Here is a 57430-nt window from a genome sequence, read left to right on the forward strand (position 1 = left end):
TCGGCGACCTCGTCCAGCAGTGCCAGGCGGTGCAGCACCGCCTCGCGCAGGGCCTCGTCCATCACATCTTCGCCGTGGCCTGGTCGAGCAGGGAGCCCAGCCGGCGGGTCTGGGTGGCGGACATCACAGCGGTCTCGCCGGGCGGCGTGACCAGCAGGACCCGGTCCTTCTCCACCAGAACGGTCATCGACCTGTCGCGACCGAACGGGTCGTGGCAGTGGATCCATCCCTGTGGTTCAGCCATGGAATCTCCTATCGAGCGACACCCGACTCCGTCTTCATCGGCTGTCGGCCCTGCTCGCCGCACCGAGCACCGGGGAATTCACTCGTTTGCCGGACGGGTCGGAGACGGGCGGTGGTCCAGTCGGGAAACTTTTGGGTCGCGATTCGGCGGGGCCGCTGGGCGCGGTGCGCGGAAGCCCGCTATATTTGGTCACGGCGGCCCCGCTCCCAGTGACCCCCAGGCTGGTTGAGCGCGGCCGCCCTTTACGTTCGCGGGCTTCGGCGCACTCGGCATTCGGCCGATTCGCCGGAGCCCGCAGTGCTGTTCGGGGTATCCCAGCCCCATTTCTGAAATTCCTTCATTTCCGGAAAACGGACTTGCGCTCCGCCCTCTCGTACGCTGTAAGTTTCTCGTACACCGTAAGGGGGACGAGATGACTTCGACGACCGAGGAGGTCGGGGTGCACCCGCACCCGCAGCGCTGGGCCGTGCTCGGCGTGCTCTGCCTGTCCGTGATGGTCGTGGTGCTGGACAACACCGTGCTCAACGTGGCGATCCCGTCGATCTCCACCGGCCTGGGCGCGAGCACCGCGGACATCCAGTGGATGATCAACGCCTACTCGCTCGCGCTGGCGGGCCTGCTGCTCACGACCGGATCGCTGAGCGACAGGTTCGGCCGCAAGCGCGCGCTCCTGGCCGGACTCGCGCTGTTCGGCGCGGGCAGCGCCGTCGCGGCCTACGCGAGCTCGTCCGAGGCGCTGATCGCGGCCCGCGGCTTCATGGGGATCGGCGCCGCCGTGCTGATGCCCGGCACGCTCGCCGTGCTCATGCAGCTGTTCGACGACAAGGAACGCCCGAAGGCCATCGGCATCTGGGCCGCCGTCACGAGCCTCGGCTTCGCCGCGGGCCCGGTGATCGGCGGCGCGCTCATCAAGCACTTCTGGTGGGGCTCGGTCTTCCTGATCAACGTGCCGGTGGCGGTCCTCGCCATCGCGGCCGTCGCGACGCTCGTGCCGGAGTCGAAGGACCCGACCGTGCGCAGGCCGGACGTGGCCGGCTCGATCCTGTCGATCATCGGCATGGTGTCGGTCGTCTACGCCGTGATCGAGGTGCCCGAGCACGGGTTCGCGTCGGCCGAGTTCGGCGTTCCGATCGCGATCGGTCTGGTGACCATGACCGGCTTCGCGTTGTGGGAACGGCACACCACCGACCCGATGCTCGACCTCTCGTTCTTCTCCCACCGCCGCTTCACCGGCGCGGTGGCGTCGGGCGTGCTGGCGGCGTTCGGCATGGCGGGCTCGCTCTTCCTGCTGACGCAACACCTCCAGGGCGTGCTCGGCTACAGCCCGCTGGAAGCGGGCGTGCGCGTCGCACCCATGGCGATCGCGCTGCTGATCACCAGCAACACGCTGGGGCAGCTCGTGGTGAAGCTCGGCGCGGGCAGGGCGATGCTGCTCGGCATGACGATCGTCGCGAGCGGCGTGGCGCTGCTGTCGGTCGGCACCACCTACCCGCCGACGCTCGCCGGCCTGGTCCTCATCGGCGTCGGAGTCGGTGTGTCGCAACCGGTCGCGGTCAACGCGCTGATGGGCTCGATCCCGCCGGAACGCGCCGGCATCGCGTCCGGGCTCTCGGGAACGCTGACGGAACTGGGCTCCTCGTTCGGCATCGCCGTGCTGGGCGCGCTGCTGTCGGCGCGGTTCGTGGCCTCGCTGCCCGACGGCGTTCCGGGACGGTCCCTGAGCGAGGCGCTGCACAGCGGCGCGGACATCGCGGTGGTGCGCGAGGCGTTCTCGAACGGCATGACCGTGAGCCTTCTGACCGGTGCCGCGGCCGTCTTCCTGGGAGGTGTTGTGGCCAGCGTCTTGCTGCGGCGTGCTTAGGATCGTCGACGTGGACAGCGTGTGGTTCAGCAAGCCCAGGCCCGGCAGCGGGCAGCCCCTCGGCCTGAGCCGCGAGGCGATCGTCCGCAAGGCCCTGGAACTGCTGGACCAGCACGGTCTGCAGAAGCTGTCGATGCGCAAGCTGGCCGCGGAACTCGGCGCGGCGCCGATGTCGCTGTACTGGCACGTGCCGACGAAGGACGCGCTGATCGAGCTGTGCCTCGACGAGGTCTACGGCGAGTTCACCCTCCCCGACCCCGAGACCGACTGGGAGACCGCGGTGCGCGCGATGATGCGCGAGCTGCGTCAGCTCGCGCTCAAGCACCCGTGGTGGATCCGCGGGATCGGGGAGTTCAACACCATCGGCCCGAACGCCGTGGCCTACGCGGACGCCATGTTCGGGCCGATGTTGCGCGCCGGGCTGTCGACCGTCGCGGCGGCCCAGTCGATCGCCACGGTGGGCAGCTTCGTCAACGGGTACGCGATCGCCGAGGTCAACTTCATCGCTCGCGGCGGGATGGACTCGCCACCGCCGGACATGGACAAGATCGCCGACCTGTACCGGGACAAGCACCCCCGGTACGTCGCGATGCTCGACGAGGGCGAGCTGTGGTCGCTGGAGCGGCAGTTCGAGTTCGGCCTGGACTGCGTGATCGAAGGCGTCAAGGCCCGCGTCGAAGCCCTCAGGTAGGCGAAACCCCCGCAGCGGTTCACGCGTGCGGGGGCCTCATTCATCGGGGTGGCTCTCAGATCACGGACTCCAGCGGCGTGTGCGCGAGGCCGGTCGCCTCGGCCACCGGGCCGTTGGTCAGCTTGCCGGCGTGGGCGTTGAGGCCCAGGGCGAGCGAACGGTCGTCCTTCAGCGCCTTCTCCCAGCCCTTGTCGGCCAGCGCGACGGCGTAGGGCAGCGTCACGTTGGTCAGCGCGTAGGTCGAGGTGCGCGGGACGGCGCCCGGCATGTTCGCGACGCAGTAGAACACCGAGTTGTGGACCTCGTAGGTCGGCTCGGCGTGCGTGGTGGCGCGCGAGTCCTCGAAGCAGCCGCCCTGGTCGATCGCGATGTCGACGAGCACCGAGCCCGGCTTCATCTCGGCGACCAGCGCGTTCGAGACGAGCTTCGGCGCGGCGGCACCGGGGACGAGCACGGCGCCGATGACGAGGTCGGCCTCGCGGACGGCCTGCTCGATCGCGAACGAGTTCGAGGCGAGCGTGCGCAGGCGGCCGGCGAACTGGGCGTCGACTTGGCGCAGCCGGTCGACGTTGGTGTCGAGGATCTGCACGTCCGCGCCCATGCCCACGGCGATGGTCGCGGCGTTGAGACCGGCCACACCGCCGCCGATCACGACCACGCGGGCCGGGGCGACACCGGGGACGCCACCGGGCAGCACGCCGCGGCCACCGGAGGGCTTCATCAGCGAGAACGCGCCGACCTGCGGGGCAAGGCGGCCCGCGACCTCGGACATCGGGGCCAGCAGCGGCAGCGCGCGGTTCGGCAGCTGCACGGTCTCGTAGGCGATGGCCGTGGTGCCGGACGCCAGCAGCGCCTCGGTCAGCGGCTTGTCGGCGGCGAGGTGCAGGTACGTGAAGAGGGTCTGGCCGGCGCGCAGGCGGGGGTACTCCTCGGCGATCGGCTCCTTGACCTTGAGGACCAGGTCGCCCTCGGCCCAGACGTCGTCGGCGGTCGCGAGGACCTTGGCGCCCGCGGCGAGGTACTCCTCGTCGGTGATCGCGGAGCCCAGACCGGCGCCCTGCTCGACGAACACGTCGTGCCCGCGGCTCGTCAGCTCGTGCGCACCGGCAGGGGTGAGAGCGACGCGGTACTCGTGGTTCTTGATCTCGCGGGGAACTGCGATCCGCACGATGACTCCTCCGTTCGGTGGCCGACATCTCACAATGTGGGGCAGTGGGAAGGTCATGTCACTGTGCGAATCGCACTATCGAGCACGGGTGCGGTTGTTCACTTGGGACAGAGCCACCTGGTTTGCGCTCGCGTGTGACTCGACCCGTCCGCGTTGACACCCGGCGGGGGCCGCACATAGCGTTCGCCCCTGAGAACTGAAGACCGGCCGCGGCGCGACAGCGCCAGAACCCGAGTGGGAGAGACCCCGACGAACGTCGGTCGGGGCGCCGAAGGGGCAAGCTCCCGCACACTCTCAGGCAGCAAGACCACTCGGGGTAGGCAACTCTGCACGGCGGAGGGGGCGCAAGTGTCCTGACCCGTCACAGCCAGAGGAGTCGCGCCGTGCAGTTCCCCGAGAACCTGCTCTACACCACCGAGCACGAGTGGGTCGACTGGACGCCGGGTACCCAGGACCCGCTGACCTGCGGGATCACCGAGTACGCGGCGGACGCCCTGGGCGACATCGTCTTCGTGCAGCTGCCCGAGGTCGGTGCGAAGGTCGTCACCAACGAGGTGTGCGGCGAGCTCGAGTCCACCAAGTCCGTCAGCGACCTGTTCTCGCCCGTCACCGGTGAGGTGATCGAGGTCAACAGCGCCGTCGTCGACGACCCGGCGATCGTGAACAACGACCCGTACGGCGCCGGCTGGCTGTTCAAGGTCCGCGTCGAGTCGGCCGAGAACCTGCTCACGGCGGCCAAGTACGCCGAGCTCACCCAGACCGGCTGACATGGGCCCGACCGACCGCTCCACCACCACGAAGGACTGATCAGTGGCGATCAGCGTTTTCGACCTGTTCTCCGTCGGCATCGGACCGTCCAGCTCCCACACCGTCGGCCCGATGCGCGCGGCGGCGATGTTCGTCGAGAAGCTCGGTGCGCGTGCGTCCGAAGTGGACCGCGTGCACGTCGAGCTGTTCGGCTCGCTCGGCGCGACCGGCCACGGCCACGGCAGCCCGAAGGCCGTGTTCCTGGGCCTCGAGGGCAACCTCCCCGAGGAGGTCGACCCCACCGTCGCCGCCCACCGCGTCGAGGAGATCGTCGGCGGCGGACGGCTCCGGCTCGGCGGCACGCACGAGATCGAGTTCGTGCACGACCGCGACCTCGTCATGCACCGCCGCAAGTCACTTCCGCTGCACCCCAACGGGATGAGCTTCGAGGCGTTCAGCGGCGGCGAGTCCGTCGAGCACGCCGTCTACTACTCGATCGGCGGCGGGTTCGTCGTCGACGAGAACGCCTCCGGCACCGACCGCATCAAGCCCGACTCGACGCCGCTGCCCCACCCGTTCCTCACCGGCGACCAGCTGCTCGCGCGCTGCCGCGAGACAGGCCTGTCGATCAGCGAGATCATGATGGCCAACGAGCTGTCGTGGCGGACGGAAGAAGAGGTGCGGTCGGGACTGCTGCACATCTGGCACGTCATGCAGGAGTGCGTCGAACGCGGCTGCACCGAGCACGGCATCCTGCCCGGCGGCCTGAAGGTCCGCCGCCGCGCCGCCGAGATGCGCAAACGCCTGGAGGGCGAGCACTTCGTCACCGACCCCCTGCGCGTCATGGACTGGGTCACGCTCTTCGCGCTGGCGGTCAACGAGGAGAACGCCGCGGGCGGCCGCGTCGTCACCGCGCCGACCAACGGCGCGGCCGGCATCGTCCCCGCGGTCCTGCACTACTACACGAAGTTCGTGCCGGGAGCCTCGGACGACGGCGTGGTCCGCTTCCTGCTGACCGCCGGCGCGATCGGCGTGCTGTTCAAGGAGAACGCGTCGATCTCCGGCGCCGAGGTCGGCTGCCAGGGCGAGGTCGGCTCCGCGTGCTCGATGGCGGCCGGCGGCCTCGCCGAGGTGCTCGGAGGCACCCCCGAACAGGTCGAGAACGCGGCCGAGATCGCGATGGAGCACAACCTCGGCCTCACCTGCGACCCGATCGGCGGCTTGGTGCAGATCCCGTGCATCGAACGCAACGCCGTCGCGTCCATCAAGGCCATCACGGCCGTGCGCATGGCTTTGCGCGGCGACGGTTCGCACTTCGTGTCGCTCGACAAGGTCATCAAGACCATGCGGGACACCGGCAAGGACATGTCGGTGAAGTACAAGGAGACCGCGCGCGGCGGCCTCGCCGTGAACGTGATCGAGTGCTGACTCAGCGGGCGTCGTAGGCCTGCTGGGCCTCGAGCACCTCGGGCATCCGCGCTTCCAGCAGGTGGATCAACGACAACAGCCGCTCCGCCGTCTCGCGCCCGAGCGGTGTGAGGCTGTAGTCGACCCGCGGCGGGTTCGTGTGCTGGGCCTCCCGGTGCACGAGCCCGTCGCGCTCCAGCGCCTGCAACGTCTGCGACAGCATCTTCTCGCTGACCCCGTCGACGCGGCGGCGCAGCTCGTTGAAGCGCAGCGGGCCGTCCACGAGCACGCCCAGGGTCAGGCCGCCCCACCTGCCGGTGACGTGCTCCAGCAAGGGACGTGACGGGCACGCCTTCGCGAACACGTTGTACTCCATGGCGGCATCATAGCTGGTCAAGGCGCTAACTGATAGTAAGTGTGAGAGCTCTCCGCGTCAGGGGGAGCTCTCACACCTCAGAACGGCCAGGTGGCGTTCCGGCCCGCTTCGAGCAGGGGCACCATGCGGAAGGTCGCGTCCGTCAGGCCCCCGAACTCGTGACGGCCGGCCCCGCCGGTCGCGAACGCCGCGTGCCGGTACCCGTTCAGGTTGAACCCGTAGACCGGCACGTGCCGCGGCACGACGTCCGAGACGCCCTCCCCGTGCGGCGCGCTGATCGTCTGCATGTCCGAGATGATGAACACGCGGTCGTGCCGCCGGTAGGTGCGCTTCAGCGAGCCGACGATGTCCGTGCCGTGCCCGACCTCGCCGATGCGCTCCAGGAACCGGCCGACCTCCCGGATCACCGACGCCCCGCGCGGGACCTCGTGCCGGAACGTGCCGTCCGCGAACCCGATGACGTCGACCTGCTCGCCCTTCGCGCCGAGCGCGACGCCGAAGACCGCCGCGGCCTTGGCCGGGGTGACCTTCGACCGGGCCGAGATCGTGCCGTGCGTCATCGACGCCGAGGTGTCGATGAGGACCAGCGACCGGCCCGGCAGCGCGGGCAGGTTGCTCAGCGACGCCTGCAGCGCCTGGTCCAGGGCGTGGCCCCAGCGCAGGCTCGGCGCCGCCTCGTAGGCGGACAGGAACCGGAACGGGAACTGGCGCGAGCGGGCGACCTGGCCGGGGTCGGCCAGACGGGTCGCCACGGCCGCGGCGGCCTCGTCGGACATGCCGGCCTCGTCGAAGTTCCTGAGGTTCCGCAGGCACGCCATGAACCCCATCGACGGTGCCAGCGCCTCCCACACCTCGCGCGTGAGCGGTCCCTGCAACCACCCGGCCACCGACTCCCACGTCATCCCCGCCCGGCGCAGCACGTCGGCCGCGTCCGGGCGCGAGAACAGCGCGCGCCGCTGCTCCACCGGCCACGCCATCAGCTCGCGGCGTGCCGCGATCACGCGCAGCTCCCGCGGAACCGCGGTGCCGGCGGAGCGGCGGCTGTCCAGCACGTACTCGAACAGCGAGCCCTGCCAGGCAGCGGCGGGTGACGGGTGGGCGAGGTTCAGGACGTCGGCCATGCGGAAGCCGCGGGCGTCGCTGTCCCACTTCAGGACGGCGCGCTCGTCGTAGAGGCGCGCGACGGCGTCGGCGATGCCCCGCTTGATCGGCTTCGGGACGCGGCGGCCGTGCGTGCCGGTCCAGTGGGCGAGGAGTTCGCCCGGCTCGTCGGCTCGCTGGAGCACCGAGTCGACGACGGCGCGGTTGGTGACGCCGGCGTCCGAGGAGGCGGCCAGTCGTGCCTGGACGAACTCGGCCGCGCCCACGAGCGACGCGGTGCGCATGTTGGCCTCGCTGCGCAGCCACCTGAGCAGGCGTGCGGTCCACTCGGGATCGGTGAGCGCGGCGTCGCGCACGAGCTGGGCGAAGCGGGTGTCGCGCCGGGTGCCGGACTCGTAGAAGGTGGCCTCGCCGCCCATGTTCGACACGGCGAGCAGGAACAGCTCGGACTTCGTGTCGCGCGGGTGGCCGGTGCCGCCCTCGTGGGTGTGCGCGGTCGGTCCGGGCGCCGTGGCGACCGGGCTGGTGCCCGCCGGACGTGCGCGGAAGATGTTGAACTTCGCCATCGGCTCTTCCCCCTCGGGACAAAAAGAAGGGGAGCCCACGAACGCCACACGTGTCCGAGTTCAAAGGCGCGGAAGGTACATCGCCGCTCTACCAGTTGAGCTACGGCCGGTTTCCCGGCCGGCGGGACTCGAACCCGCACCCAGCCCATCCCGAATGGAAGTAACCCTCTGCTTCGCACCGGACACGTGTGGAGTTGTGCGCTCCCGAGATCAAGCCGCCGACGGCACATTTGCGTTGTGAGGACGAAGTATCCGTCGGCTTCGCACCGGGTGCGATTTCAATGCAACCACACCGCGCCAGCGAATTGTTTCCGGCGGATGTGGAGTTCGTGGACGCCCGAGATCAAATCGCGGAAGGTGACGTGCTCACCGAAGTGAGCGAGACCGGCCGGGGCCGGCTTCAGGAATCGAACCCGAGTATCACCAGAAGTAACCCTCCGCTGCGCACCGGGCGCTCATTCATACAACCACGCCGCGCAAACCGTTTTCCTAGGGCGCCACCTTCACGAGCCGGCGCAGCAGGTAGAACAGCCCGACGGTCAGCAGGAACCCGATGGCGCTGATCATCACGATCTGTTCGACGGTGTCGGCCTGCGCCCCCGCGAACACGTACGCGGCGCAAATCGGCACGGTGCCGACGAGCGTGAACGCCATGAAAGTCCGGAACGACACCCTGGACACGCCCGCGGAGACCGACACCGTTTCCGCCATCATCGGGATGCCGCGCGCGACCCCGAAGAACCAGGGCCCGAACTGGCGGCCCCACCGCCGCATCTCGGTCAGCTCCTCGATGGTCACCACGCGGCGCACGAGCACGGGGCCCGCGAACCGGCCGAGGGCGTACCCCGCGGCGGAGGAACCCAGGGAGCCGACGACCGCGAGCGCCAGCCCGAGGGGCAGGCCGAGCGCCGTTCCCGCCAGCACGATGAGCGGGGTGGACGGCACGGGCAGCAGCACGTCCACGACGAGCAGGGCGAAGATCGCCACCGCCGCCCACACGGGGTCGATGCCGCGCACCCAGGTCACGACCCCGTCGAAGTCGATGAGGTCGAGAGCCTCGAACACGATCCAGCTCAGCAGCACGAAGCCGAGCACGACGGCCGGTATCCACTTCCACCGGACGCCCGTCTCATAACTCATCGGGTGATGGTCGCCCACGTCGATGCGCCGGACAATCCGCCAGTGGCGCAGGTTCCGCGAAGGGACTCACCTGAGTGACGATCTCGTGCCGTTTCCGGGGCGCTGGGTGCTCGACCCGGCCCGTTCGGCGTGCACGGGCGGCACGCCTCCCCGCGGCGGTTCTGCCCGATCGCGTACGCGGGCACGCAAGCGGTTGCGCGCGCGTGGCGGATCCTCGGCCACCTCCGTCCCGGTCTACCGCCGGTCTAGGACCGGGGCCGGAACACCGTGACGACCACGCGCAGGCCGAGCAGCACGCTGATGATCAGCAGGTTGTAGCCCAGCACCTGGTAGAGGCCGATGTCCTGGGAGATCCGCGGCCCACCGGAGGAGCCGAGCAGCAGCACCGCCATGACACCCGCGGTCGCTCCCAGCACGGTCAGCATGACCTGGTGCAGCAGGCTCGTGACGAACATCCGGTCGCGTTCGTCCGCGAACAGCCTCATCGACATGCTCAGGCGTCCCCGCTCCATCGCGCCGGTGATCCGGTCGACGCGCCTCGGCAGGCGGCGCAGCATCGGCAGCACCGCCTGGAGCTCCTCGGCCATCGTCCGCCGCACCGACTCCGGCGTGAGCCGTTCGGAGATCTGCTCGGCGGCGAACGCCCGCGACTCGGCCACGATGTTGAAGTCCGGCGCGAGCACCGCCAGGGTGCCCTCCAGGGTGGCGAGGGCCCGGAAGACCGCCGCGATCTCCGGCGGGATGCTCAGGCCGAACCGCGACACGATCAGGAACAGGTCGCCGAACATCTCCACGTCCGGACGCATGCCCGCGCCGAGGTGCCGGGCCATGAACTGGCCGAGCGCGCGCTCCAGCCGTTGCTCGTCGATGTCCTCGGGCCGTGAGGTCAGCTCCAGCAGCGCGTCGGTGAGGCCGGCCGGGTCGCCGCGGTCGATCGCGAGCAGCAGGCGTTGCAAGGCCGAGCGCAGCGCGGAGTCGATCCGCCCGACCGAGCCGAAGTCGAGCAGGCCGAGCCGCCCGTCGTCCAGCAGCAGGACGTTGCCGGGGTGCGGGTCGGCGTGGAAGACGCCGTCGAGCATCACCTGGCGCAGCACGAACCGCAGCAACGTCCGCGCGAGGCCCTCGTCCTCGGCGGCGCCGCGCAGCGGCACGCCGTCGAGCCGGTCCATGACGAGCACGCGGGAGGTCGACAGGTGGACGTGGGGGAGTCCGACCGACGAGTCCGAGGCCGCCGCGACGGCCGTGATGTTGCGGGCCTCGATCTTGAAGTCGAGCTCCTCGCGCAACGCGGCCGCGAAGCCCGCCGCCAGGTCCCGCACGCCGAGCGCCGAGCCCCAGCGCGTGCGGTGCAGCGTCTCGGCCAGCCGGGACACGATGTCCAGGTCGCCCTCGGCCGTAGCGCGCACATCGGGCCTTTGCACCTTCACGACGACCTCGGCGCCGGACTTGAGCACGGCCCGGTGCACCTGCGCGATCGACGCCGCCGCCAGCGGTTCCGGATCGACCTCGAGGAACGCGTCGAGCCCGACCTCGGCGTCGAGCACCGCCCTGACGTCGTCCCACCCGGCCGGCGGCACCTTGTCCTGCAGCAGGCTCAGCTCGTCGACGAAGTCCTGGGGCAGCAGGTCGGCGCGCGTGGACAGCACCTGCCCGAGCTTCACGAACGTCACGCCCGCGTCCTGCAACGCGAGCCGCAGCGAGCGGGAGAGCCCCGTGGCGGTCCGTTCGCGGCCGCGCAGGTAGGGACCGAGGCCGTGGCGGAACGCGATCGCGGTGATCCGCGAGTACCGCCGGGTCCGCGCGATCCGGCGCCGCGCCATGCCCCACCACTCGGTGGGAGGCGGGATCGAGCCGGTCGGGACGACGATCTCCGCGAACGCCAGCAGGGCGATCACGGCGAGGACGGACAGTCCGAGTTGGAGCGTCACCAGGCCGGCGGACGGCTCGGTGCTCGTCTCGCCGAAGGCGCCGCGGGCGGCGGACATGGCCAGCAGGCAGGCCAGCGCCGTGCGGACCAGGCCGATGCGCAGGCCGAGGATCCTGCGCGCCGCCAGGGCCATGCCCAGGACGAGCAGCACGAACGTGACCGGAAAACCGATCGTGTAGACCAGGAAGTCCCCCATGCTCCGCAGCCTAGGTGCTGGGAGCTGAACGCCACCGGTGTTCCAGCGCGACGGCGGTGCGCTGGAACACCGGTGACGCGGTCAGGGGGTCAGAAGTCGAAGACCTTGCCGGTGTTCGCGCGCAGCACGCACGGGTTCGAGTACACCTGCTGGAAGTCGATCCTCTTGGTGCGCCACTTGCCGCGCAGCGTCGCCTTCGTCGGGTTGAGCTCCATCGTGCACATCGCGCCGGCCTCCCGCAGCTTGCGGAAGTCGCCTTCGACGGGCACGAGCTGGTCGCAAGCCTGCCGGGCGTGGCGGTGCGGGCCGCCCGCGGGCTCGCAGTTCAGCCGCGTGGTGCTGATGGTGCCCCTCTCCGGCTGCACCGACAGCGTCAGGCCGGAGGCGGGGAGCAGTGCTGTCAGGGGCGCCGCCTGGGCCGTCGCGGGGACGAGCGGTGCGGCGAGCGCGAGACAGGCAAACAGAAGCCGGGTCCTTGCCATGCCACCACTGTGGCGCGGCGAGGACCCGCGGTTCCATTCAACCGAGCGGTAACACCGGATCGTGTAAACCGTCGGGACTCCGTGCAACTAGACGCCCGCGGACTCCGTCCCGGCGAGCGCCTTCGCCACCTGGTCACCGACCGCGGCCATGCCCTTGGCGTTCGGGTGAACCGGGAACGCGGGGCTGGTCGGGATGATGCCCTCGACCCACTTGTCCCACGGCGCCGCGCACGTGTCGCGACCGAGGCTGATGTCGTAGGGGTTCACGAACGTGGCACCGGCGGCCTTCGCCTGGGCGCCGAGCATTCCGTTGAGCCGCTGCTGCACGGTGTCGAGGTACGGCACGTCGCCCCTGGAGATCGGCACGACCGGCCAGCAGCCACCGGACGGCGGCAGGATGCGCAGGTAGCCGACGACCACGACCTTCGCCCCGGGGCTGCGCTGCTTGATGCCGGCGAGCACGGCGGCCACCTTGGCCGCGGTGGCGTCGACGCGCTGGGCGAGCTCGTCGCCGTAGGTCGCCTTGCAGGGAGCGCCGTTCGGGTCGAGCACGCTCTTGCCGGCGCAGGTCAGGATGATGTCGGAGAAGCCGATGTCGTTGCCGCCGATGGAGATGGTGACGAGGTCGGTGTCGGCTTTCAGGGCGGAGAACTGCGGCACGGACTGGCCGGGGACGCCGCTCTGCACGCCCGCCATGTCCTTGGTCTGGGCGCCACCGCAGGAGATGTCGGTGAAGTTCGCGATGCCGAGCCTCTTCGCGAGGACGGACGGGTAGTTCTGCGTGGACTTGAAGCAGCTCAACGGGTCGAGCCGCTGCAACGGGATGAACGGACCGGAGACGAACGAGTCCCCGAGCGAGACGTAGTTCCGGTACTGCGGGGCGGCGTGGGCGTGCGGAGCCAGCAGGGCCGCGAAAAGGGCCGTGAGCAGGGAAACAACAGTCACTCGGCGCGTCATTGCTACCTCGTTACCGAAGAGTAGGAACGTAGGACGAAGGGTGACCGGACCACTGCGCAGTGTCAATCCCTCGACCAGGCTGGAACGATGACGCGGGGTGTGGGAAGGCCGCTTGCCGTTGACTCGAACGGGGTGCTTTGACAGGCCCGGCGGCGCGGGGTCAGCGCACCAGGCGGAGCCGGCGTGCGGCGAGCCCGATGCTCAGCCGCTGGCCCCAGCCCAGTCGCAGCGCGTCGCTCTCGATGCCGTCGCCGAACGCCACCAGCCCGTCGGACTCGACCTCGACGTCGAGCGGCCGGTCGGTGATCTCGCCCTCGGTGCGCTCGATGCCGGTGCCCGGCGACGGCCAGGCTTCCCGCACGAACCAGACGAGCCTGCGTTCCGCCGGGCCCGGCAGCGCGAGCGTGCTCTTCCGCTCGCGGTGGGCCGAACTGCACCAGCCCGTCGCCCCCGTGCCGGTGCCGACGAGGATTCCGGACGAGGCCTGGCGTTCGCCCAGGACGCGGTAGCGGCTCGTCTGGTGGCCGGGGTGACCGACGTAGACCTCGTTGAGCGCGTGGAGGGTCTGCCCGTCGTCCGACCGCGCCTCGACCATCGTGCGGTCCTCGGTGTTCCCGGTGCTGTGCAGCAGTTCCGCGGCATCCGCGGGGGAGTGCTTCGCGAGCACGCCCCGGTCCGGGTTGATGCCGATCACGGGCTGGCCGTCGAGGTACTTGGCGACGTTCGCGACCAGCCCGTCCTGCCCCACGACGACGACTACGTCCTCGGGCGCGAACAGGAACCGCGACAGGTCTTCCCTCTCGACCACGCCGCGGCGCCAGTCCAGCGGGATCGCGGAGCTGACGTCTCCCAGCGCCCTGCGGGTCTGCTGGTCACGGTCCACCACCTCGTCCAGGGTCCTGCCGCGGGACTTCAGGAAGAACTCGACCTGCCCCCGCGTGCCGTGTCGTGCCAGCAACTCTGTCAGTTCGGTGCGCCGGTGCACCAGCACGATTCGCGGAGCGAGGCTCATCGCGCGAGCCGCTGCAGGATCGGCTGCACGATGTCCGGGGTCAGCGTGATGCTGCCGATCTCGGGCAGGTTGCCGGCGAGCTCCTTGGCGGCCAGCGCGTACAGCGTCTCCCGCGGGACGTCCTGGTAGGCGTCGAGACGTGCCTTCTCGCCGGCGGCCTCGGCCTCGGCGAGCTTGCGGATGCCCTCGGCCTTGGCGTCGTCGGCGATGCGGCTCGCCCTGGCGTTGTCCTCCGCCTTCCTGAGCGCGTTCGCACCTCGTTGCACCACAAGCAGTTCCTCGCGCTTGGCGAGCTCGATCTGGTTCTGCAGCTCGTTCTCGCTGATCGCCCGCTCCCGCTCGACGGCCATCGCCCGGCGCTCGTAGGTGGCCTTGTCCGCTTCCTGCTGGACCTTCTCGCGGACGGTGGTCTGGAGCGCCTTCTCGAGGTCGGCGTCCGGCCGGATGGCGACCACGCGGACGTCGATGATCTCCAGGCCGATGTGGTGCGCGGTCAGGTTCTCGGTGACGCTGAGCTTGACGCGTTCGACACCGGTGCGGATGGCGGTGTCGAGGTCCAGCGTGCCGAGGATCTCGAGGGCGTGCTGCTGGGTGCTCTCGGTGAGGGTGTTCGCGATCTGGCTCAGCGGGTCCTGCCGCCAGGTGCCGGTGTCGGGGTCGATCGAGAAGTCGATCCTGCTGGTCGCGACCTCGGGGTCGGTGCAGCGGTAGGTGACGGTCAGCTGGACCGTGACGTCCTGGTAGTCGTGCGTTCGGGCGTGGAAGAGCATGGGCAGCTCGCGGTCGTCCACCGGGACCTCGCTCAGGACGGCGGTCCTGGGGCGGAACCAGAAGCTCAGGCCGGTGCCCTCGTGGACGACCTGGCCGTTCCTGACGTGTCTGATGTGGACGGTGGGGGCCCCTCTGAGGTGGCGGAGTCCGGGGTAGGTGCTGATGTCGGCCATGGGAGTGGGCTCCTGTTCGCGTCCGGTCCGGCTGGGGACCGGTTCGCCGGGTGGGCTCGTCGGGGTCGCCGGGATTCTCGTCCATCTGACGATAAGCCTATGCTCTGCGCTGTGTACTCGCCAAGTGATTTCCCTCCCTTCGCGGTCACGGTCGACCTCGTGGTGCTGACCGTGCGGGCTGACGCGCTGTGCGCGCTGCTGGTCAGGAGGGGGAGGCGCCGTTCCGGGGGCGGTGGGCGTTGCCCGGCGGGTTCGTGCAGGTCAGCGAGTCCGTGGATGCCGCCGCCGCGCGCGAGCTGGTCGAGGAGACCGGGGTGTCCGGGTTGCACCTCGAGCAGCTGGGGACCTACGGGGAGCCTCGGCGGGATCCCCGGATGCGGGTTGTCTCCGTCGCCTACCTGGCGTTGGCGCCGGATCTGCCCGTGCCGGTGGCCGGGACCGATGCCGCGGCGGCGTCCTGGGTGCCGGTGGCGGAGGTGTCGTCGCTGGCCTTCGACCACTCGGTGATCCTCGCGGACGGGGTGGAGCGGGCTCGGGCCAAGCTGGAGTACACGCCGCTGGGGACCGAGTTCTGCCCCGCCGAGTTCACGGTGGCCGAGCTGCGGCGGGTCTACGAGGTGGTCTGGGGGGTGTCGCTGGACGCCCGCAACTTCCACCGGAAGGTGACCGGGGTGGAGGGGTTGCTGGAGGCGACCGGCAGGAGCACCTCCCGGGACGGGGGCGGCCGGCTGCTTTGTACCGGCGGGGGGCGGCTTCCGTGTTGCATCCGCCGTTGGTTCGAGGAGGTGGGGCTTGAGGTGGGGTTCGCGGGTCGTTTTGGGTTGGTGGGTGGCTGTTTTACTGCTCGGGGCTCCGCCCCGGACCCCGCCGATCTGATCAAAAGCCTGGGCCGGCGCCGGTCGCGGGTTGATGGCACGCCTGGTGCGTTGGGCGGCTTGCTGTTGCGTTGGTGCTTGCGTTGGCGGGGTGGCTTGGAAGGACGGCTCGCCTTCGGCGTCGCGGTGGTCTGCGTGCGGCTGCGATGTTCGCTCCGACGGCTCGCCTAATGAGTGCTGAGCCGGTCGTCTGGCAGGCTCGGTTCTGGTAGCGCTGGTGGGTGAGCACTCGGCTCGCCTGGACTGTGAGTCCTTGCCGAAGATCGTGCCCTCGCCGGTGCCGGGAGAACGGGATCGCTGCTGGGATGTCGTGCCCACCGGCTGGTGTGAGCACTGTTCATTAGGTCGCTGATGGTTCTCCCGTTGCTGCTGATGAGGTGTGAGTCGGGAGGGTGAGATGCTGCTGCTGGTGGGTGATGACTGGGCTGAGGATCATCACGATGTCGAGGTGATGGACGCTGGCGGACGCAGGCTGGCGAAGGCCCGGTTGCCCGAGGGGGTGGCGGGGATGGCGCGGTTGCACGCGTTGATCGCCGAGCACTCGGGTGATGCCGATGTGGGGGATGTGCAGGTGCGGGTCGGGATCGAGACCGACCGGGGTCCGTGGGTGGCCGCGCTGGTCGCCGCTGGGTATGCGGTGTTCGCGGTGAATCCGTTGTCGGTGGCGCGGTTTCGGGACCGGTATCAGGTGTCGGGCGCGAAAAGCGATGCGGGGGACGCGCATGTGCTGGCGGACATGGTCCGCACCGACGCGCACCAGTTGCGTCCGGTCGCGGGTGATTCGGCCGAGGCCGAGGGCATCAAGGTCGTGGCGCGGGTGCACAAGACGTTGATCTGGGATCGGACCCGTCACACGCTGCGGTTGCGGCATTCGTTGCGCGAGTACTTCCCCGCTGCGCTTGCGGCGTTCACCGATCTGGACGCGCCGGACACGCTGGAGCTGCTGGGCCGGGCAGCCGATCCGGACACCGCGAAGAGGTTGTCGTTCAACCAGATCCGCGGCTCGTTGGCGCGGGCCCGGCGTCGGGACGTCGACACCAGGGCCGCCGAGATCCAGGCCGCGCTGCGCGCCGAACACCTCGGACAGCCGCCGGTGGTGACGGCCGCCTATGCGGCGGCGACCCGCGCCACGATCGCGATCCTGGCCACGCTGGCCGAGCAGATCACCGGCCTGCAGCGCGAGGTCGAGGCCCATTTTGGCCGGCACCCGGACGCTGAGATCATCCTGTCCCAACCCGGGATGGGACGCGTTCTCGGCGCTCGGGTGCTCGCCGAGTTCGGAGACGACCCCACTCGCTACGCCAGCGCCAAGGCGCGCAAGAACTACGCCGGCACCAGCCCGATCACCATCGCCTCCGGCAAGAAACGCACCATCGCGGCCCGGCACGTCCATAACGACCGGCTGCTCGACGCCCTGATCGCCCAGGCCTTCGTCGCCATGCGGGTCAGCCCCGGCGCCCGCGCCTACTACCAGCAGCAACGCGCCCGAGGCGGCAGCCACAACGCCGCCTTGCGCCAGCTCGCCAACCGCCTGGTCGGCATCCTGCACGGCTGCCTCAAAACCCGCACCACCTACAACGAACACACCGCCTGGGCACACCACACCGCCGCAGCCGCTTGACACCCCTGGCAACTGGGATGTCTTCGGCTTCGCTGTGGGTGGGCGTGTGCCTGGCGCTTGGTCGGACTGCTCGGCTTCGCCTTCGCTTGGGCTCGCCTTCGCCTTCGCGGTGGTCCGTCCTCAGCGCTGCTCGCCTGCGACCCTGTGCCACCCCGCCTCGGGTTGCCTCGTCCCGCGTCCCGCGCGTCGCCTCACCCTGCCCCGCCTCGCGTCGACCCCCCGCCCGCGTCCCTCGCGTCGGCCTCAGCTTCCGCTCTCGGCCTCGCCGGAGTGTCAGACCTCGTCGCTAAGTTGGGTCGCGGGGGACCCGAGTCCAAAGGGGACCCCTGCGCGAGCGTGCGCGAGGGGTCAGAGGCGGACGGAGTCGCCTGTCGCGGCGGACTGCTTGGCTGCCTCGATGACCTCCAGGCCCGTGACCGCGTCCTGTGGTGAGACGGGGGCCTCGCCTGCGGCTACTGCTGCGTAGAAGGCCTGGTAGGCGCCTGGTTCTGTGCGGTGGGGCTGGCCGCCGAGGGTGCCCCAGGCCGACTCGGGTTCTTCACCCCAGCCCGGGCCGGCCGGGGTGTCGCCTGCTTTGAGGCGGTCTTCCTGGGGGTCCATGCCGTACTTCACGTAGGCGGCGTCGTGGCCCAGTACGCGGAAGCGCGGGCCCAGGTCTGCTGCCAGTGCGCTCATCCAGAGGTGGGAGCGGACGCCGCCCTCGTGCTGCAGGGAGAGGAAGACGTCGTCGTCCGCCTTGGCTCCGGGGCGGACGGTGGCGATTTCCGCGTGGACCGACGTCGGGCGGCCGAAGAGGGCCACGGACTGGTCCACGAGGTGGGTGCCGAGGTCGAAGAGGATGCTGCCGAGGTCGGCCGGGTCGCCGGATTCCTTCCACGAGGACTTGATCTCCGGGCGGTAGCGCTCGAAGCGGGACTCGAACCTGTGGACCGTGCCCAGGGCGTTGTCGGCGAGGAGGCGGCGGACCGTCAGGAAGTCGCCGTCCCAGCGGCGGTTGTGGAACGGGACGAGCATCAGGCCGCGTGCTGCCGCGATCGAGGCCAGGGCTCTCGCTTCCATCGCCGAGCCCGCGAAGGGCTTGTCGACCACGACGTTGAGGCCGTGTTCGAGGACCTGGCGGGCATGGGTCGCGTGGAAGCGGTTCGGGGTCGTGATGACGACCAGGTCGAAGTCGCCGGTCCAGACCTCGTCGAGGGAGGACAGCAGGCGGGCCGCGGGGTAGCGCTCGGCCACCTCTGCCTGGCGCCGGGGGTTCGAGGTGACGACGGCCGAGAGCTCCAGGCCTTCGGTTGCCTCGATGAACGGGGCGTGGAAGGCCGCCCCACCTAGTCCGTAGCCGACGAGAGCTGTGCGCATGCGATCAGCCTATGCGGTCTCACCTGTTGGACGGGGTGTCCACAGGACCGTGTGGACCCTTACATTCGTCGACTATGACCATGCCGCTGGTTAGCCGACGCCACGTCGATTACGTGCGCGTCACCAGCATGGCCTGTCGTTGCTCTCGTTGATCCCGCCCCTCCCCCAGCAATCAGCGAACGTTCTGGAGCACAGCCATGTCCTGGTCCTTTGAGACGACGCAGATCCACGCGGGCGCCGCGCCCGACCCGGCCACCGGCGCCCGCGCCACGCCGATCTACCAGACCACCTCCTACGTCTTCCGGGACACGCAGCACGGTGCGGACCTGTTCGCGCTCGCCGAGCCCGGGCACATCTACACGCGCATCAACAACCCCACGCAGGACGTCCTGGAGCAGCGGGTCGCCGCCCTCGAAGGGGGCGTGGCGGCGGTTGCCTTCGCGTCCGGGTCGGCTGCCGGGACGGCGGCGATCCTGAACCTCGCCCGGGCCGGGGACCACCTCGTGTCCAGCGCCTCGTTGTACGGCGGCACGTACAACCTGTTCCACTACACGTTGCCGAAGCTGGGCATCGAGGTGTCCTTCGTGGACGATCCCGACGACCTGGACGCCTGGCAGGCCGCGGTGCGGCCGAACACCAAGCTGTTCTTCGGCGAGACGCTCGCGAACCCGCGCAGCCACGTGCTCGACGTCGAGGGCGTCGCCGGGGTCGCGCACGCGAACCAGGTGCCGCTGATCGTCGACAACACGGTGCCCACGCCCTACCTGCTGCGGCCGTTGGAGCACGGCGCCGACATCGTCATCCACTCCGCCACGAAGTACCTGGGCGGCCACGGCACGGCCATCGCCGGTGTGGTCGTCGACGGCGGCAAGTTCGAGTACGGCGCCGAGAAGTTCCCCGACTTCCACGAGCCCGACCCCAGCTACAACGGGTTGCGGTACTGGCCGGTGCTCGGGCACGGGTCCTTCGCGGCCAAGCTGCGGGTGCAGGGGCTGCGGGACACGGGTGCGGCCATCGCCCCGCTGACCAGCTTCCTGGTGATCCAGGGCATCGAGACGCTGTCGCTGCGCATCGAGCGGCACGTGCAGAACGCGCAAGCGCTCGCCGAGTGGCTGGAAGGGCGCGACGAGGTCGAGAAGGTCCACTACGCGGGCCTGCCGTCGTCTCCGTTCCACGCCAACGCGCGGAAGTACCTGCCGAAGGGCGCCGGCGCGGTCGTCAGCTTCGAGCTGCGCGGCGGGGTCGCGGCGGGGCGGGCGTTCGTGGACGGCACGAGCCTGTTCAGCCAGCTGGTGAACATCGGCGACGTGCGGTCGCTGATCGTGCACCCGGCTTCGACGACGCACAGCCAGCTCTCGCCGGAGGAGCAGCTCGTCACGGGTGTCACGCCCGGTCTGGTGCGCCTCTCGGTCGGGCTGGAGGGGCTCGAGGACCTCAAGGCGGACCTGGAGGCGGGCTTCACCGCGGCGAAGTCCGAGTTGTAGTGGGCGGCTGGCGCTTCGGAGACCCGAACGGCCGGCGGAAGTGGTTCAGCCACACCGAGCCGTTCGCGGGGCTGCCGGGTTTCCAGCTCGCGTACGAGACGTGGGGGACCTTGAACGCGGAGGCCTCCAACGCGGTGCTCGTGCTCCACGCCCTCACCGGTGACAGCCACGTCGCCGGGGGCGTGGAGCCGGGCCACCCCACGCCGGGCTGGTGGAACTCCCTGGTGGGAGCGGGAAAGCCGCTCGACGGGTGGTTCGTGGTCGCGCCGAACGTGCTGGGCGGCTGCCAGGGCAGCACCGGACCCTGGCAGTACCCCGAGTTCCCCGGCATCACGATCCGCGACCAGGTCGCGGCCGAGGTGCACCTCGCCGACTACCTCGGCATCGAGCGGTGGGCCGCGGTGCTCGGCGGGTCGATGGGCGGGATGCGCGCGGTCGAGTGGGCGGTGAGCCGGCCCGAACGGGTGGAGTCGTTGCTGTTGCTGGCGACGACGGCGGCGGCGTCGGCGGAGCAGATCGCGCTCGCGTCCGCCCAGGTGCACGCGATCAGGGCCGATCCCGCCGAGGGACTGGGAGTCGCGCGCCGGATCGCGCACATCAGCTACCGCAGCGAGCAGGAGCTGCAGGCCCGGTTCGGCAGGAGGAAGCAGGAGGACGGGCGGTTCGAGGTCGAGTCCTACCTGGACCACCACGCGGCGAAGCTCACCAGGAGGTTCGACGCGGCCAGCTACGTCGCGCTCACCGAGGCGATGAACTCGCACGACGTCGGGCGTGGCCGAGGTGGTGTCCAGGCGGCGTTGCGGCGGGTCACGGCGCGCACGATCGTCGCGGGCGTGGACTCGGACCGGCTCTACCCCTTGGCGCAGCAACGGGAACTGGCGGCGGGCATCCCCGGCGCCGACGAGCTCAGGGTGATCGAGTCGCCGTACGGGCACGACGCGTTCCTGATCGAGAGCGAGCAGGTGGGCGCACTCGTCACGGAGCTGGTGCCCGTGCGGTCAGGTACTCGTTGAGCCGCGCGGAGGCGGCGAGCATCGCGAGGCCCTGAGCTCTCAGGCGGCGGCGCCAGTCGGCGAGGGCGGCACCCAGCGAGCCGGTGCCGCCCGCCGTCCGGATCTGCTCGACCACCAGGGCGATGCGCGCCAGCGGGTAGCCGCCGCGCCGCAGCAGGTGGGCGAGCTCGGCGTCGCGCACGTCCTCGGCGCGGAACACGCGGTAGCCGGTGGGTTCCCTCGGCGGGACGAGGATTCCGGCCTGCTCCCACGAGCGCAGCGTCGCCGGGGTGACGCCGAGGCGGCGGGCCAGCTCGCCGATCGAGCGCGGCCGCGGCACCGGTTCGAGGTCGGCCAGGTCCCGCACGGCGCGGCTGACCGAGTCGAGCGTCGCGCGGTCGCGCAGGAGCTGTTCGTGACCGCGGCCGACGGCCAGCAGCACGTCGTCGACCGCGCCGGCGTGCACGGCGTTCATGATCTGGCCCGCGCGGAGGTGGCCGAACGCCGGGACCAACGCGACGAACGCGCGCAACGCGGCGGCGTGGACCTCGGTGTAGACGCGGTAGCCCGACGGCGTGCGCTCGGCGGGCGGGAGGAACCCGGACCGCTCGTAGTTGCGCACCGCCTGGGTCGAGATTCCGTGCTCGCGGGCGAGGTCAGCTGGACGCACGTTGAGACTTTAACCGCCTGGTCCAGCCACAACTGAACAAAAGTTTCAACGGAGCTTTCAATGTTACGGTTGAACCACATGAGCCAGGACATTCGCGAGTTCATCACCCCCTTCACCGAGCTCCTGGGATTCGGCGAGCCGACCCACCTCGAGCACGCCCACACGTGGATCCGCAACGAGCTGTTCGAGCAGCTGGCGGGCCTGGGCTTCCGCTCGATCGCACTGGAGTCCTGCCGGATCCGGGGGCTGGCCGTCGACGACTTCGTCCACGGCGGACCGGGCGACCTCGACACGATCATGAAGGAGGGCTTCTCCCACTCGTTCGGCGAGAACTGGCCCGCCAACCGCGAGCTCGTGCAGTGGATGCGCGAGTACAACTCGGACAAGGCGCCGCAGGAGCAGCTGTCGTTCCACGGCTTCGACTTCCAGACCGAGACGGCCAGCGCGCCCAGCCCGCGCCCGTACCTCGAACACGCCCGCGACTACCTCGGCGAGGACGTGGACCTCACGATCGACGACGAGGAGTGGAGCCGCGACGAAGCCGTCCTGGACCCCGCCCGGTCACCGGGGCGGTCGGCGGAGGCCGTCAGGCTGCGTGAGATCGGCACAGGCATGCTCATGCGGCTGCACGAGCGGAAGAGCACCGACGAGGCCTGGGCGCGCGCTGAGACGTACCTGACGGCCGGTCTGAGCCTCCTGCAGTACCACCGGGAGTGCGCGGAGCCGAACCCGCTGGGCGTGCGCCTGAACCGCCTGTGCCAGATGCGCGACGGCGTGATGGCGCGGAACCTGCTGGAGATCCGGCGCGCCGAGGCGGCGAAGGGCCCGACGTTCGTGTTCGCGCACAACGCCCACCTGCAGCGCACCGGCAGCTCGATGGAGATGGCGGGCGAACGGGTCGAGTGGCTCTCCGCGGGCGCGCTCGTGGCGCCGGTCCTCGGTGACCGGTACACGGTCATCGGTGGCACCCTCGGCCGCAACGACACCTTCGGGCTGGGCGAACCGGACGGGGCGACCCCGGAAGGGCAGCTGCAGGGCCGGTTCACCACCTGGGGCGTCACCGCCGACAAGCCGAGGGGCACGACCCGCACCGACACGAGGCCGGAGATGGGCTACTTCCCGCTCGACCAGCACCTCATGGACGGTGTGGACGCGCTGCTGCACGTCAGGGTTGGTCGTCCAGTGACGCGGTGATCCACGAGGCGACGGGCAGGTCGCGCGTCTCGCACTCGATCGCCAGCTTCAACGTCCACCGCAGGGCTTGCAGGACCACGGTCGCGAGCTCCTGCGGCTGGCCGTTGGCGAGGGCGATCTCGATCTGCTCCGACGCCGCGTCCTGGTCGCCGTGCACCTCGGCCAGCAACGCGCGGATCGCGGTGCGCACGGGCGGATCCGCGTCGTCGATCTGGACCTCGTTGCCCTCCTCGTCGAACACCTGCATCTTCACCGGGGTCGCGCCGCCGGAGCCGAGCGCGCTCACCATGCTGCTGCACTCGGCGAACAGCAGGAGCACGAGCTCACGGATCTCCTCGTTGCCCTCGGGCGACCCGCTGAGGTACCCGGTCACGAGGTCCACCGCCACAGCGTCTTCCCCGGCCCTGGCGGCAGCCAGCGCCTCACCGGCCACGGCGGTGAGCCGTGACCAGCGATCTGGATCCTGTGGTGGTTTCACAGGTACTGCCTACCGCGCGGTGTCACGCGTTCGCAATGCCCCATCTTGATCAGAGTCATACCCGGGTATGTCACTCCGCAGGTCACTGTGCGAATTCGCGGACCCACCTAGCATCGGCTGGTGTTCCGCGCGCTGTACCGAACCGTTCTGGGTCCCGACCGCACCCGAGTGCTGGCCAGGGCGCTCGGTCGGCTGCGCATCCCGGTGCACGCGGCGTTGATCGTCTACGCCTTCGTGTGGGCGGCCGTCGCGAGTGCCGGCTACGTGCGCCAGGAGGACTCCGACGGCTGGTGGGTGGTCGTCTTCCTGGCGACGTTGGTGCCGTACGTGCTGCTGATCTGGTCGCCCCTGCACGCCTGGCGGCTGGCCGCGCTGACGTTCTACCCGGTGAGCCTGCTGTGCAGCGGTGAGGGAGCCGCCCCCTTCCAGTACTGGACGGCGGTCCCGCTTCTCGTGGCAGTCGCTGCCTTTTACTCGCGGCCGATCGTGATCAGCGCCACGCTGGTCAGCATGGGCGTGGTCGTGGCCTCCGAGCCGCAGGCCGCGGACATGGCGTTCTTCGTGCCGATCATCGGCACCGTGGTGTACCTCTTCGGCGCGCGGGGCAGGGCGGAACGCGAGCTCGAGGAGGAGCGGGACGCCAAGGCCGCGCTCGAGGAACGCGCCCGCATCGCGCGCGAGATGCACGACGTGGTGGCGCACCACATGTCGATGGTGGTGGTCAGGTGCGAGACCGCGCCCTACCGCCTCACCGGCCTGGGCGAGGACGCGGAGAAGGAGTTCGCCGAACTCGGCGAGGCCGCGCGTGAGGCGATCACCGACATGCAACGGCTGCTGGGCGTGCTGCGCAGCAACGGGGAGGTCGCGCAACGCGAACCGCAGCCCGGCATCAGCCGCATCCCCGAGCTGACGAGGCCCGGTGACTCGGCCGAGGTCGACGTGGACGACGTTCCGGAGGCGGTCGGCCTCACCGCGTACCGGATCGTGCAGGAGGCGCTCACGAACGCCACCAGGCACGCGCCCGGCTCCAAGGCGTCCGTCCACGTGCGCCGCGACGGCGACCGGCTGGACGTGCTGGTGCGCAACACCGCGGGCGGACCGTCCAGGGGTGGCGGCAGCGGGCAGGGTCTGGTGGGGATGCGGGAACGCGTGGCCGTGCACGGTGGCACGCTGACCGTGAAGTCGACCGAGGACGGCGGGTTCCTGGTCAGGGCGAGAATTCCGTTGGGGGACAAGTGATCAGGGTGGTCGTGGTGGACGACCAGGAGATGGTGCGCGAAGGGTTCTCCGCGCTGCTGGACGCGCAGGACGACATCGAGGTGGTCGGCGCGGCGGGCAACGGCGTGCAGGGCGTCGCGTTGGCGCGTACGGTCAAACCCGACGTCGTGCTGATGGACATCCGCATGCCGGAGATGGACGGGCTCACCGCCACCCGGCTGCTGCTGGACGGGTCGGACGACGTCAAGGTCCTCGTGCTGACCACGTTCGACCTCGACGACTACGTCTACGACGCGTTGCAGGCCGGCGCGAGCGGGTTCCTGCTCAAGCACGCACCCGCCCGCGAGTTGCTGGGCGCCGTCCGCGTGGTGGCCGCGGGGGAGGCGCTGCTGGCCCCGTCGATCACCAAGCGCCTGATCGAGGACTTCGTGAAGTCGCGCCGCGGTGAGCGCGTCCGGCCCGCGCAGCTGTCCGTCCTGACCGAACGGGAGACCGAGATCCTCCTGCTGGTCGCGCAGGGCCTGTCGAACTCCGAGATCGCCGCGCACCTCGTGCTGGCCGAGCAGACGGTCAAGACGCACGTGAGCCGCGTGCTCATGAAACTGGGGCTCCGCGACCGCGCCCAGGCCGTCATCGCCGCGTACGAGAGCGGGCTCGTGGTACCGGGGTAGTGGCACCGGGGGGTGACGATCCGGGGCCCGTCGTCTTCCTAGCTTCCGGGGCATGCGCCGTGCCGTTCTGTTCCTCCTGCTGATCGCCCTGCCGTCGGTCGCCCCGTCGATCTCGCAGTGGCGGTCCGACGTCGCCCGCCGGGTCGCGGTCGTCGGCGACCTGGGCACCGCCCGCGACGTCGTGGTCGTCGTGCCGAGGTCCGACGTGGACGTCGACCGGTTCGACCGCACGATCGGGAGGATGGCGGTCAACCTGCACGAGCAGGCCGGCCGCGACGACCTCGCGGTGATCGCGTGGCTCGGCTACCGGACGCCGCAGGGGCTCGGCGTCGACGCGATGACCGGCTCGCTGGCCCGGCAGGGCGCCGCCGAACTGGTCGACTTCGTGCGCGCGTTGCGGACCGACGCGCGCATCCACGTGTTCGGGCACAGCTACGGCTCGGTGGTCGTCGGGCTCGCGGCGCCCGACCTGGACGTGGCGGACATCGTCTTCACCGGAAGCCCCGGCGTGCGGGCCGGTTCCGCGGGCGAACTCGGCACGCGCGCCAAGGTCTGGGCGGTGCGGCTCGACGGCGACTGGATGCGGTTCGTGCCGAACGTCCGGTTGTTCGACCTCGGGCACGGCACCGATCCCGCCTCGGACGGCTTCGGCGCCTCGGTGCTGCGGTTCGGGGGCGGCAAGCACGACACCTACTACGAGCCGGGCAGCGAGACCCTGGCCGCGCTCGTGCGAATCGCCTCGGGGGAGCAGCTGTGAGAAATCCGTTCATCGACGCCGTGCGCGCTATCGCCGTCGTCACCGTCGTGCTCGGCCACTGGCTGGTGACCGCGCTGGTGGACACGCCCACCGGCATGCACATCGACAGCCCGCTCCGGCACTTCTCCGCGCTCACGCCGGTGTCGTGGGTGCTGCAGACGCTGGGCCTGTTCTTCTTCGTGGGCGGGTTCGCGGCCGCGCACTCGAAGACGCCGTTCTTCGCCAGGGTGAAACAGCTCGCCGTGCCCACGTCGCTGATGCTGGCCTGCTGGGCGGCTGTCCTCTTCGGACTGGTGCTGCGCGGGGTCGACCAGGCGACGGCGTGGAACATCGGGTTCCTGGTCACGACGCCGCTGTGGTTCCTCGGGGTCTACCTGGTGCTGCTGGCGATGAAACCGTTGGTGCGCCTGCTGGACGAGCACTCGTGGGGTGTGCTCGTGCCGGTGGTGCTCGTGCTGGTGGTCCCGTACGCGGTGTGGTGGGCGGCCTGGCAGCTCGGGCACTCGCTGGCCCGCAGGAGGATCCCCGGCCCGCCGCTGCTGGTCCTGGGCGTGCTCGGGTACGCGCTGCTGACGACGTTCGGCGGCTACCCGGCGTCGGCGGTCGGCATCCCCGGCGAGGTGGTCTCGAACCTGAACCCGCCGAACTACGCGACGCTCGCGCTGGCGTTCGCGCAGATCGGCCTGGTGCTCACGATCGCGCCGCTGCTGAGCGGGCTCGGCACGGCGGCCCCCGTGGCGTGGCTGAACCGGCGGGCGCTGGGGATCTTCCTGGCCCACCAGAGCGCGCTGGTGACCGTGACGCTGGCGCTCAGCGCGTGGGGGCCGTTGCCGGGGCTCCAGCAGCCACCAGATCATCCGGACTGGGTGTGGCAGCGGCTGCTGTGGCTGCCGGTGTGCGCGGCCGTGACCTGGGGATGGCTGCGAGCACTGCGAGGCCGATCGCCACGGCGTGCAGCACCACCACCGGGGGAGTCGGGTCCAGCGCCAGCATCGGCGGTACGCACGCCAGTGCCGTGAGCAGCCACGGCAGGCGGGTGTCGCAGCTGCCGTGGCGGGCGGTGTGGATCAGGTACCAGCCGAGCAGGAGGTGGATGAGGTTCTGCAGCGGGTCGACCGGCAGCAGCACGAGCACCCCGTCGCCGAGGAACCCGCTCACCACGAACCCGAGCACGCCGAGCGTCCCGAACGACACGCCCATGCCCGTCGCGAGGCGCGTGCGGTGCGACTCGTGCGACAGGCGCGGGAACCGGACCAGGCGCCGTTCGAAGCGGTGGAACACGAGCACGAGCGGCACGAGCCCCAGCACCAGCCAGATCGGCGCCTGCGTCAGCCCGAGCAGGCCGACCAGCGCGCCCAGCACGGCCAGGTACGCCAGGTACAACGTCATCGGTGAGCGGCGGGCGAAGTCGACGACGTGCCAGAACCGGCCGTCGAGCCACGTGCTGGCCCGGCCGCGGGCGAGCAGCGCCAGGCAGACCTGGGCCACGCCGAGCACCATCATCGAGCGCGGGTAGCCGCTGAAGAACACCAGCGCCGGCAGCGTGATCGCGCCCAGCGCCGCCAGCACCCGCCGGGACAGCCGCTGCAGCGTGCCGTCGGCGTAGAAGAAGCCGGCCTGCTGCATCAGCAGCGCGCCGACGATCAGGTTCGCGTACCCGCCGGTCCTCCAGTCCGTCGACGTGCGGGCGACCTCGACGAACAGCGTCACGAGCACCAGCACGAACGGCGTGGTGCGGCGGAGGTGCCGGTGCAGCCACGCGGCGGCGGGCGTGGCGGCCACCGCGAGCAGGTAGACCCCCAGGAACCACAGCGGGTGCGTGATCAACCGGCTGTACTCGTCGACCTTCACGTCCAGCAGGTTCAGGCCCGCGAACAGCACCACCCACAGCAGCACGAACGCCAGCACCGGCCGCAGCAGCCACGACGTCCGGCTGGACACCCAGCACCCGAAGCCGCCCTGGTGCGCCTGCCAGCTGCGCAGGTTCGCGTGCCCGCCGGCGAAGAAGAACAGCGGCACCGCCTGCAACGTCCACAACCAGGGCGTGCCGACGCCTCGCAGGTGCGCGAGCGTCGCCACCGTCTCGCCCAGCACCAGCAGCGCGAGGCTGAACAGCCGCAGGAACGTCGCGTAGCGGTCCTGCTCGGCGTGGGCGAGGACCGGCGGCAGCGCGTTCGCGTCGCCGCGCGGCCCGTCGTCGCGGCGGCGTCCGTGCAGACGTGCCAGCAGGAGGAACACGACGACGGCGCTGCCGAACGCCCAGGCCACCACGGGCTCGTGGCCCGGAGCGCCCCACCGCTGCCGCCAGGAGTTGAACTTGAGGCCCAGCGCGTAGGTCTCGGCCACCGCGTGGCAGCTCTGCTCGGCGCCGCGCGGGTTCAGCCGGCACTGGGTGTGCAGGTCGGCCGCGAGCCGGTCGTCCAGCGCCCTGCGCGCGTCCGGCCCCAGCGGGTCGCCCTTGTGGTCGGCGTAGCGCAGCAGGTCGTAGCCCAGGTCGTGCGCGCGGCACGCGGTGCTGAAGTCCCACTCCGTGTCCCCGGCGGGCCCGGAACAGCCACCGCCGGCGTCGACGACCCGCAGCGTCCCGTCCGGAGCCGTCACGGTCTTCGGGTCGCGCCCCATCTCGCGGGCGAAGTCCGACGGCAGGTTCACGTGGGGGTCGTGCGTCGCGGACGGCGACACGAACGCGTCGACGGCGTTGGCCGCGGCGATCACGTCGGCGGTCGGCGGTGTCCCGCCGTCACCGGTGGCGGGACGGGAGGCGACCACCCCGCAGACGAACACCGCGAGCGTGATCACCGTGAACCGGAACCAGGCCGGGAGCCGGAGGAGGAGTTTGCGCGCACCCATCGCCGGGCAGGTTACGGAAGGGTCTCGGCCGACCGCCAGTTCGCCAGGTCAGCGGCGTGCCACCCGGAGATCCGCGAATGCGGGCCGAGGACACCGCGGCCCACCGGCGCGGCCTGCTTCAGGACCTCACGACGGCGGGCGTCAGCGAGGCGAGCGCCATGCGCGACAACAGCGCCGCCATCTGGTCGCGGTCGAGGTGGGCGCTGTGCGGCGTCGAGTTGATGAGTCCGAACACGGCGTGCGCGGCAGCCCGAGCCGTCGGCTCGTCGAAGTCCGGAACCGTGTGCCGGATCGTCTCCACCCACACCTCGACGTAGCGGCGTTGCAACGCGCGCACCCGCCGCCGGTCCGGATCCGTGAGGTTCGCGAGGTTGCGCATCTGCACCGTGATGAGCGCGGGATCGTCCAGCGCGAAGTCGACGTGCCACCCGATGAGCTCCCGCAACGCCTCGTCGGCACTCGTCGCGGCGTCCACCCTGGCCTGTCCGCCGTCGAGCAACCGCTCCGAGATGGACGTCAGCATCTCCCCGAGCATCGCGTCCTTGCTGCGGAAGTGCCGGTACAGCGCGGGCCCGGAGATCCCCACAGCGGCACCGATGTCGTCGATGCCCACGCCGTGGAAGCCGTGCCGCGCGAAGAGTTCGGCCGCGGCGTTGAGGATCTGGTCCCGACGTGAGGGTTTCTCAGCCACACGCGCAGGTTAGCAGGCGTTTACCTGACGTCGTGTCCCACAATCGGGCCGCACGACGGGGCACGCGCGAGGTGCCAGCCGCAGTCGTCAACGCAAACCCACCACGCACTCGGGCCCCGGCGCGCGCACTCAACCGGACAGTCCCAATCGCCACCCCGGCGCTTCGACCCGATTTGAAAACCACCCTCGCAAAGCGGCCGGACCCACAAATCGCGACCCATCCCGCTGGAACCGGCGCCAACCAACTCGAGCCACCTCGCACCACAACAGCGCCGAAGGCAATCCGGCCCCACACCCCTGTCGTCCGATGGGTGGAATTTCCGCAGGTACAAGCCCCAAATGTTGACTATTGACCAATACTTCACACAGGTCTTACCCGTGGGTAACGATGAACCCGCACTGCATCAACCCCTGCGGCCCCTTCGGGAGTCTTCGATGCGTTCTGCTCACTTCCTCGCCTCGGTGGTCACCGCCGCCGCGGCGGTCATCGCCCTCGCCAACCCGGCGAGCGCGGCCCCCGTCAACTACGTGGCCCTCGGCGACTCCTACGCCTCGGGCCTCGGCACCGGCAGCTACGACGGCACCAGCGGCAGCTGCAAGCGCGGCCCGTACGCCTACCCCGCCCTGTACGCCGCGGCGACAGCCCCGGCCAGCTTCAAGTCCGTGGCCTGCTCCGGTGCGCGAACAGGCGACGTCGTCACCCAGGCCAACACCCTCACGAGTGCCACGAACCTGGTGACCGTCCAGGTCGGCGGCAACGACGCCGGCTTCACCGACGTGATCACCACGTGCACGTTCGGCTCGGACCAGGACTGCATCAACCGGGTGAACACGGCCAAGAGCTACGCCGCGAACACGCTTCCCGGGCTGCTGAACAACGTCTACGGCACGATCAGGTCGAAGGCCCCGTCGGCGCGCGTGGTCGTGCTCGGCTACCCGCGCATGTACAAGGTGCCGGGCACCTGCAACGTCGGCCTGAGCGACACCAAGCGCGCCGCGATCAACTCCGGGTCCGACGCCCTGCACAGCACCATCAGCGCGCGGGCGGGTGCGGCCGGGTTCACCTACGTCGACGTGCGCGGGGTGTTCAGCGGGCACGAGATCTGCTCGTCGAGCTGGTGGCTCAACAGCCTGAGCTGGCCGGTCGAGGAGTCGTACCACCCGAACCGCGCCGGGCACGCCAGCGGCTACCTGCCCGCGCTGCGGGGTGTCGTCGGCTAGGGAATTCCGGAACGTGGGAGTGCCTGATCAGATGGCTGACCTGCGACCAGATCACTCTCCGGCCGCTTCGGTGGACCGCCAGGTGAGCGGGCGTTAACATGGCCTTGTTAACGCCCGCTAACCTGAGGTCTGGGGAGCATGGACGCACCTGTCCTGCGCAGCGCCGCCGAGCCGTCGGACCGCTACGCCAAGGAGCACACCGCGCTCGTCGACGAGCTGCGGAGCAAGCTCGCCACCGCCGCGCTCGGCGGTCCCGAGAAGGCACGTCAGCGCCACGTCGACCGCGGCAAGCTGTTGCCCCGCGAACGCGTGGACACGCTGGTCGACCCCGGTTCGCCGTTCCTCGAGCTGTCGCCGCTGGCCGCGAACGGCATGTACGGCGACGAGGCGCCGGCCGCGGGCATCATCACCGGCGTCGGGCGGGTCTCCGGGCGCGAGTGCGTGATCGTCGCGAACGACGCCACGGTCAAGGGCGGCACGTACTACCCGATCACGGTCAAGAAGCACCTGCGCGCGCAGGAAGTGGCGCTGCAGAACAACCTCCCCTGCATCTACCTCGTCGACTCCGGCGGCGCGTTCCTGCCCAAGCAGGACGACGTGTTCCCCGACCGCGAGCACTTCGGCCGGATCTTCTACAACCAGGCCACCATGTCGGCCAGGGGCATCCCGCAGATCGCCGCCGTGCTCGGCTCGTGCACCGCCGGTGGCGCGTACGTGCCGGCGATGAGCGACGAGGCGATCATCGTCAGGAACCAGGGCACGATCTTCCTCGGCGGTCCGCCGCTGGTGAAGGCCGCGACCGGTGAGGTGGTCAGCGCCGAGGACCTCGGCGGCGGCGAGCTGCACTCGCGCACGTCCGGCGTCACCGACCACCTGGCGGAGAACGACGCGCACGCGCTGAGGATGGTCCGCTCGATCATCTCGACGCTCGGACCGCGCGACCGGCGGCCGTGGGACGTCGCGAAGACCGAGGCGCCCGTGGTCGACCCCGACGACCTCTACGGCGTCGTGCCGACGGACTCCCGGACGCCCTACGACGTGCGCGAGGTGATCGCGCGGATCGTCGACGGCTCGAAGTTCCAGGAGTTCAAGAAGGAGTACGGGCAGACGCTCGTCACCGGCTTCGCGCGCATCCACGGCCACCCGGTCGGCATCGTCGCGAACAACGGCATCCTGTTCGGCGAGTCCGCGGTCAAGGGCGCGCACTTCATCCAGCTGTGCGACAAGCGGTCCATCCCGCTGGTGTTCCTGCAGAACATCACCGGGTTCATGGTCGGCCGCGAGTACGAGGCGGGCGGCATCGCCAAGCACGGCGCCAAGATGGTGACGGCGGTGGCCTGCGCGCGGGTCCCGAAGTTCACCGTGATCATCGGCGGCAGCTTCGGCGCCGGCAACTACTCGATGTGCGGCCGGGCGTACTCGCCGCGGTTCCTGTGGATGTGGCCCAACGCCCGCATCTCCGTGATGGGCGGGGAGCAGGCGGCGTCCGTGCTCGCGACCGTGCGCCGCGACCAGCTCGGAGACGAGTGGTCGGCGGAGGACGAGGAGGCGTTCAAGGCGCCGATCCGCCGGCAGTACGAGGACCAGGGCAACCCGTACTACTCGACCGCGCGGCTGTGGGACGACGGCGTGATCGACCCGCGGGACACCCGCACGGTGCTCGGCCTCGCGTTGTCCAGCGCGGCCAACGCCCCCATCGACGATGTTTCCTACGGCGTCTTCCGGATGTGATCATGTTCGACAGCGTTCTGGTGGCGAACCGCGGGGAGATCGCGGTCAGGGTGATCCGCGCGCTGCGGTCGCTCGGGATTCGTTCCGTCGCCGTGTACTCCGACGCGGACGCCGAGGCGTTGCACGTCAGGCTGGCCGACGAGGCCGTGCGCATCGGGCCCGCCGCGGCCCGCGAGAGCTACCTGTCCATCGAGAAGATCGTCGCGGCGGCCGTCCAGACCGGCGCGCAGGCGATCCACCCCGGCTACGGCTTCCTCGCGGAGAACACCGCGTTCGCGGCGGCCTGCGACGAGGCGGGGATCGTGTTCGTCGGCCCGCCCGCGTCGGCGATCGAGGCGATGGGCGACAAGATCCGCGCGAAGCTGACGGTGTCGGCGGCGGGCGTTCCCGTGGTGCCGGGCCGCACCCGCGAGAACATGTCCGACGACGAGATCGCCGAGGCCGCCGTCGAGATCGGTTTCCCCGTGCTGCTCAAGCCCTCCGCGGGCGGGGGCGGCAAGGGCATGCGGCTGGTGCACGAGGAGTCCGCGCTGCGCGAGGCGATCGAGTCGGCCCGCCGGGAGGCGCGCGGGTCGTTCGGCGACGACACGCTGCTGGTCGAGCGGTTCATCACGAACCCGCGCCACATCGAGATCCAGGTCCTCGGTGACCGGTACGGCAACGTGGTCCACCTCGGCGAGCGCGAGTGCAGCCTCCAGCGCCGGCACCAGAAGATCATCGAAGAGGCGCCCTCACCGTTCCTCACGCCGGAGATGCGCGAGGCGATGGGCTCGGCGGCGGTCGACGCGGCCAAGTCCGTCGGGTACGTCGGCGCGGGCACCGTCGAGTTCATCGTGGACGGTGCGTCCGGCGACTACTTCTTCATGGAGATGAACACCCGGCTGCAGGTCGAGCACCCGGTGACCGAGATGGTCACGGGCGTCGACCTCGTCGAGTGGCAGCTCCGCGTGGCGTCGGGAGAGGCCCTCGACCTGACCGTCGAGCTGCGCGGCCACTCGGTCGAGGCGCGCGTCTACGCCGAGGACCCGTCGCGCGGCTTCCTGCCGACCGGCGGCCGGGTGCTGGCGCTGAGCGAACCCACCGACGTCCGCGTGGACTCCGGTCTGTACGAAGGACTCGTCGTCGGTTCGGACTACGACCCGATGCTCGCCAAGGTGATCGCGCACGGCCGCACCCGCGAGGAGGCGCTGCGGCGCCTCGACCACGCGCTCGGCGAGATGGTGCTGCTCGGCGTCACGACGAACATCCCGTTCCTGCGCGCACTCCTGCGCGACGAGGACGTCCGCGCCGGCGCCCTGGACACCGGCCTGGTCGAGCGGAAGCTGGACGCGCTGACGACGGCCGAGGTCCCGGACGAGGTCTACGTCGCGGCCGGCCTGGAGCGCTCCCTGCAGCCGCACGGCGACGACCCGTGGGACCAGCTGACCGGCTGGCGCGTCGGCGAGCACGCCTGGACGACCTGGCGGATCAACGACGTCGACGTGCGCGTGCGCGGCGACGAAGTCGTCGTGGGTGCCGGAGAACCGGTCAGGGCGCGCGCTCGCAGGGAAGGCGCCGACCTGCTCGTCGGTTCGCGCCGCTACTCGATGGCCCGCGACGGCGACGTGCTGTGGCTGGGCCGCGACGGCGCCTCCTGGGCGTTGGTCGAGGCCGAGTTCCTCCTCGGCGCCGCCGGTGGCGCCGCCGCCTCCGGCGGCCCGGTGAAGTCCCCGATGCCCGGCACCGTGCTGGTCGTGCGCGCGGAGCAGGGCGAGGAAGTGACCGCCGGTCAAGCGTTGTTCGTGGTCGAGGCCATGAAGATGGAGCACACCGTGACCGCACCGGTCGACGGCGTGCTCGCCGAAGTGAACGTTCAGGCAGGCCAGCAGGTCGCACTCGACCAGGTGCTGGCCCTCGTCGTCTCTCACGAGGAGTGACAGTGGTGTTGGACTTCAGGCTCCCGAGCGAGTACGAGGACCTGCGCAAGACCGTCGAGGAGTTCGCCCGCGAGGAGGTGGCGCCGGTCATCGGCGACTACTACGAGCGCTGCGAGTTCCCGTACCCGATCGTCGCGAAGATGGGGCAGATGGGCCTGCTCGGCCTGCCGTTCCCCGAGGAGCACGGCGGCATGGGCGGCGACTACTTCGCCCTGTGCGTCACGCTGGAGGAGCTCGCGCGCGTCGACTCGTCGGTCGCGATCACGGTCGAGGCGGCCACGTCGCTCGGCGCGATGCCGATCTACCGCTTCGGCACCGACGAGCAGAAGGCGCGGTGGCTGCCATCGCTCACCTCGGGTGAGAAGCTCGGCGCGTTCGGCCTCACCGAACCGGGCTCCGGCTCCGACGCGGGCGGCCTGACCACCACCGCGCGCCTCGAAGGCGACGAGTGGGTCATCAACGGCACCAAGGCGTTCATCACGAACTCCGGCACCGACATCACCGGTCTCGTCACCGTCGCCGCCGTCACGGGCACCCTCCCGGACGGCCGCAAGGAGATCTCCTCGATCATCGTCCCGTCCGGCACCCCGGGCTTCACGGTGTCGAAGAAGTACTCCAAGGTCGGCTGGAACGCCTCCGACACCCGTGAGCTGTCCTTCGCCGACTGCCGCGTGCCCGCCGCGAACCTCCTCGGCGAGCGAGGCCGCGGCTTCGCCCAGTTCCTGCGCACGCTGGACGAGGGGCGCGTCGCCATCGCCGCGCTGTCCGTCGGCCTCGCGCAGGGCTGCGTGGACGAGTCGGTCCGCTACGCCCACGAACGCGAGACGTTCGGTGCGAAGATCGGCACCTACCAGGCGATCCAGTTCAAGATCGCCGAGATGGAGGCCCGCGTCCACACCGCGCGCCTCGCGTACTACGAGGCGGCGTCGAGGATGCTGCGCGGCGAGCCGTTCAAGAAGCAGGCGGCCATCGCGAAGCTCGTGTCGTCCGAGGCGGCGATGGACAACGCCCGCGACGCCACGCAGATCTTCGGCGGCTACGGCTTCATGAACGAGTACCCGGTGGGCCGCTTCTACCGCGACGCCAAGATCCTGGAGATCGGCGAGGGCACGTCCGAGGTGCAGAAGATGCTGATCGCCCGCGAGCTCGGCCTGCACTGACGCTGGTCCGTTCCAGCCGAATAACTCCAAACCACCGGTTCGGCCCGTTCTGCCCGGCTACCGTCGTTTCCCTCCGCACGAGTGTGAGGGAGCAGATGACAGGTAGCCGGGCAGAACCCGTTTTCCCGGGTTCGAACGTTCTCCTCGAGGTCATTCGCGGCCTGTGCGACCGGCCCGGGTTCTTCTACCGGAGCAGGACCGAGGAAGTGGTCGGCGACCAGCCGCTCCCGCTGCTCTACCTGGAGAGCGAAGCCAGTCCGACGGACTTCCTGCACGCACTCGGGCGCAAGCTCGACGAAGGGCGCCCGCCGATCCCGCACGCCTACGTCGACGTGTCCGCGGTCAGTGCGGAGGTCGCCAAGAGGTGGCCGCCGGAGGCGCGGGAGACCGAGCCGCTGCTGCCGCTGCTCGACGTGCTGAGCCACCGGTTGTCGGAGGTCCACGTCGGCAGCGAGCGGCTGACGCGGTTCGACCACTACCGGCTCGTCGACTGGCTCACGAGCAAGCGGCTGCCGCGCAAGCCGGGCCGCGACGACCGGGCGAGCGTCGTCGAGCTGCTGCGGCAGTGGACCGGCAGGACCGGGGGCGGCGGCGACGAGCTCAACCGGGCCGTTGACGCGTTCATCCCGAACCTCGTCACGCGGCTGGGGCTCGGGCTCGTCGCGTGGGTCGGCAGCAAGGCGGGGTTCCGCTGGCTCGGCAAGCGCGTGCCGGGGCTGCGGCGCGAGTCCCGGTGGTTCATGAAGGGGCAGAACTTCGCGCTGCCGCACCACTCCATCGAGTTCCTCGGGTTCGCCGAGCGGCTCACCCTCGGCCGGCGCGAGTCGGAGAACACCGAGCAGATCAAGCTGCTGCTCGTGCACGCGTTCCTGGAGGACCTGCGGATCGCGTACCGGCGGCGCTCCCGCTTCCTGCCGCGCAGGGCCGGGTGGCGGCGCACCGCCTACATCCCCGTGCTGCTCGACGGCGTCACGGAGGACAACGGCGGCTGGGAGCTGCTGGAGCTGATCAACGACGTCCGCAACGAGACGGGCGAGCTCGACCCGTTGCTGGTGATCGCGGCCAGCTCGGTGCAGCCCGCCCTGTCGCGGCGGCTCGGGACCGCGCCGGTCGTGCCGGACGAGACCGCGGAGGCGCTGGCGACGTGGCGGGAGGAGCTGCCGCGCAAACGGCAGATGCTCGCGCCCGACGCCCGCTACCTCATGATCAGGCTGCCGTTCGCGGACCCGGACAAGAAGAAGTGGAAGGGCGCGCCCTCGTTCCACGCCCCGCCGGTGCGGTGGCTCGCGAAGTCGCGGCGGCTGGAGGCCATCATCGCGGCGGTGGTCCTGGTGCTGCTGGTGCCGGGGTTCGTGACCGTGCAGAACCACTTCGAGGCCAACTGCTCCATCGTCGGCTCCGCGGTCTCGCCCGGCGTGTCGACGAGGCTGGTGGAGGTCGAGGGCAACGTCGAGTGCCTCGGCTACAGCGACAACAGCGGTCAGGTGTTCGGCGCCAACGAACGGCTGCGGTGGACGCAGCGGGCGGTCTTCGCGCAGAACGACGAGGCGGAACGGTTGCGCGCCGGCTCCACGCGCCCGCTCGTGACGGTGCTCTACTTCTCGAGCCTCACCCACAGGGACAGCAACCCCGACGCCGACCACTCCAGGGCGGAGGAGCTCGAGGGCATGCTGCTGCGGCAGCGGCAGCAGAACGACAGGTCGAGCTCGGGACCGCTGCTGCGCGTCGTGGTCGCGAACGGCGGCGCGAAGATGAACCGCGCGCACGACGTGCTGACCGAGATGCTCACCCCGTTGCTGGAGCGGGACCCGAGCATCATCGGCGTGGTCGGGCTCGACCGCAGCGTCGAGCAGACCAGGAAGGTCATCACCTCGCTCGGGTCGCTCGGCGTGCCGACCATCGGCACCACGCTCACCGAGGCGTCGCTGCCGAAGCTCTCCACGATGTACTTCCAGCTGATCCCCGGCAACGTGCGGCAGGCCGACCTCGTCCGGCGCTACGCCCAGCACGTCCGCGCGACCAAGGTGACGATCCACCACCCGAAGCTGCGGCAGGACGACGTCTACCTCGACAACCTGGTCGCCGTCCTGGGTCAGGAGCTCGCCAGGTCGGGCGTGAACTACGAGGCGCGCGAGTGGGCGGGCGGACCGCAGGAGGTGCCGTCGCAGTGCGTCGAGGACCATTCCGGCGAACTGGTGTTCTTCGCGGGCCGCGAGGAGCACTTCGGCGAGTTCCTCCAGGCCGTCGGCAGGAACTGCTACGACAAGAACCGCCTGCCGCGCATCCTCGCGGACGACGCGATCATCCGGTTCATCGCGCAGGAGGCCAGCCGCAAGCGCGACTCGCTGGCCGGCATGCGGGTGTCCTACGTGAGCATGGCGGGCCTCGTCGTGCTCGCCGGCAAGCCCTGCGTGGAGGGCAGGCCGGACGAGAGGACGCGCGGCGGTCTGCCCCTCGACGCCTTCTGCGCCGGCTACAGCAAGCTGGCCGGGGAGGTCCAGGCCTCCTCGCTGCCCCGCGAGGACAAGCCCGCCAAGCCGTGGCCCGGCGAGCACATGGCGGTCGCCTACGACGCGGCGGGGCTCTTCCTCGACGCCGTCCGCAACGCCCAGGCGCGCCTGGCCGGGCACACCCCGCACCGCGGTGCGATCGGCGGCGAGCTGCGCGAGCTGGAGTTCTTCGGCGCCACCGGACGCACGGACTTCGCGGTGTCGCGGGTCGGCGAGACCAGGAACTTCACGATCCTCGAGATCGCCGACATCTACGAGTTCGACCAGCAGCCGACGTGCGTGTTCCTGACCGGCGACCTGTACGGGCCGGACTCGCCGCGGCAGGACAACGGCTGTCCCGCCTAGATCTTCGGCACCGCCCGGTCGATGATCGCGGCGAAGTCGGTCGAGCGGGGGAGCGTGCCGAACGCGACTCCCCAGTCACCGCCCAGCCGCGAGGCGAGGAACGCGTCCGCCACGGCGGGGTGCCCGTGCCGCACGAGCAGGGCGCCCTGCAGGACCAGCGCCATCTTCTCGACGACCCGGCGCGCCTGCGACTGGTCCACGTCGGACAGCGCGGTGCCCAGTTCGCCCACCGCCCTGTCGATCCGCGGGTCGACGCCGGTGACGGCGGCGAGGAACTCCTGCACGGACTCGGGTTCCTTGCGCATGGCGCGCAGGACGTCGAGCGCGGCGACGTTGCCCGAGCCCTCCCAGATCGACATGAGCGGCGACTCGCGGAACAACCGCGGCATCCCGCTGTCCTCGATGTAGCCGTTGCCGCCCAGGCATTCCAGGGCCTCGGCCGCGTGCACCGGGCCGCGCTTGCAGACCCAGTACTTCGTGACCGCGAGGCCGAGCCGCGGCCTGTGCCGGGCGAGCCACATCGCGGTCGTGGTCGCCGCCTCGGACTCGATCGCGAGGTCCGCCAGCACGTTGCGCATGGCGGGCTGGTCGAGGAGGTGGCTGCCGAACGCCTTGCGGTGCGCGGCGTGGTGCGCTGCCTGCCGCAGTCCGAGCCGCATGCCGGCCGCGGTGCCGAGCACGCAGTCGAGCCTTGTCATGTTGACCATCTCGATGATCGTGCGCACCCCGCGGCCCTCGTCGCCGACCCGGTGCGCGAACGCCCCGTCGTACTCGACCTCGGCGGAGGCGTTGGACCTGTTCCCCAGCTTGTCCTTCAGGCGTTGCAGGAAGAACCGGTTGCGCGTGCCGTCCGGGAGCACCCGCGGCACCAGGAAGCACGTCAGCCCGCCGGGGGCCTGTGCGAGCGTGAGGAACACGTCCGACATCGGCGCCGAGGTGAACCACTTGTGCCCCGTGAGCACGTAGCCGTCCTGCACGGGCTTCGCGACGGTGGTGTTCGCCCGGACGTCCGAGCCGCCCTGCTTCTCGGTCATCGACATGCCGGCGACCAGGCCCCGCTTCGCGAGCGGCGGGCGGAGGCCGAAGTCGTAGGTCCGTGCGGTGAGAAGGGGTTCGTAGGCCGCGGCCAGGTCCGGCGCCACGCGCAGAGCGGGCACGGCCGCGTAGGTCATCGAAATCGGACAACCGTGACCGGCCTCGGTCTGGGACCACACGTAGAACCTCGCCGCGCGCTCCAGGTGCCCACCGTCGACGAAGGCGTGCAAACCGTGCGAAACGGCGACGTTCATCAGATCGTGCCAGGCGGGGTGGAACTCGACCTCGTCGATCCGGTAGCCGTACCGGTCGTGCGTGTGCAGCACGGGCGGGTGGGCGTTGGCGAGGCGGCCGCGCTCCTGCCACTCGTGGCTGCCCGCGAGCCTGCCGAGGGAGTGCAGCTCGGCGTCGTCGACCCAGCTGAGCAGGGCGGGGTCGTCCGCGACGTCGTGACCGCTCAGCGGCGGGACCTGGTTGGTCACCTCGTGCGTAGCCATGCCCGGCACGTTACTACTCGCGGGTAACTTTGGGCAGGGTGCGCCGGAAGATCGCCGGGTCATTCCGGCTTTTGGGCGTGCCAACGGCGCTGACGAGGAATAACGTCGTCGGCGTGAGTGACCATGGGCACAGCTCGGCCGTGGCTGCGTTGAGCGCGCAGTACGCCGCGATGCGCGAAGGTGCGCCGGTGCGGCTCGCGAAGAAGACGTCGAACCTCTTCCGGTTCCGGGCCGACCAGTCCGGCGGGCTCGACGTCGGCAGGTTCGACCAGGTCCTGTCCGTGGACCCGGTCGGACGCACCGCACAGGTGCAGGGCATGACCACCTACGAGAACCTCGTCGCCGCGACACTGCGCCACGGCTTGATGCCGTTGGTCGTGCCGCAGCTCAAGACCATCACCCTCGGCGGTGCCGTGGCGGGACTCGGCATCGAGTCCACGTCCTTCCGCAACGGCCTCCCGCACGAGTCCGTGCGGGAGCTGGAGATCCTCACCGGCGACGGCGAAGTGGTCGTCTCCAAACCGGACGACGACCTCTTCCGCGCCTTCCCGAACTCCTACGGCACGCTCGGCTACGCGCTGCGGCTGGAGATCGAGCTGGAGCCGGTGCGCCGGTACGTGCGGCTGCGGCACGTGCCGTTCGGCTCCTTCGAGGAGTGCGCCGCCGTCATCGAGGAGGTCTGCGCGGACGGCTCGGCGGACTTCGTCGACGGCACGGTCTTCTCCCGCGGAGAGATGTACCTGACGCTGGGCCACTACGCCGACATCGCGCCCTACACGTCGGACTACACGGGCAACCAGATCTACTACCGGTCCATCCAGAAGCGCCGCACGGACCACCTGACGATCCACGACTACCTGTGGCGCTGGGACACCGACTGGTTCTGGTGCTCGCGGGCGTTCGGGGCGCAGAACCCGGTCGTGCGCCGCCTGTGGCCGAAGCGCTACCTGCGGTCGGACGTGTACCGCAGACTGGTGGCGAAGCACCGGCAGCTGCGGCCGCGGGTGGACGTCGAGCCGGTGATCCAGGACGTGGAGATCCCGGTCGCCGGCCTGGCCGAGTTCCTCGACTTCTTCGACCGCGAGATCGGCATCTCGCCGGTGTGGCTGTGCCCGGTTCGCCTGCGCGACACCACGGGCTGGCCGCTGTACCCGATGGACGCGGACACGCTGTACGTGAACGTCGGGTTCTGGTCGGAGGTCCCGGTGCGTCCGGGGGAGAAGATGGGTGACCGCAACCGGCTGATCGAGCGCGAGGTGGCGCGGCTGGGCGGCCACAAGTCGCTGTACTCGGACTCGTACTACACCGAGGACGAGTTCTGGCGGCACTACAACGGTTCGCACTACCGGGCCGTGAAGGCCCGGTACGACCAGACGAACCGCCTGCCTGATCTGTACGCCAAGTGTGTCAGGGGACGATGAATGCGGTTGGCCTCCGTTTTCCAGCGCATCACCGGTGGCGGCGACGTTCGCTTCCAGGCCTACGACGGCAGCACCGCCGGCCCGGCGGCCGCGCCGGTGTCCATCGAGATCAAGACTCCCGAGGCCCTGTCCTACCTCGCCTCCGCGCCGGGTGAGCTGGGCCTCGCCCGCGCCTACGTGACGGGACACCTGGAGATCCTCGGCGACGTGCACGCCGGCCTCTCCCGGCTCTCGGAGTTCTCCCTGCGCGGGCTGCCGTGGCTGCAACGCGTGGAGCTGCTTAGGTTCCTCGGCGGCGTCCGGTTGTCGCACAAGGTGCCCCCGCCGCCGCAGGAGACCCGGCTGCGCGGCCTGCGCCACTCGAAGGCCCGCGACCGGCAGGCCATCGCCCACCACTACGACGTCTCGAACCAGTTCTACGAGTGGGTCCTCGGCCCGTCGATGGCCTACACCTGCGCGGTCTACCCCTCCGCCGAGTCCACTTTGGAGGAGGCCCAGTTTGAGAAGCACGACCTGGTGGCCCGCAAGCTCGGCCTGAAGCCCGGCATGAAACTGCTCGACGTCGGCTGCGGCTGGGGCGGCATGGTGATGCACGCCGCCCGCGAGTACGGCGTGCGCGCGATCGGTGTGACGCTCTCGCGCAACCAGGCGGAGTACGCGCAGAAGGCGATCGTCGAGGCGGGCCTGTCGGACCTGGCCGAGGTGCGCCACCTCGACTACCGCGACGTCCGCGAGACGGGCTTCGACGCGGTGTCGTCCATCGGCCTCACCGAGCACATCGGCAAGGCCAAGCTGCCCGGCTACTTCGCGTCGCTCTACCGCAAGCTCAAGCCCGGCGGGCGCCTGCTCAACCACTGCATCACCCGCCCGGACAACAAGCAGCGGGCGCTGTCCGGCCCGTTCATCGACCGGTACGTGTTCCCGGACGGCGAACTGGTCGGCCCGGGACACCTGGTGTCGCTGATGCACGACACCGGGTTCGAGGTGCGGCACGAGGAGAACATCCGCGAGCACTACGCCCTCACGCTCGCAGCCTGGGGCCGCAACCTCGAGGAGCACTGGGACGAGGCCGTCGAGGAGGTCGGGGAGGCCCGCGCCCGCGTGTGGCGGCTCTACCTGGCGGCGTCGCGGCTCGGTTTCGACCGCAACAACATCCAGCTGCACCAGGTGCTCGGCGTGAAGCTGGACGGGACGACGTCGCACATGCCGCTGCGGCCGGACTGGCTGTCCTGAGCTGCGGCGAACCCGGCGGATCCGCGGTCAGGTAATCGGCGGAAAGGCGACTGGTGAGACGCTTTCGTCGCACCAGCCGATCCCCCGATCGGGGCAAGTGGTGCCATAATGACACCATGAAGCGGATGAACCTGAGGGATGTGCCGGACGAGGTCTACACGGCCCTCGCGGACGGCGCCGCCGCGAACCACCAGTCGCTGAACGCCTTCGTGGTGGAACGGCTGACCGAAGCCGCCCGCGTGCTGACGATCGGTGACTACCTGGCGACGTACGAGCCGCCCGCCGGTACCGGACTGGCGTTGGAGCACGCCACGGCCGCTGTGCGTGAGGCACGGGACGCTTCGTGAGCCTTGCTGTCGTCGACGCTTCCGTGCTGGCCACGTTCTACGCGGCTGATGACCCGCGGCGTCACCAGACGGTCACCCGCATGTCCGCCGGGCACGGTTTGTTCGCTCCCGCGCATCTCGACGTGGAGGTGGTTTCGGCGTTGCGCACGATGGCCAGGGGCAACCCCGCACTCGCCACCGCGGTTCCGTCCGCGCTGGAACACCTGGCCGGACTGCCCGTGCGGCGGATGCCGTTGGCGCCGTTGCTGTCCCGCATGTGGGAGCTGCGCGACAACATCACCCCGTACGACGCCGCGTACGTCGCACTGGCCGAGCAACTGCGCGCAACGCTGATCACGTGCGACGTGCGCTTGGCGTCCGCTCCCGGCGCCAAGTGCACGTTCGACGTGATCTCCTAGTGGTGTGGCGTGCCACTAGCTCAGCCGGTCCACGATCTGCTTGGCGGTGTTCGACGGGATCGCGAACCCGATCCCCACGCTCCCCGCCTCCCCGCTGCTCGAAGCGGGCGAGTAGATCGCCGAGTTGATCCCGACCAGCTCGCCGGCCGCGTTCACCAGCGCGCCGCCGGAGTTGCCGGGGTTGATCGACGCGTCGGTCTGGATCGCCTGGTACGACACGGGTTGCGAGCGGCGCGTCTCGCCGGGCACGGTCACCTTGCGGTCCAGTGCCGAGACGATGCCGGTGGTCACGGTGCCCTGCAGGCCCGACGGCGAGCCGATGGCCATCACCGCGTCGCCGACCTTCACCGAGCCCGAGTCCGCCCACTTGACCGGCGTGAGGCCCGAGACGCCGGACGCCTGCAGCACCGCGAGGTCGGAGGTGGGGTCGGTGGAGACGACGGTGGCGGGCACCTCGCGGCCGTCGTTGAACTTCACCGTCACCTGGCCGCCGGCGGAGGCGACGACGTGGTTGTTGGTGAGGATCCTGCCGTCGGCGGAGAGGACCACCCCGGAGCCGAGGCCGTTGCCGACGTTCACCTGCACGACGGAGGGCAGCACCTGCGCGGCGACGGCGCTCCAGTCCGGTGTGGACGTGTTCGCGATCGTCCGCGCCGCGACGGGCGACGAGGCGGCGGGTGCGTCCGACGAGGCGACCACCGCTCCGGTGACGCCTCCGAACAGGCCGGCGACGAGTGCCGCGGCCGTCAGCGCGGGGGCCGTCCTGCGCCAGAACTTCGGCGCGGCGACGGGCTGCGGTTCCACCAGTGACCCGCTCATCGCGGGGAAGCTCTGCTCGGTCATGGCTCCACGGTGGACCCCGACCTTGTGAGCAACCTGTGCCGGAACCCGGGAAAACCCTGATAAGAACTAGCTGAGAAGCAGCGAGGAGACCTCTGAGACCGATAACGCCGGGCCGAAGTGCGGGCCCTGCGCGCCCGTCACGCCCAGCTCCGCCAGCCGCGCCGCCTCACCGGCGGTCCGCACGCCGTCGGCGTACAGCGGCAGCCGCAGCACCGCCGCCCACCGCAGCAGGGCCACCGCGGCCGTCTCCTCCATGCGGATCGCGTCCGGGCCGAAGGCGTGCGCGACGGCGCTGTTGAACTTCACGCCGCTCCACGGCAGCACCCGCAGTCGGCCCACGCCGACGTTGCCCCCGCTGACCTGGCCGACCACGAGTCCGACGCCGCGCTCGGTGAGGATCGTGAGCTCTTCGAGCTGGTCGTCGTTCAGCGACGCCGGCACGTGCTCGTGCAGTTCGAAGCGCAGCAACGACGCGGGGAGACCCGTGCGCTCCAGCACGCGGAGGACCTCGGCGACGAGCTCGGGCTCCTGGCACAGCCGCAGGGGCAGGTCGATCGTCAGCACGGGCGTCCGGGGACCCAGTTCGTCGTGCCACGCGCTCACCTGCGCACACGCCTCCTCGACCGCCCACCGAACGAGGCGGACGACCATGCCGTTGCCGGTGGCCCGCCCCAGGAACACCTCGGGGCACAGCACGCCCTGCTCGGGGTGGTCCCACACGATCCTCGCTTCGAGCGCGAGCACGGAACCGTCGGCGAGCGAGTGGACCGGAACGTAGTCGACGCGGAACTGGTTTTCCTCCAGCGCACCCGGGATCGACGCCGCGAGCGCGTACCGCTCCTTGTCCCGTGCGTCCCTCTCCGGGTCGTACAGCGCCCATTGCGCCTTGCCGTCGCGCTTGGCCCAGGCGACCGTCACGTCCGCCGCGCGCAGCAGGTCCGCCGCGTCACCGCCGCGGGCGCCGCGCGGGACGACGCCGACGCTGGTCGTCACGCCGACGCCGTGGCCGTCGATCCAGGTCGCCTCCTCCAGGCGCCGCGTGAACTCCTCGACCAGGGCGATCACCGAGGCCGTGTCGCGCGGGTCCCTGATCAGCACGCCGAACTCGTCCTCGCCGATGCGCGCGACCTTGCCGACGTCCTCGGTGAACACCTCCCGCAGGTGCTGGGCGACGTGCACCAGCACCTGGTTGCCGACGTCGTGGCCGAAGGCGTCGTTCACGCCGCGGAACCCGTCGACGTCGATCTGGACCAGCGCGAGGCTCTCCGGGCCCTTCGACCCGGTCGCGCCCTCGAGCCAGCCGAGGAACTGCGCCCGGTTCGGCAGGCCAGTCTGCACGTCGTTGAGGCTCTGCCGGAGGAGCTGCGACTGCAGCGCGCGCATCTCGTCCATGTTCTCGATCATGGTGACGAGGTACGGCGGCGTGCCGTCCTCCTCGCGCACCAGCGAGATCGCCATGTGCGTCTGGATGGTCTCGCCGTCGCTGCGGACCATCCGCTTCTCGACGCGCACGTTGTCGTGCTCGGACGCGACCAGCCGCATGGTGAGCTGCCGCAGGTCTTCCCTGTCGTCGGGGTGCACGAGGTCGCGGCCGCTCATCCGCCGCACGTCCTCGTGCCTGTAGCCGAGCATCGTCAGCAACGCGTCGTTGACGTCGATGATCTCGCCCTTGAGACCGCTCACGACGATCCCGAACGCCGCGCTGGAGAAGACCGCCCGGAACTTGGTCTCGCTCGCCCTGACCGCGCTCTCGGCCCTGCGCATCGCGTTGATGGCGGCCGTGCGGCTGAGTTCCTGCTGGGCGAGCGTGAGGTCGCGCAGGCCCTCGGCGTACCCGGCGGCGAGTGCGGCCAGCTGAGCGGGTGTGACCGGGGTGTGCTCACCGAGGTGCGCGAGCGACCGCTCCAGCGTCGCCGAGGAGGTGAAGCCGTGCTCGACCATCGACCGGCCGACCCGCCGGGCCTCGTCCACGCCACCGCGGAGCAACTGCTCGACGTAGCCGCCGAGCTGTCGCGCCAGCTTCTCGCGCGTGAAGTTCGCGACGAGCGTGGTGGAGATCGCCGCCGCCCACTGCACGGCGGACTCGCGGAGGTCGACCATGTTCATCCAGCTCGGTGGCCATTCGTGAGGACCGGGTGATCTGCGGGAGGTCCGACGGACATGCTCACTGATCGGTCACACCCTGTCCAACCGAACCTCGAATCCCGGTCGGGATTCGGCGAATCCACCACGAATTCACTCGTTTGAACTAATGAATCACCTTGCTGAAGGCCAGCGGACCAATTGTCGGGGGATCCGTCGCCACGTCGAACAACGGTGTGTAACCGGTCGCCAGGTACAGCCCTTTCGCCTCCGGCTGGCGCGGCCCCGTGGTGAGGTGGATCCTGCTGTACCCAAACGTTCTCGCCTCGTTCTCGAGTTCGGCGAGCACCCGCCGCGCCAATCCGCGGCGGCGGTGTTGTGAATGGGTCCAAATGCGTTTCATCTCGGCGGTTTCTTCGTCGTAGCGCTTGAACGCGCCACCCGCCACGGCCACGCCGCCTTCCACCAGCAGGAGGAATTGGCCGTTCGGCGGTTCGAACACGTCCGCCGGTCGTTGCATCTCCTCTGCGCCCGATGGCCCGTAGCGAGACGTGTACTCGTACGTGAGTTCCGCGACCAACGGCGCCGCTTCCGGGGCGGACTGCCGGACGCGGCGCACCTCGAGCGTCGTCATGCGGCCCTGGCCCGGTCGCGCTTCGCGACTTCCTCGCGCACCAGCGGGATCACGTACCGGCCGAAGTCGATCCCGGCGCAGCCGCGGGGCAGGGACCGTCACCCCGCGTCCACCACGCGAGAACTACTTGACGGCCTCCGCCGCCGAGCGGCCCGCGACGCGCCCGGAGAACAGGCAGCCGCCGAGGAACGTGCCCTCCAGCGCCCGGTAGCCGTGCACGCCACCGCCGCCGAACCCCGCGGCCTCCCCGGCGGCGTAGAGCCCCGGCAGCACCTGGCCGGAGGTGTCGAGCACCCGCGACGACAGGTCGGTGTGCAGGCCGCCCAGCGTCTTGCGGGTGATCACCGAGAGCCGCACGGCGATCAGCGGACCGGCCAACGGGTCGAGCAGCCGGTGCGGCTCGACGACCCGGATCAGCTTGTCCGTGAGGAACTGCCGCGCCGAGCGGATCGCGTTGACCTGCATGTCCTTGCTCAGCCCCGCGGTGACCTGGCGGTCGCGCTCGACGATCGTCCTCTCGAGCTCGGCGGCGTCGATCCTGCCGTCGCCGGTGAGGGCGTTCATGCCGCGGGCGAGGTCCGCGACCGTGCGCGCCTGGATGAACTCCTCGGACCTCCGCGCGAACGCCTCGACCGGCGCGACCGCGCCCGGCAGCGCGCGCTTGAGGACCGCCCTCGTGTCCTTGCCGGTCAGGTCCGGGTTCTGCTCGGAGCCCGACAGCGCGAACTCCTTGCCGATGATCTTCTTGTTCAGCACGAACCACGAGTGCTCGTGGCCGTGGGTGGTGATGTGCTGCAACGCACCCAGCGCGTCGAAGCCGGGGAACAGCGGGATCGGCAGGCGCCTGCCGTCGGCGTCGAGCCACAGCGGCGACGGGCCGGGCAGGATGCGGATGCCGTGCCGCGACCAGACCGGCGCGTAGTTCGCGATGCCCTCGGGGTAGTGCCACATGCGGTCGGCGTTGATGATCGCGCCGCCGGCCTTCTGGGTGATCTCCATCATCGAGCCGTCGACGAAGTCCGGCACGCCCGCGAGCATGAACTTCGGCGGCGTGCCCATCCGCTCCGGCCAGTTCCTGCGCACCAGGTCGTGGTTGCCGCCGATGCCGCCGGACGTGACGACCACGGCCTGCGCGCTGAGCGAGAACTCGCCGGCCACCGTGCGCGAACTCGGTTCGGCCCTGGCGTTCGACGACGGCTCCAGCACGTCACCGGACACGCCGTCGCACACGCCGTCGGTGACGTTGAGGCTCGTGACCTTGTGGCGGAACCTGAGCGTGACGAGCCCCTTCGCGACGCCCTCCCGCACCCGCCGCTCGAACGGCTCGACGATGCCGGGTCCCGTGCCCCATGTGACGTGGAAGCGCGGCACCGAGTTGCCGTGCCCGTCGGCCAGGTAGCCGCCGCGCTCGGCCCACTGCACGAAGGGGAACCAGCGGACACCCATGTTGTGCAGCCAGGAGCGCTTCTCACCGGCGGCGAAGTCCACGTAGGCCTGCGCCCACAGCCGTGGCCAGTGGTCCTCGTCCCGGTCGAACGCCGCCGAGCCCATCCAGTCCTGCAACGCCAGGTCGTGCGAGTCCTTGACCCGCAGCCTGCGCTGCTCGGGGGTGTCCACCATGAACAACCCGCCGAACGACCACCACGCCTGGCCGCCGAGCGACGCTTCCGGCTCCTGGTCGAGGAGGATGACCTTGCGGCCCGCGTCCGCGAGCTCTGCGGTCGCGACGAGACCTGCGAGGCCCGCGCCGACGACGATGACATCCGCGTCATGTGCCATCGGGCGAGTCTAGATCGACCGCTGGTCACGCACGAGACCTGAGTCAATTTCACTTTCTGGGCAGTCCTCGACGTCGTTCCGACGCGTCGCCGAGGTGAGCTTAGGCACGAAGACCACCCGTTTCGCGGCACCCGGCTCCGTCACCAACGGCGAGTTCCGTCTGTTCGAGTGGCGGATGGAGGCCTGTCAGCCGGGCGCGCCCCACTTCCACAAGACCTTCTCCGTGTCGTTCTACGTGGACTTCTTCCTCGATGTGGGCCGGGTGGAAGGGCTCGACCCGGACCAGCTGAGGGCGTTCTGCGAGCGGCACGACCGGTACAACCTCTGAAGGCCCGCCCGGCCGGGGCGCGGCTCGGAGGGGTGCCGCCGACCGCCACTACCGGTGAGGGGGGTTTCCGGAGTGCCGGTCGACGGCGGGTTGACCGCGGCGCGAGCACGCGCGCCTGCGGAAGGGCACTTCCGACCTGGGGGTGTCGGATCGCCCCGGCGCGCAGCTCGAGCGCCGGCGGCCAACCACTTGTTGAACGTACAACCGGTCTGCTGTGTTCCGGTCGGCTTTCACTGTGACCAGGCTCAATTCCTTCAGGTTTCCTTCAGGTCCGGCCGGGTAGGTCACTGGGCGTGACAGATGAACTCCCCACGATCACGAGCATCGCCGAGCTGGTCGGCTACGTGGGAGACGACGTCTACGTGCGGTGGTCGAAAGGCCCGGACGCGGACGCCGCCTCGACGTCGCGCGACTCGCTGACCGGCGTGGAGCTGCCCGGCCTCTCGGCGAGCCCGCTGCGGATCGAACCGTGGTGGGCCGACCGCTCCCGCGAGCTGTGGGTGGCACGCCGCCTGTTCGACTACCGGCACCTGCGCGACCTGCGCGGACCCGACGTGCGCGCCTGGGTCCTGCGGGGCGACGAGGTGGGCAGGGGGCCCGACAACGAGCCGCTGGTCCGCTGCCTCGACCCCCTGGCGTGGGTCGCCGACGAGGCGCTGCTCGAGTGCGAGGAGATGGTCAACGCCCAGCACTCCGAGGAGTGGGGGTCGCTCGACCGCTCTAGCTCAGGTCGGTGAGCTTGCGCTCCGCGGCCTTGCGGGCCTTCTCGGCGGCCGCGGTGATCCGCTTGGCGTCCTCCAGCCGCTCCGCCGCGCGGTCGAACGCCCGCTGTGCCGCCAGCTGGTCGGCCTGGGCCTCCCCGAGGGCCTGCTCGGCCTCGTCCAGCGCCTGCTGCGCCTCGGCCCGCTTCTTCTCCTGCCGCTCGCGCCGCTTGCGCGCCAGGGCGTCCTCGCCGTCGTCCGACGGCGGCTCGGGGGCGGGGAGGGTGAACCCGAAGCCGGAGTACTCGAGCGGCTTCGTGAGGTGCCCCGCCCGCACCTGCTCGGCGGACTCAGGGTCGGCCATCGCGGCCGTCAGCGTGTTGCGGACCTGCGTGACGGCGTCGTCCGCGAGCGGGCCGGTGAGCTCCAGGGTGCGGTAGACCAGGGCCTCCACGAGCTCCTTGCGCTTGCGGCCCAGCTCCCGCATGGTCAGCTGCGCCGTGGAGAGCCCCAGGGCCTCCTCCAGGCCCTCGGGGGCGTCGCGCACCAGCCGGTTCACCGCCCAGGCGCTCACGGTCGGCTTGCGCAGGTCGGCGATGGCCTTCGAGAGGTCCTTGTCGTCGGTCTGCTTGGCCGCGGCGTTGCGGGCCGCGGTGAACTCCTTCGGGGGCAGCCCGTAGAGCTCGTCGGCGACCGGCTTCAGGTCCATGGGCGCAAGGTAGCGCCTGATCAGCCTCCAGTCCTGCGGAACGCTCAACGGGCGGGACGTCTCTGGCGTTGGAGGAGCGTGACGCCCGGCATCGGGTGAACAGGATGGGGAGATGCACACCAGGTGGAGATGGGTTCTGTTCGGTCTCGGCGCTTCCGTGGCCGCCGGCGGACCGATCGCGATGGCGGGCGGCCCGTGGTACGGCTACGTCTTCGGCGGCCTGTGGTGCCTGATGGGCGGCACGGTGGCGTGGCGCAGCTTCGGCATGGGCACGAAGCTCACGCCGCAGGGCATCACGTCGAACAGCCTCGACCGGCAGACGACGGTCGAGTGGTGCGACGTGCGGGCCGTGGAGTCCTCCCGGCGCCGGAACCTGATCTTCTTCCACACCGTCGCCCCGGTCGTCCGGCACGACCGCGGCAAAGAGGTGCTCACCGAGCTGAGCCTGCTGTCGATCAAAAAGGACGTGGTGCCCGAACGCACGCGGCGGCACGTGGCGGAACTCCAGCAGGCCCTGAAAGCACATCGCGCCGACTGCCCGAGGTGCGGGGCGCGGCCGAAAGCGGTCGCGGCGGGCCTCGGCCTCGGTGCGAGGGTGCGTTCACGATTGCGTTCGCTATTGCGCGGAAATGGTGGTCGGAGCATCGTCCGGTGACGGGATCCTGTTACACGGCAACACCGTTCACCGTTGACACAGGCTTGACATTCCCCTCCATCAGCCCTTGACTGGAGGGCATCTGCTCGTTCCACGGCGACAAAGAAACGCGCAGCACTGAAACGCTGCTCGGACAAGCCGCTGAACAGTCCAATGTGGATATGAAGAATGCTCCGGGCAGACGATTGCCCCTCGTCAGGTGAAGAGATGTGCTTCGGAGCACTCTTTACCCCACGAAGGGCACATGCGCCGTGAAGAACTGGAGACGCCGCACCGGAACGGTCTTGCTGACCGCGGTGTTGGGCACTGCCGGGTTCGGCTTCGCCGCCACCCCTGCCATCGCGCAGAACGCTCCTCAGGAGCAGCCGGCCGCTGACAAGCAGCTGGACAAGAAGGACCGCGAGCTCGTCGACCAGGCCGCCCGCGAGGGCAAGCCGACCGTCGACCTGCTGGTCGCCGCCGAGGACGGCAAGACCGACGCCGCCGTCGCCGAGCTCGAGGCGCTCGGCGCCACGGTCCAGAAGACCGAGAAGGACGTCGACTACGTCAAGGTGACCATCCCGCGCGACAACGCGGAGAAGGCCGCCAAGCTGGCCTCGGTCAGCACCGTGGACGTCGACGGGCTGATCGCGCTCGACGACCCGCGTCCGCAGGGCATGGAGCAGCCGGCCCCGCAGAAGGCGCCGGACGCGAAGACCCCGCGCACGAACCCGTACATGCCGACGCAGGACACGCAGGCGGCGCAGTTCGCCACCGCGCACCCGAAGTGGGACGGCCGCGGCACCACGATCGCCGTGATCGACTCCGGCATCGACCTCGACACCCCGGCCCTGCAGACCACCAGCACCGGTGAGCGCAAGATCATCGACTGGTACAACGCGAACGCCACGAACTCCGGCGACGGCACCTGGGTCTCGATGACCAAGACCGGCGTCACCGGCAAGTTCACCAACGGCGGCCGCGAGTGGACCGCGCCGGCCACCGGCGGCCCGTACTCGTTCGGCCTCTTCCGCGAGACCGCGGGCGACCTGAACCTCGCGAACAGCGAGACCGGCGGCGACATCAACCGCGACGGTGACCGCGTCGACTCCTTCGGTGTCATCCAGGACATCACGACGAAGGAAGTCTTCGTCGACACCGACGGCGACGGCAACTTCACCAACAACAAGCGCATGATCGACTACAAGGTCAAGCAGGACGTCGGCTTCTTCGGCACCGACAACCCCGCGACCCCCGTCGTCGACCGCATCGCGTTCGTCGTGCAGACCGACCGCTCGGTCTACGACAACGCGGGCACCCCGTACGTCAACCTGGGCATCTCGGCCGCGCACGGCACCCACGTCGCCGGCATCACCGCCGCGCACAGGATGTTCGACGGCAAGATGGCCGGCGCCGCTCCCGGCGCGAAGCTGATGTCGATCAAAGCCTGCCTCACCACGCCGTCCTGCACCAGCTCCGGCCTCATCGACGGTGTCCTCTACGCCGCGCGGAACGGCGCCGACGTCGTGAACATCTCCATCGGTGGCCTCCCGGCGCTCAACGACGGCAACAACGCGCGCGCCGAGCTCTACAACCGCACCATCGACGAGTACAACGTCCAGCTGTTCATCTCGGCGGGCAACTCGGGTGCGGGCGCCAACACCGTCGGTGACCCGTCGGTCGCCACGAACGCGGTGAGCGTCGGCTCGTACATCACCAAGGAGACCTGGCTCTCCAACTACGGCTCGAAGACCGCGCAGAAGCAGAACCTGCACGGCTTCTCGTCGCGCGGCCCGGCCGAGGACGGCGGCTTCAAGCCGAACATCGTCGCGCCCGGCTCGGCGATCTCCACCACGCCGCGCTGGCAGCCGGGTGGCCCCGTGGCGGGCACCTACGCCCTCCCGGCCGGCTACTCGCAGTTCAACGGCACCTCGATGGCCGCCCCGCAGGCGACCGGTGCCGCGGCTCTCCTCGTGAGCGCCTACAAGGCCACGCACAACGGCCAGCGCCCGACCAGCGCCGAGCTGCGCTACGCGATCCAGCGCAGCGCGAGCTTCGTGAGCACCCTCGGTGCCTACGAGCAGGGTGCCGGTCTGTTCAACACCAACGCCGCGTGGTCGCTGCTGGACAAGCACTCCACGCCGGACAAGGTCACCACGGCCGTCCCGGTCAACACCGTCCTCAGCGGCCTGCTGGCCACCCCGGGCGTCGGTGTCGGCATCCACGACCGCGAGGGCGTGACCGCGGGCCAGGAGTACACCCGCACCTACACCCTGACCCGCACCACGGGCCACGACGACGAGACGTACAACGTGTCGTGGAAGGGCAACGACGGCACGTTCACGGCGGCGAAGAAGGTCCGCCTGCCGCTGAACACGCCGGTGCTGTTCCCGGTCAAGGTCAAGGCCAAGACGGCGGGCGTGCACAGCGCCGTGCTGCAGCTCGACAACCCGGAGACCCCCGGCGTCGACGTGCAGACGCTGAACGCGGTCTTCGCGGCGGAGAACTTCAACGCCGCCAACAAGTTCTCGGTCACCAAGACGGGCACGATCGCGCGCAACCAGTCGACCAGCCTCTTCGTGAACGTGCCCGCGGGCACGAGCGCGCTGAAGGTCGACATGGCCGCCGGTGGCGCCGAGGCCGGCAAGGGCCAGGTGCGCTTCCTGCGCTTCACCCCGCAGGGTGTGCCGCTGGACGTGACCAGCTCGACCAACTGCTACAACCCGGACGCGGGCGCCGGTTGTGCCGGTGGCACCCCCACCAGCCGCACGGTGGCCAACCCGATGGCCGGTGTGTGGGAGATCGTGGTCGAGGCGCGCCGCACCTCCGACGCCGACGTGGCGCCGTACTCGGTGACCGCGTCCGTGCTCGGCACGTCGGTCAGCCCGAACCCGGACGTCATCCCGTCCGCGGCGCTGGGCACCCCGATCGAGCGCAGCTACACCGTCACGAACACGCAGGCCGTGTTCAACGGCCGCCTCGCGGCCGGCGCGGTCGGCAGCGCGAAGCAGGACCGCCCGACCATCGCGAACCTGGAGACGAAGTTCTTCGACATCCAGGTCGCGCCGGGTTCGTCGCGGCTCACCGCCACGATCGGCAACACCGCCGACCAGGGCGCCGACCTCGACCTGTTCCTGCTGAACTGCACCAGCGGCACGTGCGTCGTCGCCGGTCAGTCGGCTGACGCGGACTCCGAGGAGTCGGCGACCGTCACCAACCCGGCAGCGGGTCTGTGGCGCGTCCAGGTGGACGGCTACGCGGTGCCCGCGGGCACCACGGCGTACGACTACTTCGACGTCTACACCTCGGCCGCTCTCGGCACGCTGACCGTGAGCGACACCAACGCCGACCGCGCCGCCGGTGCGTCGTGGAACGCCACGGGCGTCATCACGCCGCTCGGCCAGCCCGGTGCCGGCCGCGTGCTGCGCGGTGAGCTCGAGGTGCGCACGGCGGACGAGAACGTCGTCGGTCGCGGTGCCGTGATCATCCAGGCAGTCAGCTAGCAGTCCGGTAGTACGCGGAAAGCCCCAGGGTCCACGAGATCCTGGGGCTTTCTACGGTTCGGGCAGCCTGTTCCCGAGCGGCTCGTCCACGTCCACCTTGGACACGCCGGCGACCAGGTACGCGTCTTCCACCTTGTCCACGGGCATTTCGGCGCGCAGGTAGCCGATCCTGGGATCGCGCGACTCGACGGTCGCGCCCAGCTCCGTCAGTGCCTGCTCGACCTCCTCGTCGCGTCCCGGCTGCACGGAGATCATCAGTAGCACTGTGAGGTGGCCGTCGCGCTTCGCCTGCTCGATCCGGTTCTTGTCCGGTTTGGCCGATGACACGACAGGTACCTCCGCGTACGGCACGGTTGGGGACCCGTTCGTACCACAGCTGCCGAGAGCCAGCGCGCAAAACGCGACGGCGAGCGGTCTTCTCATGCTCGGAGGACGGAACGCCCGCCGCGGGTGGTTGCACCTGATTTTCGGGCTGTCCTACTGCCGGGGACCCGCAAACGCTTGCTCCCGCAGTGCGCCGTCCGCGCTCTCGCCGAACACGCGCGCGTCCGTGTGCTGGTCAGAGGCGGGTTGCGCCCTGTTGACGCCGGTGACCGTCCGCGTCCTGACCTGCGGCAGTGCGCCGTCGTGCCGGCGGTGGACCCAGTCCACGAGGTGCTCCCTCGTGAGGCAGCGCAGGTCCCACAGCTTTCCGGCGTCGGACGCGCTCACGAGCGCACGCACCCGCACGAACCCGTTGGTGGCCTGCGTGACCTGCAGGACGGACACCCGCCCGTCCCAGAGGTCGTTGCCCTCCAGCATGGACCGCATCTCCTGCCGCATCGCCTCGACCGGCACCGTCCAGTCCAGATCGAGCTCCACGGTGCCGAGCAGCGCCGACTGCGTGCGCGTCCAGTTCTCGAACGGGGTCTTGAGGAAGTACGAGGTGGGCAGCACCAGCCGGCGGTCGTCCCAGAGGTGCAGCACCACGTACGTCAGCGTGATGTCCTCGACCCGGCCCCACTCGCCCTCGACCACCACGACGTCGTCGAGCCGCACCGCGTCGCTGAACGCGATCTGCAGGCCCGAGATCAGGTTGCCCAGCAACGACTGCGCGGAGAACGCCGCCACCGCGCCGATCACCGCCGCGGACGCCAGCACGGTAGACCCGACCGCCCGCGCGCCGGGGAACGTCATCAGGATGGTGCCCACGGCGAGCACGCCGATGACCACGAGGACCAGCCGCCGCACCAGCATGACCTGGGTGTGCACGCGCCGGGCGTGCCGGTTGTCCGTGACGTCCGTGCGGATGCGGGACAGCGAGATGTCGACGAGCGTGCTGATCAGCGCCGCCAGCAACCACGCCCCGGCCAGGATCAGCGCGATGCCCAGGGCGTGCAGGGTGATCGGCACGTCGACCGGGTAGGCGCTCAGGCTTATCTGAGCGGCCAGCAGCGCTCCGAACAACTGGCCTGGCCGGTACATCTTCCCGCTGTGGGTGAAGCGGCGCACCAGCCGGTGGACCACCTCCACCACGAGCAGAGCGAAGGCCACGGAAAAGCCCATGACGACGAACAGCACGTTTCCTCCTTCCGGTATCGGGACGGGATACCCGGCGTCTCGCGACGGGGACACCATGAGCCGGGTCACGGAGAACCCCGTTGCCAACCGGGTTTGAGTTACATAGACTCAAACCATGTTCACGACAGCCGAGGCCCTGGAACTGGTGGAACGCGCCACGTCGCCCGACGCGCTCTTCGGGCCGCGCACCACCGACTCCGACCTGCGCAAGCAGGCTCGGCGCCGGTTCCGCGCGCTGGCCTCGGTGCTGCACCCCGACGTGGTCGGGCCGCACGATACGAGGGCGCACGCGGCGTCCGCCGAGCTGACCCGCCTGCACCACGAGTGGTCGCACGGCGCGGTCGTCGAGCTGAGGACCAAGACCGCCGTCTACCGCGTCGGGGAGCCGTTCGCGGTCGGCAGCATCGCCAACCTGTACGAAGCGGACGGTCCGCACGTGGTCAAGGTGGTGCGCAACCCGGCCCTCAACCCGTTGCTGCACGCGGAATGGCACGCGCTGCGGACGCTGGAGTCCTTCACGGACCACAACCCGTGGCTGCGCCCGTTCTACCCGCGGCTGCTCGACACCTCGGGTGACGTCGCGAAGGGGTCGCGCGCCTTCACGGTGCTCGACCCGCTGCTGGACGGCTTCGTGACGCTCGCGGACGTCCGGCGCGCCTACCCGTCCGGCCTCGACGGGCGCGACTGGGCGTGGATGCACCGCAGGCTGCTCAAGGCGCTGGCCGGCGCACATCAGAGCGGGCTGGTGCACGGGGCCGTCACCGCCGAGAACGTCATGGTGCACCCGGAACAGCACGGGATCGTGCTGGTCGGCTGGTCGTTCGCCGTCGAGGAGGGACAACGGCTCCTCGCGACCAGCGGCACCATCACCTACCCGCCGGAAGTCGTTGCGCAGCAGCCGGTCACGGCCGCGACGGACGTCCACATGGCACACGCGCTGATGCTCGACCTGTTGGCGGACAACGAACACCGGCAGCGCGCCTTCGCTCGCGGCTGCCTGCAGGAACACCCGGAGCGGCGGCCCGACGCCGTCGACCTGATCCAGGAATACGACGACCTCCTCGAAGACCTCTACGGCGCGCGGCGCTTCCGCCCGTTCGCCCTTCCCCAGACAGGAGAATGACCATGGGACACGGCAGGTGGGACGACAACGCCTACGCCGCGGCG

General features: G+C 70.3%; 50 protein-coding genes, 2 pseudogenes and 1 riboswitch (2 of these 53 cut by a window edge). Of the genes and pseudogenes, 28 read left to right on the forward strand and 24 right to left on the reverse strand.

The window, feature by feature from the left end:
• Nucleotides 1-62, reverse strand: the start of a protein-coding gene (locus V1227_RS33235) for a hypothetical protein (RefSeq protein ID WP_329789182.1). 367 nt of this gene lie to the left of the window's left edge; the window shows 62 of its 429 coding nt (coding positions 1-62); its start codon is at nucleotides 60-62; its stop codon lies beyond the left edge, outside the window.
• Nucleotides 62-244, reverse strand: coding sequence for a hypothetical protein (locus V1227_RS33240; protein ID WP_090095016.1), 183 nt, complete (start codon nucleotides 242-244; stop codon nucleotides 62-64). The genes V1227_RS33235 and V1227_RS33240 overlap by 1 nt, the downstream gene beginning before the upstream one ends.
• A gap of 412 nt (nucleotides 245-656) precedes the next feature.
• On the opposite strand from V1227_RS33240, the gene V1227_RS33245 reads away from it, so the two are divergent.
• Both V1227_RS33245 and V1227_RS33250 read left to right on the forward strand, forming a co-directional pair.
• The gene (locus tag V1227_RS33245; protein ID WP_329789183.1) at nucleotides 657-2105 is read left to right on the forward strand and encodes an MFS transporter; all 1449 of its coding nucleotides are present in this window, start codon (nucleotides 657-659) and stop codon (nucleotides 2103-2105) included.
• A 10-nt stretch (nucleotides 2106-2115) separates the two neighbouring features.
• Nucleotides 2116-2796 (forward strand): TetR/AcrR family transcriptional regulator, encoded by a 681-nt coding sequence (locus V1227_RS33250; protein WP_329789184.1) that lies wholly within the window; start codon nucleotides 2116-2118, stop codon nucleotides 2794-2796.
• Nucleotides 2797-2851: 55 nt separating this feature from the next.
• Here V1227_RS33250 and ald read toward each other — a convergent pair whose 3' ends face one another.
• Nucleotides 2852-3964: an alanine dehydrogenase gene (gene ald / locus V1227_RS33255; RefSeq protein ID WP_329789185.1), complete on the reverse strand. Its 1113-nt coding sequence runs from the start codon at nucleotides 3962-3964 to the stop codon at nucleotides 2852-2854.
• 225 nt (nucleotides 3965-4189) lie between these two features.
• A riboswitch (glycine riboswitch) is annotated at nucleotides 4190-4284 on the forward strand.
• A gap of 63 nt (nucleotides 4285-4347) precedes the next feature.
• Between ald and gcvH the strand changes: the two genes are divergently transcribed.
• Nucleotides 4348-4731, forward strand: coding sequence for a glycine cleavage system protein GcvH (gene gcvH, locus V1227_RS33260; RefSeq protein WP_329789186.1), 384 nt, complete (start codon nucleotides 4348-4350; stop codon nucleotides 4729-4731).
• A gap of 43 nt (nucleotides 4732-4774) precedes the next feature.
• On the forward strand, nucleotides 4775-6139 hold the full coding sequence (locus V1227_RS33265; RefSeq protein ID WP_329789187.1) for an L-serine ammonia-lyase: 1365 nt from the start codon (nucleotides 4775-4777) through the stop codon (nucleotides 6137-6139).
• Nucleotide 6140: 1 nt separating this feature from the next.
• Here the strand turns inward: V1227_RS33265 and V1227_RS33270 are convergent, their stop codons facing one another.
• From V1227_RS33270 to V1227_RS33305, 8 genes are all read right to left on the reverse strand, one after another.
• Nucleotides 6141-6494 (reverse strand): winged helix-turn-helix transcriptional regulator, encoded by a 354-nt coding sequence (locus tag V1227_RS33270; RefSeq protein ID WP_329789188.1) that lies wholly within the window; start codon nucleotides 6492-6494, stop codon nucleotides 6141-6143.
• 77 nt (nucleotides 6495-6571) lie between these two features.
• Nucleotides 6572-8161 (reverse strand): TROVE domain-containing protein, encoded by a 1590-nt coding sequence (locus tag V1227_RS33275; protein ID WP_329789189.1) that lies wholly within the window; start codon nucleotides 8159-8161, stop codon nucleotides 6572-6574.
• Nucleotides 8162-8650: 489 nt separating this feature from the next.
• The gene (locus tag V1227_RS33280) at nucleotides 8651-9301 is read right to left on the reverse strand and encodes a TVP38/TMEM64 family protein (protein ID WP_329789190.1); all 651 of its coding nucleotides are present in this window, start codon (nucleotides 9299-9301) and stop codon (nucleotides 8651-8653) included.
• Between the two features lie 245 nt (nucleotides 9302-9546).
• Nucleotides 9547-11424, reverse strand: a complete 1878-nt coding sequence (locus V1227_RS33285; protein WP_329789191.1) for an ABC1 kinase family protein — start codon at nucleotides 11422-11424, stop codon at nucleotides 9547-9549.
• A gap of 89 nt (nucleotides 11425-11513) precedes the next feature.
• Entirely contained in the window at nucleotides 11514-11906 is a 393-nt protein-coding gene (locus V1227_RS33290; RefSeq protein WP_329789192.1) for an SSI family serine proteinase inhibitor, read from the reverse strand.
• A gap of 87 nt (nucleotides 11907-11993) precedes the next feature.
• Entirely contained in the window at nucleotides 11994-12863 is an 870-nt protein-coding gene (locus tag V1227_RS33295; protein WP_329789193.1) for an SGNH/GDSL hydrolase family protein, read from the reverse strand.
• Between the two features lie 160 nt (nucleotides 12864-13023).
• On the reverse strand, nucleotides 13024-13875 hold the full coding sequence (locus tag V1227_RS33300; RefSeq protein WP_329789194.1) for a hypothetical protein: 852 nt from the start codon (nucleotides 13873-13875) through the stop codon (nucleotides 13024-13026).
• Nucleotides 13872-14819 carry an SPFH domain-containing protein gene (locus V1227_RS33305; protein WP_329789195.1) on the reverse strand — a complete coding sequence of 316 codons (948 nt, stop codon included), beginning with the start codon at nucleotides 14817-14819 and terminating at the stop codon, nucleotides 13872-13874. The genes V1227_RS33300 and V1227_RS33305 overlap by 4 nt, the downstream gene beginning before the upstream one ends.
• Before the next feature lie 99 nt (nucleotides 14820-14918).
• Here V1227_RS33305 and V1227_RS33310 point away from each other — a divergent pair.
• Both V1227_RS33310 and V1227_RS33315 read left to right on the forward strand, forming a co-directional pair.
• Nucleotides 14919-15615 (forward strand): annotated as a pseudogene (locus tag V1227_RS33310) (NUDIX hydrolase).
• Nucleotides 15616-16094: 479 nt separating this feature from the next.
• Nucleotides 16095-17315, forward strand: a complete 1221-nt coding sequence (locus tag V1227_RS33315; protein WP_329794022.1) for an IS110 family transposase — start codon at nucleotides 16095-16097, stop codon at nucleotides 17313-17315.
• A 348-nt stretch (nucleotides 17316-17663) separates the two neighbouring features.
• Here the strand turns inward: V1227_RS33315 and V1227_RS33320 are convergent, their stop codons facing one another.
• Entirely contained in the window at nucleotides 17664-18671 is a 1008-nt protein-coding gene (locus V1227_RS33320) for a Gfo/Idh/MocA family protein (RefSeq protein WP_329789196.1), read from the reverse strand.
• 197 nt (nucleotides 18672-18868) lie between these two features.
• On the opposite strand from V1227_RS33320, the gene V1227_RS33325 reads away from it, so the two are divergent.
• Together V1227_RS33325 and metX are read left to right on the forward strand one after the other, a co-directional pair.
• Nucleotides 18869-20155, forward strand: a complete 1287-nt coding sequence (locus tag V1227_RS33325) for a bifunctional o-acetylhomoserine/o-acetylserine sulfhydrylase (protein ID WP_329789197.1) — start codon at nucleotides 18869-18871, stop codon at nucleotides 20153-20155.
• Nucleotides 20155-21168 (forward strand): homoserine O-acetyltransferase MetX, encoded by a 1014-nt coding sequence (gene metX, locus V1227_RS33330; protein ID WP_329789198.1) that lies wholly within the window; start codon nucleotides 20155-20157, stop codon nucleotides 21166-21168. Before V1227_RS33325 ends, metX begins: the two co-directional genes overlap by 1 nt.
• On the opposite strand, the gene V1227_RS33335 is transcribed toward metX, so the two are convergent.
• Entirely contained in the window at nucleotides 21131-21817 is a 687-nt protein-coding gene (locus V1227_RS33335; protein WP_329789199.1) for a TioE family transcriptional regulator, read from the reverse strand. The genes metX and V1227_RS33335 overlap by 38 nt on opposite strands.
• A 78-nt stretch (nucleotides 21818-21895) precedes the next feature.
• Between V1227_RS33335 and V1227_RS33340 the strand changes: the two genes are divergently transcribed.
• Entirely contained in the window at nucleotides 21896-23011 is a 1116-nt protein-coding gene (locus V1227_RS33340) for an erythromycin esterase family protein (protein ID WP_329789200.1), read from the forward strand.
• Here V1227_RS33340 and V1227_RS33345 read toward each other — a convergent pair.
• On the reverse strand, nucleotides 22983-23489 hold the full coding sequence (locus V1227_RS33345; protein ID WP_191301702.1) for a hypothetical protein: 507 nt from the start codon (nucleotides 23487-23489) through the stop codon (nucleotides 22983-22985). The two genes, V1227_RS33340 and V1227_RS33345, sit on opposite strands and share 29 nt — an antisense overlap.
• A gap of 120 nt (nucleotides 23490-23609) precedes the next feature.
• Between V1227_RS33345 and V1227_RS33350 the strand changes: the two genes are divergently transcribed.
• Genes V1227_RS33350 through V1227_RS33365 form a run of 4 tightly spaced genes read left to right on the forward strand, consistent with a single transcriptional unit; the run spans nucleotide 23610 to nucleotide 27154 of the window.
• Entirely contained in the window at nucleotides 23610-24728 is a 1119-nt protein-coding gene (locus V1227_RS33350) for a sensor histidine kinase (protein ID WP_329789201.1), read from the forward strand.
• The gene (locus V1227_RS33355; RefSeq protein WP_329789202.1) at nucleotides 24725-25378 is read left to right on the forward strand and encodes a response regulator transcription factor; all 654 of its coding nucleotides are present in this window, start codon (nucleotides 24725-24727) and stop codon (nucleotides 25376-25378) included. The genes V1227_RS33350 and V1227_RS33355 overlap by 4 nt, the downstream gene beginning before the upstream one ends.
• A gap of 52 nt (nucleotides 25379-25430) precedes the next feature.
• Entirely contained in the window at nucleotides 25431-26135 is a 705-nt protein-coding gene (locus V1227_RS33360; RefSeq protein ID WP_329789203.1) for an alpha/beta hydrolase, read from the forward strand.
• Entirely contained in the window at nucleotides 26132-27154 is a 1023-nt protein-coding gene (locus V1227_RS33365) for an acyltransferase family protein (RefSeq protein ID WP_329789204.1), read from the forward strand. Before V1227_RS33360 ends, V1227_RS33365 begins: the two co-directional genes overlap by 4 nt.
• 1369 nt (nucleotides 27155-28523) lie before the next feature.
• On the opposite strand, the pseudogene V1227_RS33370 reads toward V1227_RS33365, so the two are convergent.
• Both V1227_RS33370 and V1227_RS33375 read right to left on the reverse strand, forming a co-directional pair.
• Nucleotides 28524-28985, reverse strand: a pseudogene (locus V1227_RS33370) (hypothetical protein); the annotation flags it as partial.
• A 118-nt stretch (nucleotides 28986-29103) separates the two neighbouring features.
• Entirely contained in the window at nucleotides 29104-29676 is a 573-nt protein-coding gene (locus V1227_RS33375) for an SACE_7040 family transcriptional regulator (protein WP_090095041.1), read from the reverse strand.
• Between the two features lie 435 nt (nucleotides 29677-30111).
• Between V1227_RS33375 and V1227_RS33380 the strand changes: the two genes are divergently transcribed.
• From V1227_RS33380 to V1227_RS33400, 5 genes are all read left to right on the forward strand, one after another.
• Nucleotides 30112-30897 carry an SGNH/GDSL hydrolase family protein gene (locus tag V1227_RS33380; RefSeq protein ID WP_329789205.1) on the forward strand — a complete coding sequence of 262 codons (786 nt, stop codon included), beginning with the start codon at nucleotides 30112-30114 and terminating at the stop codon, nucleotides 30895-30897.
• Nucleotides 30898-31035: 138 nt separating this feature from the next.
• Nucleotides 31036-32628 (forward strand): carboxyl transferase domain-containing protein, encoded by a 1593-nt coding sequence (locus V1227_RS33385; protein ID WP_329789206.1) that lies wholly within the window; start codon nucleotides 31036-31038, stop codon nucleotides 32626-32628.
• A gap of 2 nt (nucleotides 32629-32630) precedes the next feature.
• Nucleotides 32631-34544, forward strand: a complete 1914-nt coding sequence (locus tag V1227_RS33390) for an acetyl/propionyl/methylcrotonyl-CoA carboxylase subunit alpha (protein WP_329789207.1) — start codon at nucleotides 32631-32633, stop codon at nucleotides 34542-34544.
• Between the two features lie 5 nt (nucleotides 34545-34549).
• A complete protein-coding gene (locus tag V1227_RS33395; protein ID WP_329794170.1) occupies nucleotides 34550-35704 on the forward strand; it encodes an acyl-CoA dehydrogenase family protein in 1155 nt (384 codons plus the stop codon).
• Between the two features lie 206 nt (nucleotides 35705-35910).
• Nucleotides 35911-38559, forward strand: coding sequence for a hypothetical protein (locus tag V1227_RS33400; RefSeq protein ID WP_329789208.1), 2649 nt, complete (start codon nucleotides 35911-35913; stop codon nucleotides 38557-38559).
• Here V1227_RS33400 and V1227_RS33405 read toward each other — a convergent pair.
• Entirely contained in the window at nucleotides 38556-40091 is a 1536-nt protein-coding gene (locus V1227_RS33405; protein WP_329789209.1) for an acyl-CoA dehydrogenase family protein, read from the reverse strand. The genes V1227_RS33400 and V1227_RS33405 overlap by 4 nt on opposite strands.
• 170 nt (nucleotides 40092-40261) lie before the next feature.
• On the opposite strand from V1227_RS33405, the gene V1227_RS33410 reads away from it, so the two are divergent.
• The 4 genes from V1227_RS33410 to V1227_RS33425 all read left to right on the forward strand — a co-directional run bounded on the left by V1227_RS33410 (nucleotide 40262) and on the right by V1227_RS33425 (nucleotide 43490).
• Nucleotides 40262-41512: an FAD-binding oxidoreductase gene (locus tag V1227_RS33410; RefSeq protein WP_329794171.1), complete on the forward strand. Its 1251-nt coding sequence runs from the start codon at nucleotides 40262-40264 to the stop codon at nucleotides 41510-41512.
• A complete protein-coding gene (locus V1227_RS33415) occupies nucleotides 41513-42745 on the forward strand; it encodes a cyclopropane-fatty-acyl-phospholipid synthase family protein (RefSeq protein ID WP_329789210.1) in 1233 nt (410 codons plus the stop codon).
• A 125-nt stretch (nucleotides 42746-42870) separates the two neighbouring features.
• A complete protein-coding gene (locus tag V1227_RS33420) occupies nucleotides 42871-43092 on the forward strand; it encodes a FitA-like ribbon-helix-helix domain-containing protein (RefSeq protein ID WP_329789211.1) in 222 nt (73 codons plus the stop codon).
• Nucleotides 43089-43490, forward strand: a complete 402-nt coding sequence (locus V1227_RS33425) for a type II toxin-antitoxin system VapC family toxin (protein ID WP_329789212.1) — start codon at nucleotides 43089-43091, stop codon at nucleotides 43488-43490. Before V1227_RS33420 ends, V1227_RS33425 begins: the two co-directional genes overlap by 4 nt.
• A gap of 15 nt (nucleotides 43491-43505) precedes the next feature.
• Here the strand turns inward: V1227_RS33425 and V1227_RS33430 are convergent, their stop codons facing one another.
• The 4 genes from V1227_RS33430 to V1227_RS33445 all read right to left on the reverse strand — a co-directional run bounded on the left by V1227_RS33430 (nucleotide 43506) and on the right by V1227_RS33445 (nucleotide 48828).
• Nucleotides 43506-44333, reverse strand: a complete 828-nt coding sequence (locus V1227_RS33430; protein ID WP_329789213.1) for a S1C family serine protease — start codon at nucleotides 44331-44333, stop codon at nucleotides 43506-43508.
• Between the two features lie 66 nt (nucleotides 44334-44399).
• A complete protein-coding gene (locus V1227_RS33435; RefSeq protein ID WP_329789214.1) occupies nucleotides 44400-46433 on the reverse strand; it encodes an EAL domain-containing protein in 2034 nt (677 codons plus the stop codon).
• A 148-nt stretch (nucleotides 46434-46581) separates the two neighbouring features.
• Nucleotides 46582-47049: a GNAT family N-acetyltransferase gene (locus V1227_RS33440; RefSeq protein ID WP_329789215.1), complete on the reverse strand. Its 468-nt coding sequence runs from the start codon at nucleotides 47047-47049 to the stop codon at nucleotides 46582-46584.
• 123 nt (nucleotides 47050-47172) lie between these two features.
• Nucleotides 47173-48828: an FAD-binding dehydrogenase gene (locus V1227_RS33445; protein WP_329789216.1), complete on the reverse strand. Its 1656-nt coding sequence runs from the start codon at nucleotides 48826-48828 to the stop codon at nucleotides 47173-47175.
• Nucleotides 48829-48922: 94 nt separating this feature from the next.
• On the opposite strand from V1227_RS33445, the gene V1227_RS33450 reads away from it, so the two are divergent.
• Nucleotides 48923-49156 (forward strand): hypothetical protein, encoded by a 234-nt coding sequence (locus tag V1227_RS33450; protein WP_329789217.1) that lies wholly within the window; start codon nucleotides 48923-48925, stop codon nucleotides 49154-49156.
• A gap of 293 nt (nucleotides 49157-49449) precedes the next feature.
• The gene (locus V1227_RS33455; protein ID WP_329789218.1) at nucleotides 49450-49893 is read left to right on the forward strand and encodes a DUF6098 family protein; all 444 of its coding nucleotides are present in this window, start codon (nucleotides 49450-49452) and stop codon (nucleotides 49891-49893) included.
• On the opposite strand, the gene V1227_RS33460 is transcribed toward V1227_RS33455, so the two are convergent.
• Nucleotides 49877-50566 (reverse strand): hypothetical protein, encoded by a 690-nt coding sequence (locus V1227_RS33460; RefSeq protein ID WP_329789219.1) that lies wholly within the window; start codon nucleotides 50564-50566, stop codon nucleotides 49877-49879. The genes V1227_RS33455 and V1227_RS33460 overlap by 17 nt on opposite strands.
• A gap of 112 nt (nucleotides 50567-50678) precedes the next feature.
• On the opposite strand from V1227_RS33460, the gene V1227_RS33465 reads away from it, so the two are divergent.
• The gene (locus V1227_RS33465) at nucleotides 50679-51221 is read left to right on the forward strand and encodes a hypothetical protein (protein WP_329789220.1); all 543 of its coding nucleotides are present in this window, start codon (nucleotides 50679-50681) and stop codon (nucleotides 51219-51221) included.
• A 251-nt stretch (nucleotides 51222-51472) separates the two neighbouring features.
• A complete protein-coding gene (locus V1227_RS33470) occupies nucleotides 51473-54703 on the forward strand; it encodes a S8 family serine peptidase (protein WP_329789221.1) in 3231 nt (1076 codons plus the stop codon).
• A 51-nt stretch (nucleotides 54704-54754) separates the two neighbouring features.
• On the opposite strand, the gene V1227_RS33475 is transcribed toward V1227_RS33470, so the two are convergent.
• Together V1227_RS33475 and V1227_RS33480 are read right to left on the reverse strand one after the other, a co-directional pair.
• A complete protein-coding gene (locus V1227_RS33475) occupies nucleotides 54755-55030 on the reverse strand; it encodes a hypothetical protein (protein ID WP_329789222.1) in 276 nt (91 codons plus the stop codon).
• Between the two features lie 150 nt (nucleotides 55031-55180).
• Nucleotides 55181-56263, reverse strand: coding sequence for a mechanosensitive ion channel family protein (locus tag V1227_RS33480; RefSeq protein WP_329789223.1), 1083 nt, complete (start codon nucleotides 56261-56263; stop codon nucleotides 55181-55183).
• Between the two features lie 115 nt (nucleotides 56264-56378).
• Between V1227_RS33480 and V1227_RS33485 the strand changes: the two genes are divergently transcribed.
• Nucleotides 56379-57386, forward strand: a complete 1008-nt coding sequence (locus tag V1227_RS33485; protein ID WP_329789224.1) for an adenylate cyclase — start codon at nucleotides 56379-56381, stop codon at nucleotides 57384-57386.
• Nucleotides 57387-57388: 2 nt separating this feature from the next.
• Nucleotides 57389-57430: the 5' end (the start) of a hypothetical protein gene (locus tag V1227_RS33490; RefSeq protein ID WP_329789225.1), read on the forward strand. It continues 939 nt past the right edge of the window; only the first 42 of its 981 coding nucleotides appear in the window; it begins with the start codon at nucleotides 57389-57391; its stop codon lies beyond the right edge, outside the window.

Origin of the sequence: Lentzea sp. DG1S-22 (assembly GCF_036321065.1) — a bacterium.
Lineage (GTDB): Bacteria > Actinomycetota > Actinomycetes > Mycobacteriales > Pseudonocardiaceae > Lentzea > Lentzea jiangxiensis.

Excerpts from the sequence above, each read along its gene's own strand:
- V1227_RS33325 (WP_329789197.1), top strand. The coding sequence starts at position 18,869 with ATGTCCTGGTCCTTTGAGACGACGCAGATCCACGCGGGCGCCGCGCCC.
- V1227_RS33320 (WP_329789196.1), bottom strand. The coding sequence starts at position 18,671 with ATGCGCACAGCTCTCGTCGGCTACGGACTAGGTGGGGCGGCCTTCCAC.
- V1227_RS33380 (WP_329789205.1), top strand. The coding sequence starts at position 30,112 with ATGCGTTCTGCTCACTTCCTCGCCTCGGTGGTCACCGCCGCCGCGGCG.
- V1227_RS33420 (WP_329789211.1), top strand. The coding sequence starts at position 42,871 with ATGAACCTGAGGGATGTGCCGGACGAGGTCTACACGGCCCTCGCGGAC.
- V1227_RS33445 (WP_329789216.1), bottom strand. The coding sequence starts at position 48,828 with ATGGCACATGACGCGGATGTCATCGTCGTCGGCGCGGGCCTCGCAGGT.
- V1227_RS33410 (WP_329794171.1), top strand. The coding sequence starts at position 40,262 with ATGCGCGAAGGTGCGCCGGTGCGGCTCGCGAAGAAGACGTCGAACCTC.
- V1227_RS33415 (WP_329789210.1), top strand. The coding sequence starts at position 41,513 with ATGCGGTTGGCCTCCGTTTTCCAGCGCATCACCGGTGGCGGCGACGTT.
- V1227_RS33390 (WP_329789207.1), top strand. The coding sequence starts at position 32,631 with ATGTTCGACAGCGTTCTGGTGGCGAACCGCGGGGAGATCGCGGTCAGG.
- V1227_RS33465 (WP_329789220.1), top strand. The coding sequence starts at position 50,679 with ATGCACACCAGGTGGAGATGGGTTCTGTTCGGTCTCGGCGCTTCCGTG.
- V1227_RS33435 (WP_329789214.1), bottom strand. The coding sequence starts at position 46,433 with ATGGTCGACCTCCGCGAGTCCGCCGTGCAGTGGGCGGCGGCGATCTCC.
- V1227_RS33440 (WP_329789215.1), bottom strand. The coding sequence starts at position 47,049 with ATGACGACGCTCGAGGTGCGCCGCGTCCGGCAGTCCGCCCCGGAAGCG.
- V1227_RS33460 (WP_329789219.1), bottom strand. The coding sequence starts at position 50,566 with ATGGACCTGAAGCCGGTCGCCGACGAGCTCTACGGGCTGCCCCCGAAG.
- V1227_RS33305 (WP_329789195.1), bottom strand. The coding sequence starts at position 14,819 with ATGGCCGACATCAGCACCTACCCCGGACTCCGCCACCTCAGAGGGGCC.
- V1227_RS33245 (WP_329789183.1), top strand. The coding sequence starts at position 657 with ATGACTTCGACGACCGAGGAGGTCGGGGTGCACCCGCACCCGCAGCGC.
- V1227_RS33430 (WP_329789213.1), bottom strand. The coding sequence starts at position 44,333 with ATGACCGAGCAGAGCTTCCCCGCGATGAGCGGGTCACTGGTGGAACCG.
- V1227_RS33280 (WP_329789190.1), bottom strand. The coding sequence starts at position 9,301 with ATGAGTTATGAGACGGGCGTCCGGTGGAAGTGGATACCGGCCGTCGTG.
- V1227_RS33360 (WP_329789203.1), top strand. The coding sequence starts at position 25,431 with ATGCGCCGTGCCGTTCTGTTCCTCCTGCTGATCGCCCTGCCGTCGGTC.
- V1227_RS33385 (WP_329789206.1), top strand. The coding sequence starts at position 31,036 with ATGGACGCACCTGTCCTGCGCAGCGCCGCCGAGCCGTCGGACCGCTAC.
- V1227_RS33295 (WP_329789193.1), bottom strand. The coding sequence starts at position 12,863 with ATGACGCGCCGAGTGACTGTTGTTTCCCTGCTCACGGCCCTTTTCGCG.
- V1227_RS33340 (WP_329789200.1), top strand. The coding sequence starts at position 21,896 with ATGAGCCAGGACATTCGCGAGTTCATCACCCCCTTCACCGAGCTCCTG.
- V1227_RS33405 (WP_329789209.1), bottom strand. The coding sequence starts at position 40,091 with ATGGCTACGCACGAGGTGACCAACCAGGTCCCGCCGCTGAGCGGTCAC.
- V1227_RS33240 (WP_090095016.1), bottom strand. The coding sequence starts at position 244 with ATGGCTGAACCACAGGGATGGATCCACTGCCACGACCCGTTCGGTCGC.
- V1227_RS33290 (WP_329789192.1), bottom strand. The coding sequence starts at position 11,906 with ATGGCAAGGACCCGGCTTCTGTTTGCCTGTCTCGCGCTCGCCGCACCG.
- V1227_RS33485 (WP_329789224.1), top strand. The coding sequence starts at position 56,379 with ATGTTCACGACAGCCGAGGCCCTGGAACTGGTGGAACGCGCCACGTCG.
- V1227_RS33275 (WP_329789189.1), bottom strand. The coding sequence starts at position 8,161 with ATGGCGAAGTTCAACATCTTCCGCGCACGTCCGGCGGGCACCAGCCCG.
- V1227_RS33285 (WP_329789191.1), bottom strand. The coding sequence starts at position 11,424 with ATGGGGGACTTCCTGGTCTACACGATCGGTTTTCCGGTCACGTTCGTG.
- V1227_RS33270 (WP_329789188.1), bottom strand. The coding sequence starts at position 6,494 with ATGGAGTACAACGTGTTCGCGAAGGCGTGCCCGTCACGTCCCTTGCTG.
- V1227_RS33300 (WP_329789194.1), bottom strand. The coding sequence starts at position 13,875 with ATGAGCCTCGCTCCGCGAATCGTGCTGGTGCACCGGCGCACCGAACTG.